This is a genomic window from Hydrogenophaga sp. (assembly GCF_018780385.1).
Taxonomy (GTDB): domain Bacteria; phylum Pseudomonadota; class Gammaproteobacteria; order Burkholderiales; family Burkholderiaceae_C; genus Hydrogenophaga.
Map to the genome: position 1 here is coordinate 1 of NZ_JADMJO010000035.1, position 57671 is coordinate 57671.

Below are 57671 nucleotides of genomic sequence, written 5' to 3' on the forward strand. Positions count from 1 at the left end.
GCAACCCCAAGGACCACTGGGACCTGTACCAGCTCGGCGAAGAACTCACCGACCTGGAGGACACCTTCCGCCTCTGGCGTTTCCGCCACGTGACCACGGTCGAGCGCGTGATCGGTTTCAAGCGCGGCACCGGTGGCACCGGTGGCGTGAGCTACCTGCGCAAGATGCTCGACGTGGTGCTGTTTCCGGAGATCTGGCGCCTGCGCACCTCGCTCTGAGCGGGCGCCTCACGGCACCACCACGGCCCCTTCTTCGCGCGCGCGTGGGCTGGTGTCCGGAGGCAACCGGGCGGGCACCACACCCGGGGCGCCACCGGGGCGCGGTGCGGCAGGCGTGTGCCGGGTGGGTGAGTTCGGGTTGCGCGGTTTCACCAGCACATCGATGTTCTCGGTGTTGGTGCCGGTCTCCGTGAGCACGTCGTGGGCCGCCGCGCGGCTGGGCTCGGTCAACACACCTTGGTCGGTGCGCGCAAAGCTGTAGCTGGAGTCGCTGTCCATCTCCCACACGTACTCCCCGGTCGCCCGGTTGAGGCGCGCGTTGAGCTCACCACCCGCCCGCGCCGAGCCGCGAAACTCACCACCCCCACCCGGCACCAGGTCGCCGTGTTTGACGGTCCGGCCAAAGCCTGGTTGCGTCTCGGGCGCAATGATCACGCGCCCCTCCGGGTCCACCACCCACAGATAGCGCTGGTTCGGGTCGAGGCGGGAGACGTCGATGGGGCGGCCCCGTTCCGCCACGTACACCTCGGGGGGCAGGCGGTAGGGCAATTCGTTCGGCCGTATCGTCTCGGCGGTGGAGGGCTCACCCACGCGCGCCAGCAGCTCGGGTGCCGGCCGGGTCGGCTCCATGCGCAGCACCCGCGTGCGCACCCACTCCACCGCGCTGCTGGCGCCGCCGCGCGTGCCGGCCCACATCTCCACACCCACTGCCCGCATGCCGCGCCCCATCTGGCCCATGGCGCCGCGCAGCCCGACAAAACCACCCGCGCCCGGTCGCCAGCCAAAGAGCCCGCGCGGCAAAGCACTGGGACGCACGAACGCACCCCCCGGCGGCCCCTTGATGGCGCCGCGCACCCCCAGCGCCAGCGACACCATCGTCACCACGCCCATGGTTCCGCGTTCGGTGCGCTCGCCTTCGGTGAGGCGGTCGCCCGTCACGAAATCGTGGCCGCTCGCGGCTTCGTGGATGCCGACATAACCCACGGTGTCGCCCAGCGCGATGGCCGCAACCTCGTACCAGGGCGCGTCGGCCAGTTGTTCCTGCTGCGAGCGCGCCCGCAAGGCCAGCACAAAGCCCACCACGAGCAGGATGGCGCCAGCGATCATCACGGCCGTCCACGCCGTGATGATCACACCGAAGGCGGCGGCGATCGCCGCGACCACCAGCGCCACGGCCACCATGATGACCAGCCCGATCACGATCTGGCCAACGGCGCGTGCCAGACCTTCGTACCACGCGTCGTCGGCCTGGTCGGCGGCTTCTTCCACCCGCGTCTCCACATCGTCCGTGCGCGGCAGGATCGCCTGCTCGATGCTCTCGTCCACCCCTGCCTCCAGGCCGGTGGCGAACTCCGTGGTGAGGTCGGTCATGGCCGCTTCGGCCTCGTCCAGCGCCTCGTCGATCTGCGCCATCACGGGTTCGATCAGCCCGTCCTGCTGCAAAGCCACCGCCTCCGCGGTTTGCTCGCCCTGCGTGGCCTGCCCCTGCACGATGCCGTCGCCCGCCGCGTCGGCCGCCGCCACCAGGGACCGCGTGCCCGCCGCCATGCCGCCGAGCACCTGCGCGACTTGCGCAGCCAGGCCCTGGGTCTCCTGGCCCAGCGCGCCCAGGCTCGCCTGCGCGGTGGCGGCCAGCGCGGCGCGGCCTTCCCCGGTCGCCGTCTGCAGGCCCAGCCGCGCGCTGGCGATCACATCGAGCACCCCGGGCAGAAACACCTCGCCTCCGCTCATCACCACCGCCTCGGTTTCCTGCAGCGCCACGTCGATGTTGGCCGCGAGGATGCCGGCCTGCGTGTCGATTCCCGCGCAGGCCGCTTGGGCTTCAACGTCGATGCGCGCCAGACTGGCCTGCCGCGCCTGAGCCACCTGGCCCACCGCGCTGTCTTCCGACGACTGCAGCGCGGCAAGATCGGTGGCGTGGCGCTGGTCCAGGCTGTCGCTCACGCCCTGTGCGCTGGCCTGCAGCGAGGCCATGGCCTGCGCCGCGAATTCCACCAGCGACGGCAGAAGATCCGCGCGCGCCATGTCGATCTGATCGCTCACACTTTGTGCGTATTCGCCGTAGCGGGTGGACGCATCGTCACTGCGCGAGCGGATGTCCTCCGCCAGGTCCACCTTCTTCGCACGGATGTCCTGCGCACTCTCGCTGCCCACCTCGCGCGCGGCGGCGCGCTGGTCCGGGTTGCCGTCGTCCGCGCCGGGGTGCTTCGCGGCCTCGGCAGCCCCGGCCGCGTCGCATTCGGCCGCCGCCGACTCCAGGGCGGCGGTGGCCCGCTGCGCCTCGACCTGCGCCAGTTCGCCCGGGCTGGCCTGTTCGCTCTCGGCCGAAGCGGCGATGCGGCTTTGACGCTCGTCGAGCTGGGCCTGCGCCAGCTCCATCTTCGCGGCCGAGGCCGCGTCCACACGCGCCACCTGCCCCGCGACCTGCTCGGCCAGCGCGCCCTTTTTCGCCTGCAGTTGCGCCGCCAGCGCCGAGCGCGCGGCGGCACCCCGCGAGCGCACGCCCGCGATGGCGCCCGCGGCCGCACCCCGCACCGCCTCGGCTTCGGCCGCCGCAGCCGCCAGCACCGTGTCCTTCTGCAACTGGGCGTCGGCCAGGATGACCGCCTTCGTGGCCTCGGACTCGGCGCGCAGTTCCGCCAGCCATTGACCGGCCTGCGCCAGATCCTGTTCGGGCGTCTGCGTCGACTCGAACACCGCGATGAACTCGTCCTCGGTCAATGCGCGTTCGGGCACGTGGGCGCGCAGCGCCTCGGGTTGTGGGGGCGGCACCGCTTCGTCGAGCGTGGCGGGCACCGTCGGCACGGCCTCGGCTTCGGCCTCCGTTGTTTCGGCGGTCTCCTCCGTGGCCATCAGCTCGGGCACCGCTTCGGGGTTGGGCACGTCCTCGGCTGGTGCTTCGTCCGTGGTCCCACCTTCCGGTGTCGCCTCTGGCAGCTCGGTGGCCGGATCGGCGGGCGCCACAGCGCTGCCGTGCGCCGATGCGGCCGGCGCTTCAGCAACCAGCGCGGCACGCGCAGCGGCGGGCGGCTGCAACACGGTCGGCCGCCCCGGTGCGCGCTCGGCCTCGATGCCGGGCGAGGCCGTCACCTCGGACAGCTCGGCGTCGATCACGGAGCTGTCGATCAGCCCCGGGGGCAACCCTTCGGCGCTGGCTTCGCCCTCCTGTGCAAGCCGCGAAGCGCGCAGCGCGGCGCCCACCTCCGGCGAACCCGTGCGGTCGAGATAACGCGGCGTGCGGCGCTCGGCCTCGGGTGCGTCGGTGCGTGGCCCGCCCGGTCGCGCGCGGGGTCGCGGCGGTGCCGGCGAGCGAGGACGCGGAACCGGGCTCGCGTGCATCACGGCCCCGCGCGCGCCAGCCCGTTGGGCAGCTGTTTGCCCAGCTTGCGGTACTCCTCCACCAGCCCGGCCATCACGTCGGCCTCTCCGATGGCCTGGTCGCCACGCGAAGCGCTCACCGCCGCGCTCAGCACCACATTGCGGATGTGTCCGCCCGCCAGATCGCACAGGCAGGCCAGCCGGTTGATGTCCGCCGCCGACAGCGTGTGGCCCTCGCCCAGGTGGGCCAGCCACAGCGCGCGCCGTTCTTCGGGCGAGGGCTGCGTGAATTCCAGGATGGCGTCGAGCCGGCGCGTGAACGCCGAGTCGAACCGCGTGCGGCTGTTGCTCGTGAGGATCACGATGCCCTCAAACGATTCGATGCGCTGCAGCAGGTAGTTGGTCTGGGCGTTGGCAAAACGGTCGTTGGACTCCTTGACCTCGGTGCGCTTGCCGAACAGGGCGTCGGCTTCGTCGAACAGCAGGACCGCTTCGGTGCGCTCGGCGCGCGCGAACAGCCGCGCGAGATTTTTCTCCGTCTCGCCGATGTACTTGCTCGACACCGAGGCCAGGTCCACCCGGTACAGCGGCACCCCCAACCGTGTCGCCAGCCAGCCCGCGGCCAGCGTCTTGCCGGTGCCCGACGGCCCGACGAACAAGCCCCGCACCCCAGGGCTGTAGCGCGTGCGCGCCGACACACCCAGGCCGTCCACCAGGCGCTCGCGCACCGCGCAACGCTGCAGGAACGACGCGAGCGACGTGCGCAGCTGTTCGGTGACCAGCAGGGCATCGTCCGGGACCTCCTGCGGCAGCCGCTCGGCCAGGCTGCCGAGTTCGCCCGCCACGCCCGCGCGAGCGGCCAGACGCACGTGCGCCACGGTCGGCGCATCCGCGCCCAGCGCGCGGGCATGCTGGTGTGCCGTGCGGGCCAGCATCTGGATCTGCGCGGCGTCGTAGCGGTGCGCGCGCCCGAGCTCGCCTGCAAGTTCGCCAGGGCCCAGGTTCGACCGCCACAAGGCCTCACGCTCGTGCGAGCCCGGCACCGGCACCGACCAGCTGCCCACGGTGTCACCGTCCCATTCAAAGCTGCCGTCCGGGCCAGCGGCCACCAGCACCGGCCCGCTGTGGCCCGGCAGCGCAGGCAGGCGGCGCGTCTCGCCGGGCGCGAGTTCGGCACACACGACGGGCACCGAACCCGTGAGCCACAGCCACGGCCCCAGGCCAGCGGGCGCTGCATCCTCCACCAGCACCGGCACACGCTCCAGCGCCTGGGCCACGAGCGCGGCCGCGTTGCGCGCTTCGCGCGGGTGTCCGCTGCGCACCACCAGCACGCTCGGCCCCGCTTGCAAACCACCGGCTGGATCGACCACCAGACCGCGCGCCTGCTGCCGCGCCGCTTCGCGGATCGAAGCGACCACCAGCGTTTCGTCCAGCACCAGCGGCCGGACACCGCCCGAGTGTCCGCTCTGGCCACGCAGCGCCATGGCGATGGGCACCGGTGTCCTCACGGTCAACTCCGGCAGCGGTCGGCTGTCGTCGAGCGCTTGCAGCAGCCCGGTGGCGATCGCCTGCCCGTTGACGATGTCCGCGCTCGCGGCGCCCACCCCCAGCGCGCGAGCGATCTCGTCGATCAGGCCCAGCGACGGCCGGGGGCCACCCGCCGGGGCCTGCCACCACGCCACCACGCGCCCCACCATCGCGTCGTGTTCCACCGCCACCGCCAGCGCCACGGCAAGCACTTCGCCCCAGCTGAGCCGAAGCTCGCGCGCCAGTGCGAGCAGCCGCGCATCGTGAGCGGGTGTGTCCTGCTCCCAGTGGTGGAATGCCTCCACCGGTGCAAAGCCGCAGTTCAGGCGGCGCGCGTGCAGCCATGTCAGCTCGGGTCCGTCCAGCGCCGTGTGGGCCGTGTCGACCAGCGCCGCCAGCGCCAGCTCGTGCAGCGGCGGCGGCGCGAGACGCGCCCCGGCGTTGACGGTGTGAGGGGCGTTCATGGCAGCGCGTCCATCGGCTGGTAGCGGAAGGTGACCACCCGGCCCAGCCAGGGCAGCCAGCCCGGGTCCAGATCCAACCCCTGCCGGCGCACGCGGATGTCGGCGTGCCGCAGGTCCAGCTGCACGCCGAGGTGGGTCGCGCTCCATTGCAGCCGGGCCGGGCGCCGGCACAGGCGCGCCAGGCTCAGGCGCTCGGCGCGGTACAGGTGGCGACGGCAGGCGTCCAGCCAGCCGGCCGCCAGATCGCCATGCGTCCACAGCCCCGCTCCGCTGGGCAGGCTGTCCACCAGAGCCCAGGCGGCGTCCGTTTCGGGCACACGCAGGTGTTGCAAGGCCAGGCGAAGGATCGGCGAGCACAGGGGCTGGTCGGCGTGTTGCGCCTGCCACCCCCCAAACCCCAGGCCGCTCAGCACAGGCAGCAGGAACAGCAAGCCCCCCACCAAGGTCGCGCTCCCCGGGTCGGCATCCTCCTGGGCGGCCACGTCGGCGCGTGTGCCGGTCGCCACTGCATCGGGTGCTGCGGGTGCCACGCGCGCCCGGCCTTCGGCCAAGCCCATGGGTGACGTGGGAGCGCCCTGCGACACGCTGCGCCCAACGGACGGCGGAGGTGGGGTGCCTGTGCGGTGTGTGCGCCACCCGGCGGCCCGCAGGTGCGCATGCAGCGCCGCCGGCCAGGCGCGGGGCACGTCGACGCCGTGCGGATGGCGGTAGTGGACGACGCCCTCTTCAGCATCAACGCCATCCCAGGGATCGTCAGCGATCTCCTGCGCGTGCGCCGCGGTCTGTGCCGATGCCAGGGTGTGCGACAGGTAACGCACCAGCCAGTCACCATGGCCTCGCGCCACCGCGTCCGCCACCAGCGCCGAGTGGCTGGCCGGCGCCGCCGCTTCGCGCTCCAGGCAACGCCACAAACCCGGCACCAAGACCTGCGGGTCGTCTTGCAAGGGCACATCGGGCAATGCAGCGCGCCAGTACCAGGCCGACAGCGGCAGGCCGCGCGCGCGCCGGTCCAGCGCGATGCTCGCGGCCTGCCAGCGGCCTTCAAAAAACACCGTGTCGCTGAAGGCCGCACGCTCCTCGCCGCCGTGCACCCAGGCGCCCCCCACCGCCGCCACGCGCTGCTCGATCAGCAGGCTCAGGCTCTGCGACGACAGACCCTCGGGCAGTCGACCCAGGTGAAGCCGGCGCACCAGCAGCACGCGCTCACCCGCATCGGGCAGGCTGGCACAGCGCAGCGCGTCTTCAAGCCGGTGCACCGCGCGCACCGCGGCCTGGGCACTGGGCGCGCGCAGGTGCAGGTGTTGAACGGTGCGGTCGGCGGCGCCCATGGTGGGTCCGTGTGGTGTTCAGACCTTGAGCAGGCCGGCCTTGCGCACCGAGGCGCTGCTCAGCACCTTCGCCTGGTCGAAGTGCACGCGCACGTCGGTGTCCAGATCGATCTGCACGCTGCTGGTGTGCACCAGCCGGGCCGACACCTCGCCCTGCCCCACGTCTTCCACCGTGGCGCGCGCCATCAGGGTGTTGCCCTTGTAGATCATGGCCTGCATGCCCACGCGCAGGCGGCTGTGATCCAGCGCGGTGAGCGGTATGCGGCTGCCCACGCGCACCGCCGTCACCGGCCGCGGCATGCGCCCGGCCACGATGCGGCCCACCGGTGCGTGGCTGGCCAGCAGCAGCGCCATGCGCACCACGTCGTTGACGAGCGCCACCGCCGCCTCGTTCGTCGGCGGCACCTGGTCGAACAGAAAGTCGACGTAGGCCTGCATCTGCCGCCGGTCCACATAACCGATGCTGCTCCAGCGCGGCAGGCCACCCAGGTTGCGCAGGTTGGGCGCCTCGTCGAACTGCGACATCACCTCGGCCCACTCCAGGCGCACCGCCGGCAGCACGCCCGAGAACTCGGCGTGCAGGCAGGCGCACACGCCCGCGATGCGCTCGAACAGTTCGCTGGCGCGGCGCGACACCTCGCCCTTGCCGTGGTCGCCGTCGATGATGTCGCCCAGCGAGATCACGGCCTGTGCTTCGCGCTGCACCGTCTGCCACGAGTGGCTTGAGAGGCGCTGGATGTCCAGCCGCTGGACCGCCTCGGCGCGCACCGCAATGGCCTGCGTCTGGCGCACCAGCATCTGGCCGATGTGCACGCCCAGCTTGCCCGCGGTGGCGGTGAAGGTGGGCGCAACGCGCTGCGTGATCACGCTGCTGCGCAGCTGCGCGCTCTGGATCGTGCGCAGCAACAGCTCGGGCCGGTCGATCTTCCGCAGGATGGCGGGCGCCCCCACGAAGTGCGATGCCGGTGCTTCGCGCAGCACCTTGAGCATTTCATCCAGCTCGTCGGGCACGTCGTCGTGCTCGCGCAGGCAGGCCGGCACCGGCGCTTCGAGCAGGCCCGGGTCGAGCACGCGGCGCGGTGCGGCCAGCAGATTGCTGGTCTCGCGCGGCCGCACGAAGGCCAGGTACTGCACCTCCTCGGTCAGCACGCGGGTGCGCCGCGCATTGACGGCCAGCACGCGGGCCTTCTCTTCTTCGAGCAACGCCCGCGCCACGCCCACGTCGTGCCGCGCTTCGGCCAGCCGGTCGTCGGCCTCGCGCACGCGCAGACCGGCGGCACCGATGTGCCCCTGCAGCGCGCTCAAGGCCTGTTCGCAGCGCGTGAGCGCGCTGCGGTACGCGGTCAAACGGCCTTCGAGGTTGCGCAGGATGGCGATGGTGTTTTCCGACAAGGCCACCGTCTGCGTGAACAGCACCGCTTCGTCGGGCTCCACGGGTTTGGGCGCACCGTCGGTGCCCAGCACCGTGGTGGGTGGAGGGGCGAGCAGCTTGGTCTTGAGCGCCTCGTTGCCCAGGAAATCGGCCAGCGCCCGCTCGCCGCTGGCACCCTCCAGAAACGGGTCTTGCGCCAGACCACGCACCTTGAGATCGCGCAACAGGGCGGGCGTGGTACCGCCGTCTTCCGCGGTGAAGGTCTGCAGCAACTGCAACACCTCCAGCACGGTGCGCTGGCGGTTGGCCAGCGCGAAGTCGCGTGCTTCGGTGGACGGGGGTTGTTTGAGCCGGTCGGCCACGGCCACGGTGCGCACCGGCGAGAGGCCCACCACCGGATTGGCGTAGACGATGTTGATCGGCGCACTCGGCGCCTTCAGCAGCGTGATCTGGCTCTTCTGTTGCACGAGCTGCACGCTGCTCACCGAGGAGACGAAGTTCATCGAGGTGAACACCGCGGCCGCAGGCGTCACATTGCGCGCCACCGGCACCGGATCGGGCGCCCGCAGCGGCGCGAGCACCGGCTGCTTGATGCGCCCGATGAACTCCTTGATCTGCGTCTGCACGTTGACCGCGCTGTCGGACTTGGCGATCGCTGCCAGCGCGGGCGAGGTGGACAGCCGCGCGGCATCCGACGTGGTCATCATCATCTGGCGGATGCGGTGCATGTCCACCTGCATGTGGGTGAAACCGAAGTCGGTGATGTCGTCGGCCCGGTCGATGCGCGCGCGCAGATAGGCCATGAAACCCTCCAGCCCGCGCAGTGGCAGCTGGGCCTGCTCGCGCTCCGACAGGGCCGTGACCACCGGGTCGGCCATGAGGCTGGCGATGGCGCTGGACTGGCCCACACGCGCCGCCGGCGTGGGCTCCACCATCTCCAGCGGCTGCAGCCAGGTCCAGGTGCCCACCAGGCTGGCGCCGGTGGGCGCGGCGCCCGAGAACCAGACCGTCTCGGCGCGGATGCCGGGTGGACTGGTCGTGGCCTGCGCGACCTTCCCGCTGGCTCCGAAGGCCGCGCAACCGTCGAACAGGGTGAAGGCGATGCCGTTGATGGCGCGCGTGCCGATGTCGAGTTCGGCCGAGGGCACCTCCAGGCGCACCCACTCACCGAGCTTGGGCAGGGCGCCCTTGGGTCGGCGGCTCGGGCTGTTGTTCACGCCCCAGGCAATCAGGTCTTCGCCCCAGTACGCGCGCCGACCATCGGTGTTCCAGTTCGGTCCCACCTTCCACTGGATCATGAGTTCGCGCGGCGGTCGCGTCGCGTCCAGGTAGACCCAGACGAACAGGTTGTCCGTGGACCCGATGGCGCCCAAGGTGGCGGTGGCGCCTTCCAGGTAATGCTGGTGGATGCCGGGCTGCGCCGCTTCCACATGGCCGCCACCGTCCGGCACCAGCGTGGGCTGCGTGGGCTGCAGGCCTTCGTTCAGCTCGAAGGGTGCCCACAGGTCGTTGTGCGAAAGCAGCGCCCACGGCTCGTTGCCATCTTGCCGCGCGCCGGTGGGCAGCACATGGCCGAACCACGTTCGCTCACCCGCCCCGGTCGGTCCAAACGCCGCACGCCCGTCGAACAAGTCGAACGACATGCCGTTGACCGCCACGCCGACCAGGCCCACCGCGCTGCTCGGCACCGACAACCGCACCCAACGGCCGGCGGGCGGCAGATCGCCCACGTGGTAATGCCCGGCCACCTTGAACGGGTGCGCGCCGGTGGCCGGACGGCCCCAGGTCAGCAGCGGCTCGCCCCAGTAGGCGCGGTGCGACCAACCGGTGTCGTCGCGCCACTGCAGCATCAGGCAACGCGGCGGGTTGTCCGGAGCCAGGCACACCCAGGCATGCAAAGCCTCGGCTGCGGTGGCCGTGAAGGGCTGCAGTGCGCCGTCGAACAGGTGGGCGTGCGCACCGGCCTGCAGCGTGCTCACGTGCCCACCCCCGGTGGGAGGTGGCCCCCAGGGCGCCAGACCTTCTTCGTCAAGGGCCTGCGGGTCGTCGCCCAGCTCGGGCACCGCCTGCGGCCGCCCGGTGAGCGCGCGCACCAGGTGGGCCTGCTCGTGCCGCAAACCTTGCCGCCCGCCGAGTTCGCGCGCGCGGCGCTCGGTGAATTCACTCAGCGCTTCCTGAAACGCCGGGTCCACCACCTCGGCGTGCAACAGGCGCGGCTCCCACGAAGCCTGCGTCACCGGCACCAGCAGGCGCAGCCGCTCGGGGGCCGACAGGTCGAAGCTGGCCAGCGGCGCGGCTTCGCGCATCGCCAGATCCAGTTGTTCAATCGGCACCGGCACCGCGTCGAGTTCGAACCCGGGCGGAAAAAACGGGCTGCTCAGGGTCGGCTGGGTGAGCACGGTGGCGAGGTCCAGTGCGCTCCGGGGCATGAGGCCGCACGGCGGCAGGCGCAGGTAGGGATCGGCCAGCACGTTGGGCGCGGGCAGCGGCTCGGGGGTCTCGGCCATCTGCTGCGCGAACTGCTCGATGCGGGCCTGCCACAGCGCGGGCAGGCGGCTGTTGGCGCCCAGAGCGCCCACCGCCAAACGCTGCAGGCGAGCCTCTTTCGCACGCCCACCCTGACGCACCACCGAAGCGCGGTCCACCCACTGCACCGTGCCCGTCTCGCTCAGGCCCACCAGCGCCAGCGGCACACCCCAGTCTTCCCACGGCAGGGCCTCACCATGGCGCAGCGCGGCCTCGGCCTCGAACACGGTGTGGGCCAGCGCATTGCGCAGGCGCAGTGTGGTCAGGGGCAGTGCGAGCCACTCCACCGGCCAGGGGTACCAGAGCAGCCGCGCGCCGTCGGCGATGCGCCAGTCCTCGAACGCCGCCACGCCGGCATCGGTGCTCTCGCCCTCACCACACGGGCAGCGGTCGCACGGATCGTTCGGATCGAACTCGGCGGTGTCCACGGTGACCGGCTGCAGCACCAGCACACCCACCCTCGGAAAACGGGCGCCGGCACTCGAGCGCAGATCGGCCAGGGTGATGCCCTCGGGCACGTCGCGCGGGTTCACCAGCCCCAGGCCGTCGGTCTCGGTGGCCTCGCCCACCCCGCCCTCCTGCACCTGCAGCCAGGCCGGTGGCGCCACCACGGGCAGGTCGTCCAGACGGCATTCGGCGCGGCGCGCAAGCACCACGTCTTCACCACTCACCGCCAGGCCCTGGCCGGGTTCGATGAGCAGGCGCGCACCGCCCGAGCCGGGCAGCGCAAACACCTCCAGGCCGCGCACCACGCCCGGGGTGAGGGCCTGGGCGCGGTGGTTCAAGCGCCCGGCCTGCCAGCGCTGGCGGCCCTGCAGCGTGGCCTCGGTGAGGGTGCGCCCGGCGAACAGGTTGGGCCGGCGGCGCCAGTCGGTCGCAGCACGGCTCGCGTCTTCCGGCGACAGGGCCACCACGCGCTCGCCCTGCAGCGGTTGGTCAATGCGTTCGATGGTCACGTCGGGTCTCCCGGGTGAGGGTTGGGGCGCGGGTCAGGACTTCTTGCGGGCCGGGGTTGGGGTGGTCTTCTTCGATGGCACCGCCTTGGCCGCAGCCTTCGCCGGGGCCGCGCGCGTGATGCGCTCGGTCTTGGGCCGCCATTCATCGACCGACTTCACCAGGCCGCGCAGCGTGTCGGCGTCCAGCGGCCGTCGGCGCTCCAGCGCGAGGTGCTTGTTGAGCACATCGCTGTTGATCGGGTCGAGCAAGCTGTTGGCCACCTCGTTCACCAACGCCGGGTCCTTGATGGAACCGTTGCGCTGCACGAGCTCCAGCATCAGGCCGAGCGCGGCGGCACTCAGCGCAGGTGAAGCCTCGTAGCGCGTGCTGGCGAGCAACTGCACCTCGACGGCCATGGCCTTGGCCGACGAGTTCTTGAACACCTCGGTCCACACGTCGCCGAGCCCCAGGCTGTCCATGCGTTTGGTGACCCGCTCGGCCTGCGCGCCCTCGTCCACCGGCGGCGTGTTCCAGGCCGCGCCGCTGGCGATGCTCAGCAGCTCGTCCGCCGGAATCGGCTCCTTGCTCTCGCGCTGGATCAGCGCCCACAGCGCCTCGTTCTTTTCGGGCTCACCCAGCACGGCGGCCACGCCGAGCACCTGCGTCTTGTCCAGCGTGGGTTTTCCGGTGAGCTGTTCGGAGGTCGCGATGGCATCGGTGAGCAAACCCAGGGCGGCGGCGGTGAGCACCGGCGACTCCAGGTAACGCTTGCCCGCGAGCAGGCCGATGACGGTGCTGGCCGCCGCGGGCGTGGCGACCTTCAGCACGTTGTTGTAGCGCGGCGTGAGGCCCAGCTTCGCGATGCGGGTGTTGAGGTCGAGTTCGATCACGCGTTCGTCGTTGCCGGTGATCTCGCGGTAGCTGCCGGCGAGGTCGTCGCGGTAGGCCAGGTGGCGACGGCGCACGAACCACAGGTTGTTCAGGCGCGCCAGGCGCTGCCATTCGGCCTCAAGCGGGCCCAGCGCCGTGCTCTGCAGCACCGCGCGCGGCAGGCGCAGTTTCTGCAGGATTTCAAACGGCCTGCGCTGCGCGATCAGGTTGGGCGCGGCGGGCTTGACCACCCGCTGGGCCAGTGTAGCGCCCTGTCCCACGCGCGCGGCCACCGCGCGCCATTCCACGCGCGGCACGGGCGCCAGGATCATCACGGCGGTGGAGTCCAGCGACTCGGCCGGCGCGGTGAGGTCGATCGGCTGCAGGGCCAACGCCTCCTCGATCAGCGCGGGCAGTTCGTCCTCCGGGATGATGGTGAAGTCCACGTCGACCTCGGCCGGAAAGTAGTTCTGCGTGAAGTCCACCGCGTTGATCACGCCCGCCGGCAAGGGGCCGGCCGGTGGCAGCGCGGGGAAGTGCGTGATGGCCGGAAAGCCCCGCCCGCCGCTGCGCGACTCCACATCGGCCAGGTGCGCCTGGTGCTGCATGAGGTGCGCCAGGCGCAGGCCGCGCGGTGCGAAGCCCAGGCCCGGCAGGTCACCCCGGTCGGCGCCGAGCTCGCGCCGCACCAGGGCCTCGTCGATCCACACCACGGTGTTGTTCTGCAGCGCGATCATGGCCAGCGGCAGCACGTTGGCCGACACGCCGGCCGAGCTGCCCTGGGTGAAGATGGCGCGCGCGGCGCGGCCGCGCCGCGCATCCAGTGCATCGGCGGCGCCGTCGTCCTGCCAGGGCACCAGCACCACGGCGGTGGCCTCGATCACGTCACCGTCTTCCACCGTGCGCTGGCCGGTGATGGAGGTCGGGTAGGCGCCGATCGGGTTGGCGGTGAACTCCACCGGGCGCAGCGCCAGCACGAAGAGCCCGGTGCGGCTGCGCAGCGGCGGCTGCGGCAGGCGCGAGAGGCCGAAGCGCGCCGAGAGCTGCTCGGCCACCGGCAGGTTGGCCAGCTGCACGTCGATGTTGCGCGGCAGCAGCACCAGTTCGCCCGAGGGTGTGACGCCGTGCCCGCTGGAGACCACCAGCGTCTGGGGCTGGCCCCCTTCCTGCACAAACAGACCCGTGGCCACGCCGCTGCCCGCGGCCTGCCCCAGATCGGCCTCGCGCGTCAGGAAGTACTGCTGGTCCCGGATGAGATCGCGCGCGGCGAGGAAGCGGCCGTCGAAGTAGCGCGGCCGGTCGCGCCGGTGGTCTTCGATCAACACGCCGGCGTCGCGCAAGGTCTGCACCTGCGCGGAGGCGATCGGTTCGCGGGCGGTGCCTGTGCTGAGGTTCATGGCGTGCTCCGGTGAAGCGGTTGGAAGGCATGGGTCGCTCAGAGCCCAGTCCAGCGCGCGAGCACACCGGTGGCGGGCAGGAAGCGGCGGCTGTAGTTGTCCACCAGCACCGCGCTGCCCTGGCGCGCGGTCGGGTCGGCGGGCGACACAGGAATGAGCACCCGCGCGATGAAGACCGCGCTGGCGTCCACCTGCGGTGGGTGCTCGGGGCCACGCGGCAGCTCGTCGTCGGCCGGGCGGCTGTAGCCGTGCAGCACCGCGTCCTGCAGCGCGGCGCGGCGCACGGCGGGGTCCACCGAGGGGTCGTCCATGGCGGCTTCACGCGCCAGCGCTTCCTCGGCGGTTTCGTCTTCCACCGGCAAGGTGAAGGCACCGGGGCGCAACGGCAGGCCCAGGCCGGTGTCGGTGAGGTTCTGGCGCGGCACCAGGTGCAGTTCGTAGGCATCGCGCAAACGCGACACGCTCACCGCGTTCAGCGCATCGAAGGGTCCGCTGGCAAAGGCCGGCGTGAGCCCACGCGGGCAGGCCACGAAACGCAGGAACACGTCGGCCACCACCGCGCGCGTGGGCAGCGTGACACCGGCTTGCGCACGCGCCGAGATGAAGCGGCCCGGCGTGGTGTAGTCGGCCTGCAGCAGGCCGTCGCGCGCGGCCTCGGCGTCCCACCAGCGCTGCACCCTCAGGCAGGCCGGGCGCGGCAGCTCGATGAGGCGGCCCAGCCGGTCCACCGCCAGGCCCGCGTTGACCTGGATTTCCTCGGGCGCGGTGTCCCCCGCTGGGCGGTGCTGCACCAGCAAGCCCGCCAGCGTGCCGCTGCCCGCCACCGCGCCGAGTGCGCGCGCCAGCCGACCCCGGTGGTAGGTCTGCTCGTCCTGAAAATCCTGCGCGTCCAGCAGCATGCCGGTGGCGTACACCGGGCGCTCGCCCAGCGGCTGGCGCGTGAGCGGGTCCAGGGTGCTGAAGGTGGTGGCGGTGCTCATGGGCTGCTCCTTGCGTGGTCGTGGTTGTCGGGTGCGCGGGCTTCAAACGGGTCCGGCGGGCACCACGGGCGGTGGCGCGGCCTCGCCGCGCAAACGCGGGTCCAGCGTGGTCGGGCCGAGCACGAAGTCGCCCCCGCCCAGCACCGAGCGCTGCACACGCACCGGGCGCGGGGGCACGGCACGCGCCAGATACGTGTCCACCCCCACCAGGCTGGCCACACCCACCATGAAAGGCCAGCTCGCGGTGGTCACGCGCACCTGCACATGGGCGGGTGCTTCCATGGCCACGATGCGCCGGATCAGGCCCAGGTCCACGTTGTCCACCTCGCGGTGCACCAGCACGGTGGCACGGTGCGCCAGGCGCCCGTAAAAATCGGCAATGTCCTGGTCTTCGGTCTCGGAGGTGGCTTCTTCGCGGTAGAGCGCCATCAGCTCGGCGCGCGCCTGGTCGCCCAGCACCAGCGTGTCGCCCACCACCGAATTGCCGCTGACCTGCAGACCCGGCAGCAGCGGGTCGTCTTCATCGGCCAGGTCCACACCGAGCAGCGTGGCGAGCAGGCGGCGCAGGCGGAAGTCTTCGATCACCACCACCTCGCCCCCGCTCACGCCACCGCCGGTGGCGACGTCGAGCGCGAGCGCCAGGCCGCGGCGCGTGCCGTGCCAGCGCGCGAGTTCGGGCGCGGCCTGCAGCCAGGCGCGCCGGCGCGCATCGGGCAGGGCCGCATCAAAGCTCAACCCGACCCAGCTGGCGAGCCAATCCAGATGTTCAGCCGGTGTGCTGGCCGGGTCGGTGAGCAGGTGCGCGTGCGCCACGCGGTCTTCGAGCTGCGTGAGCACGCCCTCCACATTGGCCAGGCTGCGCGCCAGGAAATCGGCCGGTGTTGCCTGCGGCCGGTACACGCCGATGGCGTGGCCATCGAGCAGCAGGCGCCAGCAACGCGCGCTGCCGCCATCCTTCAGCAGCCAGCTGCGTCCGGTGTGCTCCACCACCACCTGTGCGCCGTCGCTCACCGCGATGCCACCGGTGGCCAGGCGCAGCAGCAGCTCGACATCGGGCGTTCCTCCGCGGTTCAGCCCGTCGGCGTGGCCCTCGTCGATGCTGTCCAGCCGCTCGCCGGGCAACTGCGCCGCATCGCCAAACAGGGTCTCGCGGTAGATGCGCGGCAGGTACTGCTCGGCGTAGTTGAAGCGGCTGGCCCAGGCGCGCAACGCCACCACCTCGGGGCTGGCGCGGCCGTCACCGTGCAGGCTCAGGCGAACCCACAAGTAGCGCCCGTTGAGCGAACGCGCGGCGGTGCGCGCGTTCTGCACCAGCACGGAAAAGAGGCCACGCAATCCACGCTGCGGCGTCCAGGGCGCCAGGCCCGGGTGGGCCGGCAGCTCGGAGGGCGTGCGCTCCCACACCGCGTGCGGCACGTGCGGCCCGGACGCGCCGGGGTCGATGGCGCGCACGTCGCGGCCGAAGGCGTGGGGATGCCAGGCGTCCAGCCGCTCGGCAGCGGGCGGCTGTGGGTCGTTGGTGGCGGCCAGCCACACCACCACGCCGCAGGCCGGGGGAATGCTGGCCTCCATGAACACGCGGTGCCAGGTGGTGGCGGGTGTGCCGCTGTCGATGAGTTGCGCGCGCAACTGCCCACCCTCGGTGGTGAAGCTGGCCGCCGTGCCACTGCGCGCGAGGTTGGGCAAGGCCAGCGGCCACAGCGGCTCGGCCGCGTCTTCGCGCACCGGGTAGTGCGCCACGCCGTCGACGCGGTGCACAAACGGTGCCTCGCGCTGGTCGCTCGCGAGCGGAAACACCTCGCCAAGCGCGGGCAGCTCACCTTCTGACGTATCGTCGATCGCAAACGCGGGCGCGTCAACCCGGCCCGGCATGCGCAGCGCGATGCGTGCGCCATCGATCCAGGTGAGCGCGTGTGCATGCAGCGCGCCGCGCAGCAGGCGCATCGGGCCGGGCGTGCGGGTCGCTTCATCCCAGAGCCGCACCCAGGCCTGGCCCGCGGTGTTCCAGCCCATGAGCAGCAAGCCGCCGTCGGCATGGCACGCCAGCGCGAGCGGCTCGGCCACACCGCTCCCCCCGTCGTGCACCACCGTCATCGCGGGTGTTCTGCAGTTCTCGGGATCGGGGCGGAACACGCCAGGCGCATAGGCGTCGGTGGCCGGTGTCTGGCTGGGCAGCGGGTAGCCTTTCAAACGCGCCAGCCGCCCGCTGCCGCGTTCCAGCACCCACACACCGCCCTGCGGGTGCGCGGCCAGGCGCCAGGGCGCAAAGCCGGGCTCAGTCACCTCCACGGCGGCCCAGCGCTGGCGCAAGTCGTGCATGAGCACGCGCCCGGGCAGGGCCACGTAGAGCACGCCGTCGCTGGCCACGCAGAGGTCGGTGGGCACGGCGTCCAGGGGGAGTGCAATGGCGGCCTCGGGCAGGTGGCCGCTGCGCACCACGATGGCCTGGCTGGGCGCGTGCCAGCTGCACACCACCCCTTGCGCATCGAGCGCGCGCGGCACTTCGTTCAGTGCCAGCAGCGCCGCAACGCGGCTGGCCTCGGCATCGGCAGGCGCCTCCAGCGCGCGCTCGGACGCCAGACACAGCGCACTGCAGGCCGCGTGCCAGCGCACATGACCACCGCCCTGCCCCAGCGAGGGCCAGTGGGTGGGCGCCTGCAGCGACCAGAAGCGGGAGCCGTTGGCATCCATCAACACAACTCCGGAACGACGGGCACGGCCACGGCATTGGCCTGCGCAAACGGGTTGGGCAGCGCGCGCAGATTCGTCGGCGCTTCCGCGCCTTCGACCACCACGATGGACAACAACTCGGGCAACTGCCAGCGCAGCAGGTTCAACGTCTGCTGGGCGCCGGCCTGGTTGCGCGGCAGCAGCGCCCAGTCTTCCTGGCCGGCGGCACCCTGGCGCGCAAACAGCTGCAGGCCGGTGACCTCGGCCACACCGGCCACGCGCGAGACCTCCACCTCCAGTTCGCGCTCGCGCACCGATCGGCCGAGCGCCCAGCCCTCGCCCTCCAGCCCGCCGGGCGCCAGCGGCCAGAGCAGGCGGCGCAGCGCTTCGCGCACCTCATACAGCAGCTTGTCGCGCGCAAAACCCTCGCGCAGGCGCAGCGCCACCGACAGGCCCAGCGGCACGTATTCGCAGCCAATCACGTACAGCTCGGTGGCCAACGGCACCCGCGCCGAGAGGTGGGCGTGCACACGTTCGATGAAGGGCCGGTCTGGCCGTGGGTTGGGTGCCGGGGCCAGCGCGGCGGACGGCAGCACCACCACGCTGACCACACCGGGCACATGGAAGCGCCGGTCGCGCGGCTTGAAGCGCGGCATCACTTCCACGCGGCCCACATCGGCCACGGGCGTCTCCAGCGCGAGGCGCTTGAAGTCGTCGGCGGTGACCGCGCGCTGCTGGTGGCGCAGCGTGGCCGGTATGCGACGCTCGGCCTGGGGCAGCGTCTCGGCGTCTTCGCCACCGTCCATGGCCAGGGGCTGGTACACCTTCATGGCGGGGGCGCGCTGGCCGTTGATAAGCGTGGCGGCGATCTCGCTCAGGCTGCCGGGCGCGAGGTTGCCCGCGCGCCCGCCGCCAAAGCGCCCGCGCGCCAGGCGCACGCGCATGAGCCGCTCGGGGATGCGCCCGCGCACGCCGTCGCCGAAACGCACGGTGCCGGCTTCGGCATCGAGTTCAAACGCACCGGCCTCGCGCGCCGTGAGGGCATCGGCGCTGATCGCGGCCAGGTCGTCCACGCGCCGCCACGGCTGAAACCCGCGCCCGCCGGGCTCTTCCACCTCGATCACCAGCGTCTCGCCGTCCACCGAACCGGCGGGCAAGGCAAAGCTCTGGTCGGCCGCGCCGCTGCTGGTGCCGAGCACCTGACCTTGCAGCGTCACGCGCTGGTCGACCTCGGCCGCGTTGATGCCCAGCCAGGTCAAGGGCAGGCGCTGCACCTGGCTGCCCGGGCGCGGGCGCACGCGCAGCCAGGCCACCAGACGGGCCGCGCGGGCTGCGTCGTCCAGCCGGGGCGGCGCATCACCCACACCGGCCAGCGGGTTCACGCCCACCTGGTTGGAAGGCACCCAGATGTCGTCCTGGCCGGGCAGCGGCAGGCGGAGCAGGCCGGGGCGCGTGAAGCCGCGGGAGGTGTCGCTGCCGGGCAGCGGCTCCAGCGTGAGGTAGTCCAGCGCCTGCGTGCCGGGCTGGCGCGTGACCATCTCCCAGATCACCGGCACCTCGGCCAGCGGGCCCACCTCTTCAAACAGGGCGGGCAAGGGCAGCGCCGGCACGATGCCCAGCGAGAGCAGCGAGGGCACGCCGGTGTCGCCGCCGCCAAGCGCGGCGCGCACGCTGTCGTTCACGTCCACTTGCTCCAGCGGGCCGGGCGCGGCGGGTGCAAGCAAGGCGATCCACAAGGCGCGGTCGGTCGAACGCTCGAACACGTCGAAGCCACCGGTCTCGGCGCGCCCCTCGCCAAACACCGCGAGCGTTTCGTAGCCCTGCACCGCGCCGCTGATGCGGTGCACGCGCGAGAGCCCGCTGATCACATCGGCCATGCGCGCCGCTTCGGCGTCGCTCAGGCGTCGCTTGATGTAGGTCTCGCCGGTGACCGGCAGCACGGTGGTCTCACCCAGGGTCTCAAAGGGTTGAGCACCCTTGAGCCGCGCGCCGGGCAGCAGCGAGCTGGCGCGCAGATCGGCCAGCGGCTGCGCATACGACAGGCCCACGATGCCGCCCGCCGGTTGTGCGGGGCGCAATGCCTGGCCGAGCAGCTTGAGGAACACCAGGCGCTGGCGCTCGGGGATGAGGTTGGCGCGGTAGAGCAGCGCGTCGCCCAGCCACGCGAAGAGCTCGATCAGCGTGCGCCCGGGGTCGCCCTGGCGCGGGTTGGTCCACTCGGGTGTGTGCGCGGGAATGCGCGCGATCAGGTCTTCGACCAAGTCGTCGAAGCGGCGGTCATCGAGGCTGGGAGGAACAATGGGCATCTAGGTCTCCAGCTGGACGTTCACGTTCATGCGGCCCGGCGCACCCGTGCGCGCCAGCCGGTACTGGATCTCCACCCGCAGGTGGCTGGGGGCATCGGGCACATCCCACACCTCCACCGCATCGAGCAGGATGCGCGGCTCCCAGCGCGTGAGCGAGCCCTGCACCAGATCGCGGATGCGTCGGCGCGTGGCCAGCGTGTTGGGCTCGTGCAGCAAACGGTCCAGCCCGCCGCCGAATTCGGGCCGCATGAGCTGCTCGCCGGGGCGCGTGCTCAGCACGATGCGGATGCCGTCGCGCACGCTCTTCTCCAGCGAGGGCCAGCCGAGCTGGCCGTGCTCGTCGGGCAGGCCAAGCCAGGGGAAACCGATGGGGGCTGATGCCGGATTCATCACTCGCCCTTCTTCGGATAAGGGATGCAGATCTTGATGAACGCCATCCACTTGAAGATCAGGTCGAACAGGCTCAGGAAGATGCTCAGCACGATGAAGGCGCACAGCGTGATGACGGGCAAGCTGAAGCTGCAGATCCAGCCGATGGTGATGCCGCCGTCGGCTGGCTTCTTGCCCTCCATCAGGTCCTTGGGGTTGCCACTGAGCAGGTTCTGCAGCGCCGGCGGCACGGTGAAGGACACGTTGGGCTTGAGCGAGCGCAGCAGGCCGGGTTCGGTGATGTCGGGCAGGCTGATGCGCACCGGCGGCGCGCCCGAGCCTTCGAACCACGGCGCGATCACGAAGGGCTCGGTGGCTTCGCTCCAGACGATGCGCGCGGGGCAACCGCACTCGGGCTTCAGGCGCACGAAGGCGCGCACCACGTACTGTGCCGCCGGATCGTCGAAGCGGCCCGGCGCCGGATTGAGTTGCGCAAACCGCTCGGCCACCGCGCGCGAGAGCGCCAGCCGCAAGGCCTGCGCCTCGTGGCTGGGCAAGGCGGGCCAGCGCGCGGGCATCTCGGGCCGTGCAGCCTGCTCGTCGCGCTGCACCAGCACCGGCACCGCCTGGCGCAGGAAGGCTTCGGCGTTCACCGTGCGCGCCACCGTTTCGCCATCGCGCAGCTTCAAGGGCAAAGCGATGGCCGCGAGTTGCTGGCGCAGCGCCTGGCTGGCGGTCGAGGTGCCGGCGAAGGCGTTGAACTCACCATCGAGCTGACGCAGCAGCCGCAGCAAGCGCTGCATGCCGGTGCGAGCCCCACCGCCCGGGCGCAGCTGGTTCCAGTGGTCGATGGACACCCCGGTGGGCCGCACGGTGGTGGCGAGCTCTGCAGCCTCGGTCCAGGCCGGGTTGAGGCTCTCGCCATCGAGGGGAAAGTCCATGGCCTCACCGCGCAGGGCCTGCACCAGGTGGTTGCGGAAATCGGTGCTCTCCGGCCCGAAGGTGTTGGCCTCGTCGAACACCGGCGCGGTCTCGGCCAGCTCGCCGCTCACCGTGGGCACCAGGCCGTAGTACAGCGTCTTGCCCGCGGCCTTGCAGACCTCGGGCGGCGCCACGAACATGGGCACCACGTGTTCATCGAGCAGCGTGTCCTCGCGCTGCAGGGCCAGTTGCACCAGCTCGTGGTCGATGTCGGCCACACCGGTCTGGCCGCTGTGCAGCCGCAGCTGACTGGCCGGATCACGCGCGGTGCCACCGATGCGCTGCACCGGCAGCCAGCCGCGCAGGCGTCCGCGCGAACGCATCCAGCCCTCTTCCGCGGCACCACCCGCGCGACGCACGCGGCGAACCACGAGACCCGCCGACGCCACGCGGGCGGGGTCCACACGCGGTGTGCCCGGTGTGTCGCACCAAGCCTCCAGCACGGCCAGGTGGTGTTGGCGCTGGATGGGCTGGAACAGCTTGAGCACCTGGCGCGGGGTGCGCGCCGCGGCGCGCGAGGCCAGCAACTTCGCGCGGCCCTCGACGGTGGTGATCTCGTCCAGCACAGCATCGATGAAGTCGCCATCGGCGCGTTGCAACAAGAGCGGCGCACCACCCGAGGCGACGCCACGCGGCGAGCCCAGGGCCACGTCGTGTGGAATTTGTTGCGTCAGCGTGCGGGCCATGGCGTCACCAGACGTTCCCGGCGCCCGGGGTGTAGCTCGTGGAGACAACCGCATTGGTGATCAGCGTCTGGCACTTCACGATGCCCGAGAAGTCGGACATGGCCGCGTCCACCTTGACCATGCCCGCGCTCACCTCCACCTGCGCGGCCGTCACCTTCACCTTCGCCGCGGCTTCCACCGTGATGCCTGCCGTGTCCATCACCACGCGGTTGCCGTTGGCGTCTGCTAGCGTGATCGAACCCGGCCCGTCCTGCAGCGTGACGGTCTGGCCGCCGGGCGTCTCCAGCGTCAGGGTTTCCTGCCCGTCCTCGTCGAGGATGGTGATGGCCACGCCGTTCTTCGACTTCAGCCGTTTGGTGCGGTGCTGCCCATCGGCCAGGTCGGCGGGTGATGGCGAGTTGCCGTTCCACAGCCCGCCGATGATCAGCGGGTGGCGCGCATCGCCGTTCATGAAGATCACGAGCACCTCGTCGTCCACATCGGGCAGGAAGAAGAAGCCCCGGTCGTTGCCCGCGAACGGCGCCACCACGCGCGCCCACAGCGGTGCGTCCTGGTCGGTCACGCCGTCGTGCGCGAGCAGGCGCACCTGCACGCGGTTGCGGCGCTCGGGGTCGTCGAGCGAGACCACCAGCGCCAGCGCGCCGGCCTGCAGCCAGCCTGCCGGCCGCTCCAGCAGCGCATCACGTTTCATGCGCCCTCCCCGAGGAACGCGCACTCGCCGCTGAACTCGGTGCGGTAGCCCGAGCTCAGGTCGAAGAGGTGCGAGGCGGCGCACACGAAGTAGCGGTTGTCGAACTGCGGCGAGAGGCCCGTGACCGCCACCGTGGTGCCCACGCGGATGGCCGGGTTGCCTTCGCTCAAGCCTTCGATGCGCACGAAGCGGCGCGCGCGCTGGTCGTGAGCGGCCTGGGCCACCGCCTGGGCTTCGGCATCGCTGCTCACCGCCAGGTGGCCGATGTGTTCATGGCGTGGGCCGAAGGTCTCATCGAGCCACGACGACCCACCGCGCCCGCTGCCCGGCCCGCTGTGCGTGATCTGCGTGGCCTCATGGCTCACCGCGCTGCCGTCCACCGGGTTCCAGCCCGCCGCGCTGGTGGCGGTGACCTGTTGCGACAGGTCGGCGATCACGCGGGCGCGCATGAGCTGGCCAAACAGCGCGAGCTCCACCTCGCCACGCGCCACGTCACCGCGCGGCGCCACCTGCAGCTCGTCACCCACGATCTGCAGGTCGGCGTCGAAGCGCGCGAGCAGCCGACGCAGAAAGGCGAGATCACTCTCGTTGATCTGCGCCCAGGTCCCGGTCGGGCTGGTGAGGCCGGTGATGGCGGGCCGCAGGTTGAGCGCGCCGGCCACTTCGCGCACCACGTCGGCGGGGGACATGTCGTTGTAGACCTTGCTGCGCCGGGCCAGACGCGCGGCCTGCAGCGCGTCTTCGGCGAGCACCGTGATCTCGGGTGCGCCGCCCATGCTGAACAACAACTCGATGGCACTGACCTTGCCGCGAAATACCTCCACCGGGGCTTGCACGTCCCCCGCGTACACCGCGAGTTCGGCGCCCAGCTTCAGCCCGGACTGCGCACCAAAGGCCTGCTCGGTGCCGCCCGCCGTGGTGCCCACCCAGTTGGACAGGCGCAGCTCCAGTCGGCTCATGCCGCCTTCGCTCTCGTCCATGCGCATGGCGACCAGCAGGTTGGACAAGCGCACGTCGGCCTGACCACCGAGCCGCAGCGTGGGACGCGCGCTGTAGAGGGCTTGTCGGCTGAGGGCGGCTTCGGTCATGGCGTTGACGTGTTGATGGCGCTCAGTCGGTCTGCAGGCGCCAGTCGCGTTCGGCGCGCAGGTCCAGCGCTCGCTGCAACGCCTCCAGCTGGCGCGGGTCGTCGGGTGAGGTGGCTTCGCTCGCCTGCGCGGTGGGTGGGGTGGGCCGATCGGCGGGCACCTCGGCGGTGACTTCTTCGAAGGTGATGGGCATGTGTGTCTCCCCGGGTCGTTCAGTCAAAAGCGATGCGGGCCTGCAGGTCGGCGGCGGCACCCACGTCGGTACCCAGGCTGCCCGCGCCCGAACCGCGCGCCATGCCGCCCGGTGCGAAGCCGGTGGCGCCGGTGCGCGATTGCGCCGAGGGCAGCAGGGCCTGTGCGTTGGGCAGTGATGCGCCGCCACCCGCGCCGGTGCGCAGGCCGGCAAAGGCGGCTCCGGCCGTGGCGCCGACACCGATGCCCACACCGGCTCCAGCGCCCACCGACAGCGACGCCGAGGCAAACGCCGCCGGCGCTCCGAGCGACACATTCGCATCGACCAGCAGCGAGGCACTGCCGCCAAAGCGCAAACTGGCCGAGGCGTTGGCACTCGCCACGGCCCGCGCGGCGCGCGGATCGCCGCCGGCCGCGGCCACGCCCGACGGGCCGACCCCGCCTGGGACCTCCATGGACGATGCACCGCCTGTGCGATCGGCCGACGATGCCGGCGCGCTGGCACTTTCGAAGTTGGGGGCGTCGCTGGAGAGCGTGAGGTTGATGCCCGCGCGCAGCGGCACACCGTCGTGCGAAAACAGGTCCAGCGTTTCCTTGTACTGCTCCACCGTGCCCACGAAGCGGTAGGCGCCCCAGCTGAACTCCACGCGCGGCGGGGTCTTCTCGTTCTCGCCGCCGAAGGGTTTGAGCATCTGCGCCATCTTGTCGGTGGTGCCACGCACGTCTTCACCGCCCCGCACCTCGCCGCCCAGGTTTTCAGCGGTGGTGTCGAACACCAGGTCCATGGTGAGCTTGGCCACGGTGGCGCTCACGTATTGGCGGCTGCCCGCGCCCTGGCCCGCGGGGCCGAGCGTGTTCGACACGGTGTACTGCAGCGAGGCCGGGTTGAAGTGCACCTTCACCACGGTCTCGGGCGCCGGACTCAGCGTCTTGAACTCGGCGACGGCGATGGTTCGTTCGGTCATGCTCAGGCCTTGGGGAAACCGAGGGTGAGGCCCTCGTGCGCCAGGTGCAGCTCTTCCACCGCCACCTCGGTGGCGCGGGCATTGAGGTCGGCGGCTTTGAACTTCACCGGCATGCAGCGCGCGAGCGACCAGGTCATCACCTTGGTGCCGGCACCATCGAGCATGTCGATGTCCACGTCCATGCGCGCGGCGTAGTCGCCGCCCGAAACCAGCGCGAACCACTTCCAGAGGTGGCGGTTGTCGGTCATGCCGCGCTTGAGGATCACGGTGGCGTGCGTCACCTGGCCGGCGCGTTGGAATGCGCCGTGGTTGACACCGCCGCTGCGGATCACCTTGGGCTCCATGGTGGCCTCCAAGCCCGTGCATTCGGCAAAGGCGCCCTTGCACATCTCCACCTCGTTGCCTTGGCCCGTGCCCGCGCCCGACTGGCGAAACCGCACCTGGAAACGAAACGGAATGAGCGGCGCCGAGGACGGCCGTGCGCCCGCACCGATACCGATCGACACCTGGGCCGAGGCGCTGGCGGAGAACTCTGCGCCGATGGCCATCACGCAGCCTCCCGCACGCTGGCCTGGCCCACGCCGGCCGCAGCCAGCGCCAGCACCACGGTGATGCGCTCGATGCTGTGCGCCGGCAGCACGGTGATCTCGGTCACGAGACGCCCGTTGTCCAGGTCGTGCTGCGTCATGGTGCTGCGGTCGCAGCGCACGCTGAACGCGTCTTCGGGTGTGGCGCCGGCCAGCGCGCCCACGCGCCAGAAGCCCTTGAGCAGTTCTTCAAAGCTGCGCTCCAGCCGCGCCCAGGTCTCGGGGCCGTTGCCGTCGAACAGCACACTCTGGCCGCGCAGGCGCGCCGCGCGCAGCAGCGTGGCCATGAGGCGGCTCACACCGCCGCTGCGCCAGGCCGCATCGGCCGTGGTGGTCACGTCCGACTGCAGCGCCCAACCGCCGGCCTGCTGGGTGAAGAGGCACACGCGCTCGGCCAGCCGCGCACTGGGTGATTGCGGGCCGGCGCCCCAGCCGGGCAGCGGCTCGGCGCTGTGCAGGTCGCGCAGACCCGGCATGGAGTGCTCCCCCGCCACGCTGGCGTGGGTGCCGCGCGCCAGCGCACTGCGGGCGATCAGGCCGGCGAGCGCGCCATCCGGCGGCTCCAGGCCTTCAGGCAGGTCAAGCGCTGCGCGCGTGGCCAGCCACGGGTAGGCCAGTTGCACAAAGGCGCTGGCGATCGACAGGCCACTCGCGTCCACGCTGCCTTCGGCCTCCAGCACACCGCTGCGCCGCAGAAACGCCAGCATGTCGCTGTGCGCGTGCACGCCGCCGTCGCTCACCGGCCGGCGCGCATCTTCACGCGGCAGGGGCAGCGCGCCCACGAACAACATCTCGCGCTGGTGCCGCGCGAGAAACGCCCGCACGCTGGCCACCGCCACGCGCCAGGGCCCGTAGCCCGGGCCGTCCAGGCGTGGTGCGTGCAGGGCGCGCAGGCCCGCGTCGCGCGGCAAGGGCGGTTCGTCGGGGCTGCACTCCACAAAGCCTTCTGGGGGCGGCTGCAACGGCACGGCCACCGATGGCGCCAGGGGTTCGGTGGCGCACGCGTCGGGCACATCGGGCAGGCACAACACGCTGGCTTCGGAGAGGCCCACCACATGGCCGATGCCGCGCCAGGTGCGTGGGTCCATGGGCTCGAACACCTCGCCCACCTGATCGCGTTCACTGAAACCGGGAATCAGCCGGCTCAGACGCGCACGGCGTTTGGCTGCGCGGTTGGAGGCCGACTCCAGAAACGGCCACGGGTCGCCCACGCGCACGACCACCGCGCGCTGGCCACCGCGCGCAAAGAAACTGCGCACGGCCGCACCGAGGTAGGTGGCGCAGTGCGCCGGTTCACCGCTCACCGCATCGGGTGCGCGGCCCAAAGGCCGTTCATCCCAGGCAAAGAGGCGGTCGAACAAGGCCCAGCTGTCGATCACCACCGGCACGTTGTCCAGCGCTTCCAGCACGTCCGGCCCCTTGCGCCAGGGGCCGTGCACCCAGCCCGCGTCGATGAGCTGGCGGCGCACCGACATGGGCAGCGGCTGCTCGCGCCGGCGCGCCACGAAGCCCACGAAACACGCCACGTCGGCGCGCTCGGGTGCGGTGCGCAGGGCGGGTGCGGCGGTTTCAAAAAGCAGGCTCATGACTCAGGCCCTCGGTCGGTCAGGCGGTGATTTCGAGCGCTTCAGCGGAGAGTGCGATCTCTTCCATCGCCACGTCTCCCCCGCCCTTGCCCGCCAGCGTGGGCCCGGTGTATTTCATCGGGATCACGCCGCGCAGCACCCAGGTCTGCACAGGGGTGTGGGCCTCATCGAGCAGCGTGATGGTCACGTTGCGCTGCGCGGCCGGGCCCTGCGTGCGGGTCTGGCTGATCCAGTCGAACAGCGTCTTGCTGTTGAGGATGCCGCGCTTCAAGGTCACGTCGGACACCTTGTGGATGCCGGCGACCTTGCGCACGTGGTTCTCGCGGTCGTTGCCGTTGCGGTACTCGGCCACGGTGACTTCGGTGCCGATGCCGCTGACATCGGAAAAGCCGCCGAAGATCTCGCCGCCGTCGAAGTTGACGAGGTAGTTGAAGGCGCCGTAGGGCGTGGTGCGGTTGGCCATGGTTCAGCTCCTGAGGGTGGGTTTCACTCGCGGGCGTCGGCCGTTTTCTGGCCGATGCGGAAGATCACGAACTCGGCCGGCTTGATGATGGCCACGCCGATCAGGCAGATGAGGCGGCCGTTGTCCAGATCGTTCTGCGTCATGGTGCTGCGGTCGCAACGCACGAAGAAGGCTTCGTCGGGCGTGGTGCCGAGCAGCGCGCCGCTGCGCCACTCGTTGTAGAGAAAGTCGGCCACGGTCTGGCGGATGTTGGCCCACAGGCGCTCGCCATTGGGCTCGAACACGGCCCACTGGGTGCTGCGGTCGATGGACGCTTCGAGGTAGTTGAAGTAACGCCGGTCGCTGACGTATTTCCACTCCGGGTCGCTGGAGACCAGGCGCGCGCCCCACACGCGGTTGCCGCGCCCGCTGAAGAAGCGCAGGCAGTTCACGCCAGCCGGGTTGAGCAGCTCCTGCTGCGCGAAGTTCACGTCGATCTCGAAGCGCAAGGCGCCACGCACCACCTCGTTGGCCGGCGCCTTGTGCACGCCGCGCTGCACGTCGTTGCGCGCGTAGATGCCACTCATGAAACCCGAGGGTGGCAGCGCGATCTCTTTCGGAATGTCTTCGCGGCCCGGGCGCGCCAGCGGGTTGGACACCACCACCCACGGGAAGTACATGGCCGCGTACTTGGAATCGAACAAACCCCGGTAGGTGCGCGCGGTGGTGGGCAGCAGTTCGGGCGGTGTGTCGAGCACGGCGATGCGGTAGGCGCGCCGGCCTTCGGCGTGTGCGATCAACGCGCTGGCGATGGCCTGCGGGTTGTCTTCATCATCCACGCCGTACGCCGAACTGCCGGGCGCGGCGACGATGGACACATCTTCGAGCGAAGCGATCTCGGAGAGCGCGAGCGCGTAGTCGGCCGGCGTGGGCTCAGCGCCGTCGGCACCGCCGGCGAGGGTCCAGACCCGCTCGGGCTGGCCGGCGGCGTTGTTGGTCGCGCCATTGAACAGACCCGCGTGCAACTCCGACGGCGACACGGCCGCGCCCACATTAATGGCATACAGGCTTTGCAGGTGGTCGCTGCGCCGCGAGGGTGTGGCCGACATCACGTGGCCGATCCAGCGCGGGTGCGTGTTGGTCAGGCCCATGTCATCAAAGCTCAGGCTGTTGCCGTCGCCGTCGATGGTCTGCACCGAGACGGTGAGCAGTTGCGGTGTGCCGGCGAGCACGTCGGCCTGCGTGACCGCATCTCCCGCGAGGTTGGCCGCTGGCCGCCAGGTGTTGCCCACGCGCACCAGCAAGGCTCCGCTGCCCGCGACGGTGTCGCGCACCAGGCTGCCGGGTGGCGCGTTGGTCAGCGTGGTTTCCGACGCCGGTGTGGCGGCCTCGCGCACCACCACGCGCCCGCCGCCCGCCGCGCCGGGAAAGCGCGCGACGAATCCCACACCCTCGTCGGTGCCGGCAACCACCTCGGCCGTGGCCACCGCCGCGTCGGCCCCCACCACGCGCGAGACATACAGCCGGGAGCCACCTTCGTTGAAGAACGCCCGCACCGCATGCGCCAGGTAGTTGGTGCCCGGCACGCCGGTGCCCAGTGACAGGTCGGCGAAGCCTCCGTAGATGCGCTCGAAATCACCAAAGCTGGTGAGCAGCTCGGGCGACTCGGGGGTGTCGTCATCCACCCGGTAAGGCCCCTTGCGGGTGGGCCCGACAAACGCGGTGGTGCTGGTGCCCACCCCTTCGATGCTCTTGGCGCGGAAACTGGTTTCTTCGACGTAAACGCCTGGCGCGAGGTATTCAGGCATGGTGGTTCTCCTTGTGAAGTGCGGGTGGGAACATCGCGTGGGTCCTCATGGCAGATCCGGCAGATCCACGCCGAGGGAAACATGCAGCGGTCGACCGGCCGCCAGGTTGACCAGCACGCTGGCCTGCGGGAGGCCCGCGCGCGCTGCTTCAATGGCCACCGGGTCCACCAGCGGCAAGACGGCGGGCGCACGCCCCAGCTGCAGCACGGCCTGCGGCGTGCGCGTGACACTCGCCGGATCGGCCACGGCCTGCACTTCGGCCTGGATCTGCGTGACGATCACATCGCCCGGCTCGGTGGACCAGGTGGTCACGGGAACGCCGGCCACCGGCACCAGCGCTTCACCGCGCCAGTCCGACAAACCCATCGCGCGCACGGCGCCGGCGGCCACCACACGCAGCAGCACACCACCCAACGCGTCGCCACTGCCGAGCTCGAACACGCTCACGCTCACACACGCCCAGTTGGAGCCGACACGGCCCGTGGCCGAGGGGTACATGGGCACGGTGATCGGGCGAAACACCGAGCCGGGCTGGTCGGCGTTGGCCGGGTTGGCGTCGCGGGGCAGGTCCACCCGCACCAGCCGCGGCAGGTAGTGGCCCAGCGGGTCGGACACGGTGAGCATGAGTGCCAGCGAGCCCACCGGCACATCGCCCGGCGGGCTGGCAAACGCGGCCGCGTGGTGCGCCAGCGGCCGCCATTCGTGGATGACCAGCAGGCCACTGCGGTTGCGCTGGATGCGCGCGCCCGCGGGCGCATCCACGCGCAGGTTCTGCTCCAGCGGCGCGCCGGTGGTGGCGTCCACACAGCGCAAGGCACCGAGCACACGGCGCTCCACGCGTTCGACTTCACGGGCTTGGAGCAGCAGCGTCATGACGCCAACCCCGCGCTGTAGCTGGTGCGGCTGGCCACCACCGCGCGGGCCTCGGGCAACGCGTCGGGGTCCAGGCGCACGGTGCGCGCAATGTACGAAGCCGAGAGCCGGTAAGAGGGCTCCAGCGCGTCCCAGATGCGCATGATGTCTTCGGTGGAGAGTTCGGCCGGCACGATCTGGATCACCTCATCGGCGTCCCACCCCGGCTCGGGCGACAGCGACGATGCATCGAGCAGCGGATGCAGGTGCAACTGCCGCATGGCCCAAGCCATGGTGATGTGCTCGTCCAGTGCGGTGCTGCCCCAGGCCGAGAGCAGGATGTGCAGATCCAGGCCGAGCGGCACGGGCAGCGCCTGCGGTGCGCGTGAGGGCCGTTGCTGGCGGCTGTGCTCGTTGACCGTGGCACGGTAGAGGTAGAGGCTGATGCGGCTGCCCTCGGGCGGCGGGCTGGCCATCTCTTGCGACGACAGCACCTCGAAGCCGCACGCCGGCATGGTGGTGCCGTTGGTCGACGCCGGGTAGGTGTTGTTCAGGAAGGTCGCAATGGAACTGCAGACCGAGTGAATCGCCAGCACGTTGGCCATGGATTCACCACCGCAACGCGTGCAGAAGCACGCGCAGGAAGCCCCGTGAACGATGCATGCCGCCCCCTCCCGGATGTCGTCAAACCGTTATGTCGATGAACCTTTTAAGGTCACCATTTCGTCAGTTTTTTACAACTAACGTGTGATTTATTTGACGTTTTTATACCGCTTGTTCGTTCAGGAGGCGGGAACAACTACGTTTTTGGGGAGGCATTTACAAATCCACACAGCCGGGCGCGCGACGCCCGGCGCGTCCCGCATCGATTCACTCCGGCTTGAAACCGGACTCCTTGAGCAACTCGGCACTGCGGGACACGTCGGCTGCGATGTACTTGCGGAACTGATCAGCACTGTCGATCACAGGCAGGATGCCCAGCGCTGTGAACGACCCTGACTTGGCCAGCTCGGCCACGGCCTTGTTGATGGCCTTGTTCATGAACAGCACCCGGTCTTTCGGCGTGCCCTTGGGCGCCCACACGCCGTACCAGGAGTTGTAGACCATGCCCGGGTAGCCGCTCTCGGCGGCCGTGGGCACGTCGGGTGCCACGCCGCTGCGCTGCGCCGAGGTGGTGACGATGGGCTTGACCTTGCCGCTCCTGGCCATGCCTTGCAGCGAAATGATGGAGTCCATGAGCAACTGCACATGGCCGCCGGCCACATCGGCCAGCGCGGGCGCCGTGCCGCGGTACGGCGTCATGGTGAGCTTGACGTTGCCCTGTTTGGCCAGCAGCAGCGTGGCCAGGTGGCTGGGCGCGCCCAGCGCAGGCAGGGCCGCCGTCCATTTCTCGGGATTCTGGCGGGCTGCGTCCAGAACCTCCTTCAAGGTTTTCTGCGGTGCGTTGGGTGGTATCACCAGCAGCAGCGGCGCTTCACCCACACGCGCGACGGGTTCGAAATCTGTCTGAGGGTCGTAAGGCGGGTTGGCCAGCACCTGCTGGGCCAGCACGTGGGTGGCGGCGGAGAACAGCAAGGTCATGCCGTCGGCGGGCGAGCTTTGCACCGCCTTGCCGCCGATGGTGCCGCTGGCACCACCCTTGTTCTCGACGATGACCGACACGCCCAGGTCGGTCTGCAACTGCCGGCCGAGCAAACGGGCCGCCTGGTCCACGCCACCGCCAGCGGCGAACGGAACGACCAGCTTGAGCATGCCGTCGGGGAATTTGCCTTGGGCGAGCGCGGGCGAGAGGCTGCACGCGCCGAGCAAGGCGCAGGCGATCAGTTTCTTCATCATGGTGTTGTCTCCAAATGACATTCAAACGGGTTGGGCAGGGCGTGGGCCGCGGGTGCGGCGTCTCTCGAAAATGCTCAGGGTCGCCTCGATCTCTTCGGCGTCCATGTTTCGGGTGATGAACACGATGCGGGTGCGCCGGTCGTCGCTTGGCCAGCGCGACAAGGTTTCGGGCGGATGGAACAGGTGCTGAACGCCGTGGATCACCATCGGGTGCTCCGGATCGTCGGCCAGCTGCACGATGCCTTTCACACGCAGCAGGTCGTCACCGCGCATGGTCGCGATCATGTCCAGCCAGGCCATGAAACCTTCGCGCGAGAGCGCCTGTTCACGCACGATGACGTGGGCACGGATGTGGTCGTCGTGCCGGTTCGGGTCGTGCTGACCCGGCGCGCTCAGCGGGAAAAAGAGGGACCGCTCGTTGTTCTGTGACAGAGGTGTCAGGGCTGCAGCAGTCGTGCGGTCCAGCAGCCCTTGCAAAGCCTCCAGGGCGTCATCAGGTGCAGTCGTCAGAGCCGCCAGCGGGTTGATGGCGCGCAAACGCTCCAGCAGCGGCGCCAACTGCTCGGGCGTGACCAGGTCGGACTTGGTCAGCAGCAGCCTGTCGGCCACCGCGGCCTGCTTCACGGCTTCGGTGTGCTGGTCCAGCGTGCTCATGCCGTTGAAGGCATCCACCGTGCAGGCCACGCCGGCCAGGCGCCACTGGCGTGCCAGACGCGGGTCGCCCATGAGCGTGTGCAGGATGGGCGCCGGGTCGGCCAGGCCGGTGGTCTCCACCACCACATGGCGCAGAGCACCGCGCTGCGCCTCGGGGCTTTGTGCGAGGCGCTCGAAGGCCTCGACCAGATCGCCCCGCACGGTGCAGCAGATACAGCCGTTGGCCAGCAGCACCATGTTTTCCTGCGTGTGGTCGACCAGGTCGTGGTCCAGTCCCACCGATCCGAACTCGTTGATGACCACGGCTGTGCCGTGCATGTCGGGCTGGCGCAGCAGGCGGTTGAGCAGCGTGGTCTTGCCACTGCCCAGAAAGCCGGTGAGCACGGTGATGGGGATGCGCGCGGCCGCATCGGCGTTGTCGCCGGCTTCTGCGCGGGGAAGGATGAAGGCCATGTGGAGTCGCTCAGATGCTGGATGGACCGTGCAGCTTGGCGAACGAGTCGAGCGTGCGCGCCAGGCGCGTGAGCAGCCAGTCGGCCACGGCTTCATCGGCCTCGCCCTCTTCCAGGCGCGTCAGCAGGCTCATCACCGGTTTCACCTGTTGTTCGATAGGACCTGGCTGCAGCAGCCAGACCACCACCTCGGTCTGGCCCAGGCGTTCACCCTCGGCCCACAGGTAGTCGGCAATGTCGAGCTCAAAGTCTTCCAGCGAGACACTGACACCGCCCACCATGCAACCGCAGCCCGCGCCCAGCGTCACGTGCTGGGCCGAGAGCCGGCTCCACAGCTGCGCGAGGCGGGCGGCGCGCGGATCGGCCACGATGGTGCTCACTGCCCGTCCCAGGCCACGTCTTCGGCCGCAACCGGGACCGGAGCGCTGCGCAGGCTTTGCGTCGCGGCGTGGTCCACCTGGCCGTGGCCATCCAGCGCCACCTTGTAGACCTCACGCGCCACCTGGGCACTCACATACCCCTCGCGCACGTCTTCCGCCACCTTGTCGAGCTCGCGGTCCAGCGGGCTGCCGAAACCACCGCCACCGCCCGAGAGCATCTTGTAGGCGTCGCCGCGATCCAGCCGCACGTTGAAGATCTTGGCGTTGAGGTGGTCTGTCTTCCACTCGCCCTTGTGGCGCACCGCCAGGCCGTTGCCCATGGCGTCGCCGCCACCGTCCAGCCCCCAGGGCTTGCAGTGCACGCGGTCGATGCGGGTCGTCACAGTGAAAGGGCTGAGCGCCTGCACCACCATTTCGGCCCCGAGACCGCCGCGGTAGCGACCGGCGCCACCGCTGTCCTTGCGGATCTCGTACTTTTCCACCAGCACCGGGTACTTGGCCTCAAGCTGCTCGGTCGGGCTGTTGTGGGTGTCGCCGTCGTTGATGCAGACCGTGACCGACACGCCGTCCTCGCTGCTCTTGGCGCCCCAACCGCCGCCCAGCGGGCCGATGCCCACGATGAACAGGCGACCGTCTTCCGGGCTGATGCCGTGGATGTTGGGGAACACCAGGTCGGCGTGGTGGCCGGCGATGGAGCGGTTCGGAATCGCGGGCGCGAGCGCCTTGAAGATGGTGTCGATCACCGTCATCGGGAAGGTCATCCACACGCGCATCGGGTAAGGGCGCTCGGCGCTGATCACGGTGCCCATGGGCATGATCACTTTGAGCGAGCGGAACGATCCGTCGTTGACCGGGTAGTCGGTCGGCGTGGTGAGGCACTTGTAGGCCACCTGCGCGCAGGCGATGCCGGTGGTGAAGCCCGAGTTGTAGAAGCCGCGCACCTGCTTGCTCACGTCCGACAGGTCCACCGTCATCTCCTCGCCCTTGACGGTGACCTTCACGCGGATCGGGATGCGCTTGCCGATCTCCAGGCCGTCGTCGTCCATGAAGGATTCGGCTTCGTACACGCCATCGGGAATCGACAGCGTGTTCTTGCGCGCCACGGCCTCGCTGGAGTCCATGATCTGGCGGATCGATGCGTTCACCGCGTCGGCGCCATAGCGCTGCAGCAGCTCCACGTAGCGCCGCTCGCCGGTGGTGATGGCGGTGATCTGCGCACGCAGGTCGCCCAGGGCGCGCTCGGCCAAGCGCACGTTCATCGCGATGATGTCGATCAGGTCCTGGTTCACCACGCCTTCGCGCTGGTACTTGAGGATCGGGATCTGAATGCCTTCGCTGAAGATGTCGGTCGTCACGTTGCCCAGCGTGCCGCCCACGTCCAGCCAGTGCGCCATGCAGCAGGTGAAGCCCTCCAACCGACCCTCGTGGAAGATCGGCATGGTGAACGTGAAGTGGTTCAGGTGGCTGCCGGTGGTGTAGGCATCGTTGGTGACGAGGATGTCGCCCGGCAGGATGTTGTCAATGCCGAAGTGGCGGATCTTCGCCTTGACGGTTTCGGACATGCCGCGGATGAACATCGGCAGACCCAGACCGATGGAGACCGTGTCACCTTCCTTGGTGAACAGACCCACCGTGAAGTCCAGTGCCTCGTAAATGATGAGGTTGTAGGCGGTGCGCGTGAGGTTGGTCTTCATCTCTTCCGTCACGGCGTACAGGCCGTTGCGGATGATCTCGACGGTGACCGGATCGACGGCCGGGTTCTGGATGTCTCGCGTGTTCATGAGCGGTCGCTCCCGATGTTGATTTGCAGGTTGCCGAGTTCGTCCACGCGCAGGTCGTCGCCCGGCTGGACCACGGTGGTGGAGGCGTGTTCCTCGATGAGTGCCGGCCCGGCAATCTGGTTGCGGGCGCGCAGCAGGTCGCGCTTGTAGACCGGTGTATCGGCCCAGCCACCCTGGCGGAAGTACACCGGCTTGACGCCGCGCAGCGCGGCTTTCTCGGGTGCGGCCACGCCCACATCCACGCTGTGTTTCGGCGGTTTCTTCATGGTGCCCAGCACGGTCACACGCAGGCTCACCAGATCGGCCGGCTCCTTGGGCGCCGAGGTGCCGTAGCGCACCTTGTGCAGATCGTCGAACTGGCGCTTGATGGCCGAGCGGTCCTTGTCCACGAAGAAGGCGCCGGGCAGGTCCACCGTGACGGCGTGCTCCTGGCCCACGTAGCGCATGTCGGCGGCGCGTTCGATCACCACGTCTTCTGCTTTGGTGCCCGATTGCGTCAGCGCCGCGCGGCCTTCGTCTTCCATCGATTTGTAGAGCGCTTCGATTTCATCAAACGAGACTTCGTCGAGTTTGCGGAACACCGAACGCACGTAGTCATAACGGCGGTCTGAGAACAACATGCCGTAGGCAGAGAAGTAGCCCGGTGCATACGGAATCAGCACCTTGCGGATGCCCAGCTCGCGGGCAATGGCGGACGCATGCAGCGGGCCGGCACCGCCGTAGACCACCATGGTGAAACTGCCGGCGTCCAGGCCGCGCTCGGTGGTCACGGCCTTCACGGCGTGCGACATCTGCGTCACCGCAATGCGCAGGATGCCGTCGGCCGCGGCGGTCGGCTCCAGGCCCAGCGGGCCGGCGATGCGTTCCTGCATCTGGCGTTGGCAGCCGGCCAGGTCGAGCTTGAGTTCACCACCGAGAAAGTGTTCTGCGTCCAGGCGACCGAGCAACAGGTTGGCGTCGGTCACGGTGGGTTCGGTGCCGCCCCGGCCGTAGGCCACCGGGCCGGGGATGGAGCCCGCGCTCTGCGGGCCCACGCGCAGGGCGTTGCCGGTTTCCACGCGGGCGATCGAGCCGCCGCCGGTGCCCACCTCGTGGATGTCCATCATCGGAATCTGGATCGGCAGCGCGCGCTCGTAGCCGCCGATGAGCGCCGAACCGGTGGTGAGCGGCCGGCCTTCGCTGATCACGCCGGCCTTGGCCGTGGTGCCGCCCATGTCGAAGGCGATCGCGTCGCCCATGCCGAGCTGGGCACAAATGGCCTGGGCACCGATCACACCCGCGGCAGGGCCGGACTCGAGCATGCGCACGCAGTCGCGCCGGGCATGGGCGCTGGGAAACAGGCCGCCGGTGGACTGCACGACATAGAAGTCGCCCTTGAATCCCTGGGTGCTCAGGTGCTGCTCCAGCTCGCCGAGGTAGGCCGAGACGCGGGGGCCGACATAGGCGTTGGCCACGGCGGTGGAGACGCGCTCGAACTCGCGGTATTCCTGGCTCAGCTCGTGCGAGGCGCAGACGAAGGCGCCGGGCAGTTCTTCCTGCAGGATCTGCTTGACGCGCTGTTCGTGCGCGGGATTGCGGTACGAATGCAGCAGCAGCACGGCCACCGCTTCAATGCCCTGGCCGCGCAGTTCCTTCGCCAGCTCACGCACGGCGGCTTCGTCCAGCGGCTTGTGCGTGCTGCCATCGGCGCGCAGGCGCTCGGCGACCTCGAAGCGCAGCGAGCGCTTCACCAGCGGCTGGTGCTTGTTGAAGAAGAGGTTGTAGGCGTCAGGCCGGTTCACACGGCCGATTTCGTAGATGTCGCGGAAACCTTCGGTGATCAACAGCGCGGTGTTGGCGCCGTTGCGCTCCAGCAGGGTGTTGATCGCGATGGTGGAACCGTGCAGGAACAGGTTGCCGTCTTTCAGGTCGATGCTCGCGCTGTCGAGCGTGGCCTGAATGCCGTTGACCAGCTGGCCGTGGGTGGACAGGGCCTTGCCGAACAGCAGCTTGCCGGTGGCTTCGTCAAAAGCCGCCATGTCGGTGAAGGTGCCGCCGATGTCGACAGCGACCCGGAGTTGGGGTGGGTTGTTCATGGGGTGTTTCTCTCGGTGAGGGTGCGTTCAGGAGGCGCTGTGGTCGGTGCCGATGCGGTTGCGCAACACGCCCAGGCCGGTGATCTCGACCTCGGCCACATCGCCTTCCTTCATGTACATCGGCGGCTCGCGGCGGTCGCCCACGCCACCGGGGGTTCCGGTGGCGATCACATCGCCGGGCGAGAGCGGCGTGAAGCGCGACACGTAGGCCACGATGGTCGGAATGTCGAAGATCAGGTCGCCCACGCTGGCGTGCTGCACCACTTGCCCGTTGACGCGCGTCTCCAGCGTGAGCGCGGTCACATCGGGCACGGAAGCGCGGTCCACCATGAAAGGACCGAACGGCGCGGTGCCAGGGAAGTTTTTCCCGGGCGTGAACTGGTGGGTGTGCTTTTGCCAGTCGCGCACGCTCACGTCGTTGAAGCAGGCGTAGCCGGCGATGTGGTCGAAGGCCTTCTCTTTGGCAATGTGCCGCCCGCCCGTGCCGATGACAAAGGCGAGTTCACCTTCCCAATCAAAACGCTCCGAGAAGGCGGGGCGCAGCACCACGTCGTCGTGCGCGGCCAGGCTGTCGTTGAAGCGCAGGAAGAGCGAGGGGTATTCGCTGTCGGCGCGCTTGGTCTCCGCCACGTGGCTCTTGTAGTTGAGGCCAACGCAAATCAGCTTGCCCGGGTTGGGGATCACCGGCAACAGGCGCACCTGCGAGGCCGCCAGCGAATCGCCAGAAGCCATGGCGGCCTCGGCCAACGCGCCCAGGGCATCGGCCGCGATCACGGCCTTCAGGTCGGCGAACCGCGCCTGGAAGGTGGCGGGTACCTGGCGGTAGTGGCCTGAATCGTCCAACAGGCCGTAGCTGGCCTGGCCACGGGTCTCAAAGCTTGCGTAACGCATCGGGTGGTTCTCCGGTGGTGTGCCCATCGCGGCGCGGTGGTGATGGGGGTGGAGTCTAGGTAGCCACCAGCCATCTGCATAGAATGCAATCTGACATTTCAGACATGCCTTGATTGGCATACCATATCTGAGGAGACGGCATGAACCCGAACGACTTTCGACTCTTCCTGGAGGTGGCCGAACTGGGCAGCTTCACCAAGGCCGCCGCGCAGCGCCAGACGGTGCAATCCCACATCAGCCGCCAGATCAGCGAGCTGGAGTCGGCCTGCGGGGGCGCGCTTTTCCGGCGCACCGGGCGCGGTGTGGTGCTGACGGATCTGGGGCAGCACATCGAGACCCGCGTGCGCGGCTGGGTGCGAGACACCGACCAACTGCTGGCGGACATCCGCACCGATGCCGGCGTGCCGATGGGCGAAGTGAAGCTGGGCATCCTGCCCTCGGCAGCGCACCCGCTGATGACCCGGCTCTACCTGCGCCTGCAGGCCGAGTTTCCGAAGATCAAGCTCAACATCCGCGAGGGCCAGGGCGGCGAGCTGGACGCACTGCTCGACACCGGCAGCGTCGACATGGCCGTGTTGTTCCGCTACCAGAAGCCGGCTGGCCCCGACGAAAAACTCCTGGCGACGGTGGGCACCTACCTGGTGTCGCGCCCGGGTGACCCACTCACCCGAAACGAGACGGTGGACTTCAGCAAACTGGAAGGCTTGCGCCTGGTGCTGCCGCGCAGACCCGCACACTGGCGCTCGGTGCTCGACGAAACCGCGCGCGGCAAGGGTTTCACCCTGCAGGCAGATGTGGAAGCCGACTCATTGCGCGTGCAAAAAGAACTGGTGGCCCACACCGAGCACCTGTACTCGCTGCTCGGCCCGTTCTCCATTGCCGACGAACTGCGTTCCGGTCGGCTGCAGGCGGCACGCGTGATGAATCCCGACTGCCGGCGCCACGTGACGCTGTCGCTGCCCAAGCAAGGGCAACTCACACCGGCCAGCAAGATCGTCGCCCGCCTGATCGAGGAAACCGTGGAGAGCTGGGGGAACCAGCTGAGCGAGCCGGCTTGACCCCGAGTGTCAGGGCCGGATGTTGTTGCGCTGGATCACGTCGGCCATGACGGCCGTGTCGCTCTCGATGCGCCGGCGCAGACCTTCGGGTGAGGTGCCCGCCACCTGCCAACCCTGGGCAAAGATCTTCTGGCGGATGTCTTCGCGCCGCACGATGTCCGTCAAGAGCGTGGCCAGGCGGTTCACATGGGCCTTGGGCAGGCTGTTGGGCGCGGCCACGGCGTTCCAGATTTCCAGTTGCAGGTTCTTCACGCCCGCTTCTGTCAGGCTGGGCAGCTCGGGCACAACGCTGCTGCGCCCGGCCGAGGTGACACCGATCGCGTTGAGTTTGCCCGCGCGCACCTGGGCCATGGCCAGGCCCGGCGGCAGCATCGACATCTGGATCTGGTTGCCCAGCAGAGCGGTGATCACCTGCGGGTTGCCCGGGTACGGCACATGCACCGGTGCGATGCCGGCACGGCTCTTGAGCAGCTCCATGCCGAGGTGGGCCACGGTGCCCACGCCGGGCGTGCCGTAGTTCCAGCTCGTGCCCGACTGCCTGGCCGCTGCAAAGAAAGCGGCACCGCTGGGGCTGCCGGCGGGTGCGCTGAGCACGAGCGGTGCGACGGCGATCAACGAGACCGGCGTGAGGTCTTTCAGCGGGTCGTAGGTGGTGTCGGGATTGAGGATCTTCGCGATCGTCATGTTGCCGTTGATCATCAGCCCGATGGTGTGATCGTCGGTGGCGCGCGCCACCTGGGCCGCAGCGATGTTGCCGCCCGCGCCGGGCCTGTTTTCAATGAGCACCGGCTGACCCAGCGCCTGCGACAGCGGCTCGGCCAGCAGACGCGCCATGAGGTCGGGCGACGATCCCCCGGGGAAGCCCACCACGATCTTGAGCGGCCGGCTGGGCCACGTCGTCTGCGCCCGCGCGGCGGGCAGCACGGTGGCGGCCACCAGGGCTGCGGCTGTGGCCAGGGCGTGGCGGCGGGTGGGTGCTGGGGACTTCGGGGTCATGTCTTCCTCTTGGAGTGGGGTGAAGCGGTCGGGTTCTGCCAGGGCTCGGGCGACCCCTCGTGAAGCCCAGGATTGTCCAGCAAACGTTCACCCAGCAGGCGCATCGCGGTGTCGCGTCAGTGCCCCGGAGCCCCGGGCGGAGCTCAGGGCGGGAACATCCCAAAAATATGGGAGGGAGTATCCGGCCACACCGTTTATCATTCCGTTCGTCGGTCGCGCTTCTGCATCTGGCGCTCCGTGTGCTTGGAGATTTCGGGCGATACCGCCCTCCTTTCTTTTGAACAGAGCTCACGATGCCCACCCACCCACCGCGCTTTCCCGCCCGTTTCCTCATGGCTTGCGCCGTTGCTGCGGGCCTGGCCCTGGCTTCGTGGACGGGCATGGCGGTCGCTCAGGACAAGGCGCCTGTGGGCTACGTCAAGAACGTCAAGGGCACGGCAACGGTCACGACCGACGGCAAGGCCGTGGAGGCCCAGCCCGGAACACCTCTGCACCAGGGCAGCGAGCTCAAGACCGGCGCGCAATCAAGCATGGGCGTCATGTTCAAGGACAACACCATGATGTCCTTCGGGCCGAGCACGCTGCTCACCGTCGATGAGTACCTGTATGAGCCGGGTGAAGGCAAGCTCAAGCTGGGCGCGCGCATGGGCAAAGGCACGTTGAACTATGTGTCCGGCGTGATCGCCAAACTGCAACCCGAAGCCGTCACGATCAAGACCCCCACGGGAATGATCGGCGTGCGCGGCACGCAGTTCCTGCTCAAGGTCTCTGAAGAGTGATCATTTGGCGTTGAAAACGATCCTGTCGCCCAGCTCGTTCTCCGCCAGCCTCGAGCAATACAGGGCGACCAGCGGATCGTTCGGGTAGCTTTCCCGCAAGCGATCAAAGCGCTCTTGCGCTTGCGCGTCGCCGTCACGCACCGCCTCAAACGCCACCAGGTACATCGCGGTGGGCGCGTACCCCGGCGGCAGTGGGTCGGGCAGCGGCTCGAACACCTGCAGCGCCACCCTTTTGCCTTTGAGCACCAGATGGCCCACCGGTCTGGCCGACACGTGGACGCAGGCCGACAGCGTGGCCTCCGAGGCGCAGATCAGCGTGCCCAGATGCTTGTTCACGCTCTCCAGGCGCGCCGCCGTGTTGACCGGGTCCCCCAGCGCACGGTAATCAAAGAGCGCACGGCCACCAAAGTTGCCCACGATGACCTCACCAGAGTGCACGCCGAACCGGGTGTGCCCGAACGCAATGCCCTTGCCCTGCAAGTCCCGCGCATACGCCGTGGCAAAAGCGTGCATCTCCATCGCACAGTCCAGCGCGCGCTGCGCATGATCGGGCTGCACCACGGGCGCGGAGAACATGATGGCCAGGGCGTCACCCACGATGCGGTCCAGCGTGCCCTGATGGCGGAATGCAATGGAAATCATCTCTTCGAGATAGCGGTTGAGCAGGGTGACCGCCGCCGCCGGATCGATGTCCTCCATCAAGGTCGTGAACCCGGCCAGATCGGTGAAGATGAAACTGCAGTGCTGGCGCTTGCCGCCCAGCTCAAGTTGCCCGGGGTTGCTCATCAAGTACTCCACCCGGTTGGGGGAGACATAACGGGAAAACGCCTCCTTGACCCAACGCTGCTGCCGCTCACTCCAGAAATGCCGGCACAGGCTGGCCAGAGCAAACGCCACCGCCCAGGCGAGCGCGGGCGTGAAGCTGTCCAGCAGCAGTCGGTGGTTCGAGAAGGCCGACCAGCCACCCCACAACACGCCACCCACCAGCGCCAGCGAAATGGCGGCGGCCCACAGCGATGGAAAAAAGGAACCGATCCAGACCACCGCCACGCAGCCCAGCACCACGGCCAGCGCCTCGGCCGCCACGGTCCAACTGGGCCGGTTCAGGTAGTGCCCGGAGAGCACCTGCTCCAAGGCTTGCGCATGCGCCTCGACGCCGGGCATCACGCGGCCCAGTGGATTGAACCGCAGGTCCATCAAGCCTTGCGCGGAGCTGCCCACCAGCACGATGTGGCCTTCCAGCAATGCGGGGTCTGCATCTCCCGCCAACACCTTCCACGCCGGCACGTAGCGATCGGCCTGCGCGGTGGTGTAGTGCAGCCACATCTCACCTCGTGCGTTGGTGGGCACGCTGACCTGACCGATCCGCACCTGCGCCAGCGCAGGCGCTTCGCCCTCGGCGCGCCGGAGGATGTAGTTGTCGACGCCTTGGGCCACCCGCAGCAACTCGGCGCTCAGGCTCGGCACGGGTAGGTCCGCCAGTGCCAGCACCATGGGCACGCGCCGCACCACGCCGTCGCCATCGGGTATGAAGGTCAGCGCGCCGCTCCCGCTGGCCGCGGCATCAAGCGGCGGCAGCGGTGGCACCGCAGCGGGAAAAGCGTGCAGCGCCTGAGGGCTGGGCTCTCCCACCCACACGTAGCGATAGGGTGCTTTCGGAGCCCCCAGCCGCTGCGGGTGCGCCGCTGCAGCGTCGCTGCGCAGCGCGAAGCCCAGCACCACTTTGTGCGCAGCGATGGCCTTGGCGAAGCTTGCATCGTGGTCCGGCAGCGCGTCGAGCGATCGCGCCTGGGCGGGCGACAACGCCCACTCGGCAGAAGCGCGGCGGGGAGAGGTGCGATCCGGCTCGGCAAACACCACGTCGAAGCCTATGGCGGCGACCCCCTTGGCTCCCAGTTGTTCAACCAGTTGAGCCAGCTTGTTGCGTGGCCAGGGCCATTGACCGACCTTCTCCAGACTCTCTTCATCGATGTCGATGATCCTCACCGGCGCCGCCTCGTAGGTGCGAGGTTGCCAGCGCTGGTACTGATCGAACCCATGGTTCCGGAGGGTCTGCAGCGCCAGTGGATCCGCCAGCACGAGCGCCAGGCCGGGCAGGGCCGTCGCGAGACTGAGCAACGCAGCGACCGAACGCAGGGACAGTTTGCTTTTCATGCATCAAGGCGATGCAGGACTCAAGCTTCCCGGATGCCCCAGGCCTGCTTCTCGGGGTGGCTCAAGGCGCCAAGGACCTCGCGCGCATGGGCATCGCCTTGCGTGACGATGGCGGAAAATCGCCCCCATTGCAGAAATCCGAACTTGAACAACGCGGGATTGAAATACAGATCGGTCTGCCTGCGCGACTCCGACTGCCGCGACACGCTGTAGAGGACCGACACATTGAGCAGGTACGACACGAGGGAAGGAACGCGGTAACGCTGCCTGGCGCGGGGTTTGAGCCGATCGAACAGGACCTGCCAGGCACTTGGCATCTCATCAAAATCAAGCCGCTTGGCACGCCGGGCGCTGAGGTCCACACCGATCACCTTGCCGACCCCACGCATGTTTCTCATGACATCGGCGGGGAAGTTGTTGAAGGTCCCGCCATCGCAGAACAGTTCTCCGTCCAGCACGACCGGTGGCAGCGCACCGGGAATGGCAATGCTGGCCCGCAAAGCGCGGCCCAGGTCGCCTTTGTGCAATTGCATCTCACAGCCCTGCGAGTAGTTGCTCGCGATGCAGAAATAGCCTTTCCACAGATCGACGATATCGACCGGCCCACCCATCAGGGATGCAATGGAGCGCTCGATGATGGCCCGCACCCGCCGGCCCTTGATCAGCGATATCAGGGGCAGCATGTTGTAGTCACCGGTGGGGTTGATCTTGAACGCCTGCTTGATCACATCCATGGTTCGGGGGATGTCACGGTCTGCTGCAATGACGGCGGCCATCACGGCCCCCATGCTGGTGCCGCCGACGCAATCGATTTCGATGCCGAGATCGTTGAGCGCCTTCCAGACGCCCAGGTGAGCAAAGCCACGCGCGCCGCCGCCCGCCAGCACCAGACCGACCGCGTTGCGGCTCAGCAGGCGTGCGAGCCGCGCGATGTCGCCATCCAGCTCGGGGCGCAGGTTCAGGTGGCCCGTGACGGGCCGGCGTTCGATCCACCGGCGCATTCCGAGCGGCGACTGGGTGCTCGCCGGGTGGAGCAACACCAGCGTCTCTGCCGCCTCGTTGCGGTGCGGCGGGTCGACCATGCAAGCCTGCTCCACGGGGTGGATGGCGGCGGGCTGCGTCGCGTCTGCCAGCAACAGCACCTCATCGCTCCGGCTGACGCACAGCTGCGTCCACTCGTTCGGCTCGGTATCCGCCACCATCAGCACGAAGTCGTGTTCGTCTTCCAGGTCTTCAAGGACCGTCGACCAGTGGCTGGCGGAATGCCGGCCGCTCAAGGCGACTTCGGCGGCCGCGCGGGATGCCATGGTGGACGAATCCACACAGCAGACACGGCCGAACTGTCCCAATGCCTGCATGAGGCGCTGCGCAATGGCAGCGGCATTTACGCCCCCGGTGATCGGGAGCAGCGTCACCATCACGGGCGGAGGCAAGGGGCGCCGATCTTGCTGGGTCTGCAGGCGCTCGATGATCTTCTTCGTGAGGGCGATGGACACCTGCGGATTGCGCGCCACCAGCGCGGTGAAATGCGCCTTGTCCAGCCGCACCACCACGGTCCTGCGGATGGCCACCACCGTTGCCGAGCGCGTTGCGTCGGTGTACAGACTGATTTCCCCGGTGATCTCACCGCGTCCGAGCTCACGGACCATCCGAGGCGCGTTGTCATCGGTCTTGACGTAGACGCGCAACCGACCGCTGACGGTCAGGTAGGCGGCATCCCCTGGTGCACCCTGTTCCATGAGCACATCGCCAGCGCGCAGCTCCATCCATTGAACGTTGCTCTCAATGTCTTGCAGCGTCTCTTGGTCAATGCCCGGGAAATTGTCGCTGAGATAGGTCGCCAATACGTCGCGGCGCCGCTGGAATTCGGTGTCGTCTGCAGTCATGTCGCTCTCAAATGTGGTGATGCCACATACGAGAAAATGCGGCGTTTTAGCCCGACGGGACCCCGATTCCCGGGGAAATTGACAGGTGAGCATACTAACATTGCCCCTGTGCAATCCATGTCCACTGTCTTGCACGCAATGGCATGATTCGGCCTGGCATTGATTTCCGATTGTGGGTATCTATCGGATTGTGAAGAATTGGAGTGATCGCGATGTTTGAAATGCAAAACCTTCGTCGCCGGGCGCTGATGTCGAGCCTTCTGGGCGCGCTCCTGCTCATGACGGCCTGCGCTCCCACCATTCCGCGCTCCTATGTTGTGCTGGTGCCCGATCTGGATGGGGCTGTGGGTCAGGTCGTCGTGACCGGCGAAAAGGGCCGCCAGGTGTTGACGCGCGCCGGGCAGGTGGCCGGCATCGATGGCAATGAAGTCAAGGCAGCACTCGCCGGTGCGAAATTCGACGCCGATTTTTCAGACGCCAAGGCCGCGCAGCCTGTACCGCCCGAGCATTTCCTGCTGTATTTCGTCAGTGGTGGAATTCGTTTGACCGATGAATCGGAAATCCAATTCGCCGACATATTGACGCGCTGGAGAACCCGGGGCGCGCAGGCGATTGTCGAGGTCGTGGTGATTGGGCACACCGATACCGTGGGCAGCGCCGAGAACAACGTCGCGCTCTCGGCGCAGCGCTCCAAAGCGGTGGCCAGCCGGTTGCAGGCTGCCGGGCTGAAGCTTTCGGCATTGACGCTGGAGTCGCACGGTGAAAAGAACCCACTCATCCCCACCAAGGACGGGGTGCCGGAGCCGCGCAACCGCCGCGTGCAAGTCACGATTCGCTGAGTGCTGGGTCACCTCGCCATCGCGTCATGTCTTCCTCTTGGGGTGGGGTGAAGCGGTCGGATCCTGCAAGGGCTCGGGCGGCCCGTCATAGAGCCAGGGATTGTCCAGCAAACGTTCCCCCAGCACGCGCATCGCGGTGTCACGTCCCCAGCGCACCACGCCCGTGGCGTGAAAGATGCGGCCGTTGCGCTGCGAGTGCTGCTGCACGCGCGCGTTGCGTTGCCAGCGGGTGTCTGCGAATCGGGCCAGCGTTGTCGGCCATTCGTCTCGGGCCCGCACCGGTTTGAGCAGGCGGCCGAGCGTCCACGCGTCCTCGATCGCCATCGCCGCGCCCTGCGCCAGGTAGGGGCGCAGCGGATGCGCAGCGTCGCCCACCAGCGCCACCCTGCCCTGCGCGTGCTCATGGGCACCGGTCATGGCCGGGCGGTCGTTCAAGGCCCACAGCGACCAAGCGGGCACGGCATGGATCATGGACAGCAGACCGGCGCAGGCCGCGCCGAGCGCGCGCGCGAGATCGGCGGCCCGGGCCTGGTGGGTCCAGCTCTGCGGATCGGCGCCGGGGTCGCCGCCGTGGCCCTGGCCCAGCACGCCGTCCACCACCGCCACCACATTGATCCACTCGCCACCGCGGACCGGGTAATGCACCACATGCATCCGTGGCCCGAGCCAGGCCGTGACCACGTTGGCGCGCAGCGGCGCGGGCAGATCGGCCGCACGCACCATGCCGCGGTAGGCCAGGTGGCCGCTGGAGCGTGCGGGCTGATGGCCCAGCAACTGCGCGCGCACACGGCTCCACAGGCCGTCGCAACCGAGCAGCGCATCGCCATCCACCACGGCCCCATCGTCCAGCGTGGCGCTCACCCCAGCAGGTCTTTCCGCAAATGACGCCAGCCGCGTGTTCAAACGCAGCTCCGTGAGCCCTTGCTCCTGCACCGCCGCCAGCAACAGCGCATGCAGGTCGGCCCGGTGCACGGTGGCGTAGGGCTGCCCATAGCGCGCCAGTGCCATGGCGCCCAGGCGCAACTGCCCGAGATCGGTGCCGCGATGGGCATCGCGCACATGCAGTGCTTCGGGGAATGCGGCACAGGCTTGAAGCGCATCGGTCAAGCCCCAGTCGGCCAGCACCCGTGTGGCGTTGGGCCCGAGCTGCAGACCCGCTCCCACCTCACCGAACGCCGCCGCCTGCTCCAGCAGCACGGTCGGCACGCCCGAACGGGCCAGGGCCAGGGCACAGGCCAGGCCGCCGATGCCCCCACCGGCGACGATCACTTGTTGGTTCATCCGGAGATTGTGCCGGTGGCGTCCGGCCGCGCCCTCACAGGATCCGGTTGAACCACAACACCGACAGCCCGGCCGAGAACAGCGCCAGGATGGACGCCACCAGCGCGAGCAGGCCGGCGATCTCGGTTTCCTTCTTCTCCACGGTCAGGCGTGAACTCAGGGTCTCGTACACCTTCTTCAGGTTGTCGGCGGTGCCTGCGTAGTAGTACTCGGCCTGCGTGGTGCGGGCGACTTCCTTCAGGCTGTCTTCGTCCAGACGCACGCGCATGGACCAGCCCTCGAACCCGATGATCTCGCCATCGACCGTGCCCACGCCCACGGTGTACACGCGCACGCCACGGTCGGCCGCCATCTTGGCGGCTTCAGCGGTGTCCACGCCGGTGGTGCGCTGGCCGTCGGTGAGCAGGATGATGGCCGCCGAGGTGTACGAGCCGGGCGCCACGGGCACGAAGGCCTTCTTCTCGGTCTCAGGCTTGTCGATGGCGCGGCCTTGCGGTGCGAACGGATCGCTGTTGCGGTTGTAGGTCATGGCGCCAATGTCAAAGCCCTGGCCCGGGAACAACTCGGAGAGCGAAACCACGATGGCGCTGCCGATGGCGGTGGCGCGCTGCAACTGGAACTTGTCGATGGCGGTCACCAGGTCTTCGCGGCTGAGCGTGATGGGCTGCACCACCTGAGCCGAGCCGGCGAAGGCCACGATGCCCACCTTCACATGGCGCGGCAGCTCGGCGAGAAAAGCCTTGGCGGCCGCCTGCGAGGCGACCAGCCGGTTGGGCTTCACGTCTTCGGCGCGCATGCTGCCCGACACATCCATGGCCAGGATGATGGTCTGCTCTTGCGAAGGCAGCACGATGCTGGCAATCGGGCGCGCAGAGGCCAGCAGCATGGTGGCAATGGCCAGCAGCAGCAGCACTGGCGGCACATGGCGGCGCCAGCCCGGGCCCTTGCCCATGGCTTCGCGCACGATGGCCAGGCTGGCATAGCGCAGCGCGGTCTGCTTGCGCCGGCGCAGCAGCCACACATACAGAAGCACCAGCAGCGGCAGCGTCAGCAGCAGCCAGAGCAACTGCGGCCACAGGAAGGTGACAGGGATGTTCATGGACGTGTTCCTTCACGTGAAGCGTCGAAGCTGCCACGGTCGCGTGCGGGCATTTGAGACGGCATGCTGCGACCCGCCTGCGCGTGTTTGCCGGCGCGCAAGCGGCGCTTGCGCAGGTCGACAAAACGCACCACCGCTTCGGCGAGATCGTCGTCGGTGGAGAGCTCCAGCGTGTCCACACCCGCGCGCGCCAGGCTTTCCCGCAGCTGCGCCTCGCGCTGCGCGGCGATGCGCGCAAAGCGCTGGCGAAAACCGGCGTCGTGCGTGTCCACCATGAGCTGCTCACCGGTTTCGGCGTCGCGGATGGGGATCAGCCCGAGGTCGGGCAAATCGAGCTCAAGGGGATCAAGCAGGCGCACAGCCACCACGTCGTGGCGGCGGGCGAGTTCGCCCAGCGGCGTTTCCCAGCCGGGCTCGCTGATGAAATCGGACACCACGAACACCGTGGCGCGCTGGCGCACCGTGTGCACGGCGGCCTTGAGCAAGTCGGAAAGCTGCGTCACGCCATCCTTCCCCGATGCCTTCTTGGGCGGCGGCTGAAGCACCATCTGCATCAGACGCAGCACCTGGGTGCGGCCACCGCGCGCGGGCAGCACGGCATCGACCACGGGTTGCCCACGCGATCCGTAGAGCACCGCGCCCACACGGTTGCCGTGGCGCCCGATCAGGCGCGCCAGCACCGCGGTGAAATCGAGCAGCACCTGGCTCTTGCGCTGGTTGCCCGAACCAAAGTCCACCGAGGGGCTGAGATCGAGCAGAAACCACGCGGCCATCTCACGGTCTTCGGTGAACACGCGCACATGGGGTTGCTGCAGCCGCGCGGTGACGTTCCAGTCGATGTGGCGCACGTCGTCGTGCAGCTGGTATTCGCGCAGGTCGGCCAGGTCGAGGCCGGAGCCGCGCATGAGGGTCTTGTAGTCGCCCTGCAGCAGGCCGTCGAGCTTGCGCAGCACGGTCCATTCGAGCCGGCGCAGCAAGGCGTCCGCGCGCCGGGTCACGGGCGTCGCCAGCGCGATGCCTGCGGTCGATGCATTCGCATCCGCTGGGGTGCGATCGGATCCGAACAGGCGTTTGAAGAACATGGCGTGTGTCCTGTTCCGCTCAGGCGGCGCGCTGCTCGTGCTCCAGAGGCCGGGCGGGTTGCACGATCTGCTTCATGATCTTTGCGATCAACGACTCGGCGGTGAGCCCCTCGGACAAGGCTTCGTACGACAGCACCACGCGGTGGCGCAACACGTCGGGCACGAGGTCGCTCATGTCTTCGGGCAGCGCGTAGCTGCGCCCGCGCAACATGGCCAGCGCGCGTGCGCCTTCCACCAAACCAATGGTGGCGCGAGGGCTGGCGCCAAACGTGATGAAACGCGCCAGGTCCTTCAGGCCATGCTTCTCGGGTGTGCGCGTGGCCGACACCAGCTTCACCGCGTACTGCACCAGCGACGGGTCCACATACACCTGGCGGCACTGCGCCTGCAACACCGCGAGCTGGTCGGTGGTGGCCACGGCATTGACCTGCACCGCCGGGCCGGTGACGCGCTCGACGATCACGAACTCTTCTTCGTCCGAGGGGTAGTCCACCATCACCTTCATCATGAAGCGGTCGACCTGCGCCTCGGGCAGCGGGTAGGTGCCTTCGGTCTCGATCGGGTTCTGCGTGGCCATCACGAGGAAGGGGTTGGGCACCTTGTGCGATTCGCCGGCGATGGTCACCTGGCGCTCCTGCATCACCTCCAGCAGCGCGCTCTGCACCTTGGCCGGCGCGCGGTTGATCTCGTCGGCCAGCAGCAGGTTGGCGAACACGGGGCCCAGCGACGTGCTGAAGTCGCCGGTCTTCTGGTTGTAGATGCGCGTGCCCACCAGATCGGCGGGCACCAGATCGGGCGTGAACTGGATGCGCTTGAACTGGCCCTGCACCACATTGGCCAGTGTCTTCACCGTGAGCGTCTTGGCCAGGCCCGGCACGCCTTCCACGAGCAGGTGGCCCTGAGCCAGCATGGCCACCATCACGCGTTCCAGGAACCGGTCCTGGCCGACCACCACACGTTTCACTTCGTACAGGATCTGCTCCATGAGCTGGGCGGTGTCGGGGGCGGCATTCTGGTCCATGGAATCTCCTGTGGCGGAAAAGAGCGAGGGATGAAGGTTCAGAAAACGGGTTCAGAAGGGGGGCAGGCCGGCAGCGGAGGCAGCGCTCTCGATGGGCACAGCAAATCCGATGCCAACAAAGGTGCGGTGGCTGGTGGGGTTGAGGATGCCGGTGACGATGCCGATGACTTCGCCGTCCATGGTCACCAGCGGGCCACCCGAATTGCCCGGGTTGGCCGCGGCGTCGAACTGGATCAGGTTGCCGATTTCCTGCACGCCCTCGGGCGATTTGAAGGCGCGGTCAAAGCCCGAAATGACGCCCGAGGAGACCGAGGGTCCGATGCCGAAGGGAAAGCCCACCGCCACCACCTCTTCGCCGGGCACGAGGTCATTGGTCGAGCGCATGGTGGCGGAGATGAGGTCGTCGGGAATGATCTGCGCCTGCAACACGGCCAGGTCGTTCTGCGGCTGCGCGCCGGTCACGGTGGCGGGTGATTCGGAGCCATCGGCGTACACCACCTTGACGCTCATGGCGGTCTGCACCACGTGCAGGTTGGTCAGGATGATGCCTTTGTCGGTGATCACGACCCCGGTGCCCACGCCCTGCTCCACTTCCTTGCCCTCGCTGTTCTTGGCGTAGGACATCACACGCACCACGGCGGGCCGGATCTTCTCGGCCGCGCGCGCCGCGCGCGAGGGCAGGTTTTGTGTGGTGAGGGTGCGCAGCACGGCTGCGTCGATGTCTTTCTGCGTGAGGGCCTTGGGGCCGCCCACGCCGGCCTGCCACACGCTGGCGGCCAACAACGCTGCCAGCAGCGCCATGGCCGACCACATCACGCGCGGGCTGGACGCCGCGCGCGCGCTGGCCTGGCGAAAGCGGCGCACACGGCCCGCTGGCGCGGGTTCGGGTGCGGCCTCGGCCGCCTGGGTTGCGCGCTCATCCGTCTGCGAAGACCCCGCTCGGTGGGACGGGCTGTACAAGGCAGGCTTTCGCATGGCGGCTCCTGGTGCGACGGACAACACATCATGCCGCTTTGCGGCATCCGGCTCAAGCGCTCAACAATTGCCTGAGCACGTAGGGGAGGATTCCGCCTTCGCGGTAATAGTTCACCTCCACCGGCGTATCGATGCGCAAGGTCACGGTGACGGTTTTGCTGGACCCGTCGGCGCGCGTGATCACAAGCCGTGCATCACTTTGGGGCGTGAGATCGGGGTGCGGCAGCACATCGATATGTTCATCGCCACGCAACCCCAGGCTCTCCCATGAATCGCCAGCCTTGAACTGCAGCGGCAACACGCCCATGCCCACCAGGTTGGAGCGGTGGATGCGCTCAAAGCTGCGCGCCACCACGGCCTTGATACCGAGCAGCTGCGTGCCCTTGGCGGCCCAGTCGCGGCTGGAGCCGGTGCCGTACTCCTCGCCGGCAAAGATCACGGTAGGAATCTTCGCGCCCTGGTAGCGCATGGCAGCGTCAAAGATGCTCATCTTCTGGCCGTGGCCCACGCCTTCCTGCTGGTAGATCGTCCAGCCGCCCTCCTCGCGCGAGCCGTCGGCTCCTGGGGCCAGCATGAGGTTCTTGATGCGCACGTTGGCAAACGTGCCGCGCATCATCACCTCGTGGTGGCCCCGGCGGGCGCCATAGCTGTTGAAGTCGGCCTTGAGCACACCGCGCGCCAACAGCCATTGGCCGGCGGGCGAGTTCTCGGCGATGTTGCCCGCGGGCGAGATGTGGTCGGTGGTGATGGAGTCGCCAAACAGGGCCATGACGCGCGCACCGCGCACGGCCGGCGGCTCGGTGGCGGCGGGCAGCGCCATTTCGAAAGACGCAAAAAACGGCGGCTCGGCGATGTAGGAACTGGTCGGCCATGTGTAGGCGTTGCCGCTCACGCCCTTGATGCGCTCCCACAGCTTGCCGGGCTCGGACTTCACGAGGGCGTAGTTCTCGCGGTAGGCCCGTCCGTTCATGGCGAACTTCATCAACTGGTAAATCTCGTCGCTGGAGGGCCAGATGTCGCCCAGGTACACCGGCTTGCCCCCCTTGCCATTGCCCAGCGGCTCGGTCATCAGATCTTTCATCACGGTGCCGGCGATCGCGTACGCCACCACCAGCGGCGGGCTGGCCAGGAAGTTGGCCTTGAGGTTGGGATGGATGCGCGCCTCGAAATTGCGGTTGCCCGAGAGCACCGCTGCGCAGATCAGGTCGTTGCTGGTGATGACCTCGTTGAGCTCGGGCGTGAGGTCGCCGGCGTTGCCGATGCAGGTGGTGCAGCCGTAACCCGCCAGCGAGAAACCCAGCTTTTCCAGGTAGGGCAGCAGCCCGGTCTGCGTGAGGTATTCGGTGACGATGCGCGAACCGGGTGCAAGCGACGTCTTGATGTGCGGCTTGACCTTCAGGCCCGCCTCGACCGCCTTCTTGGCCAGCAAGCCCGCCGCGAGCAGCACACCGGGGTTGGAGGTGTTGGTGCAACTGGTGATGGCGGCGATCAGCACGTCACCGTTGCCGATGGCCAGCTTGCTCCCTTTGTTGGCCACCACCGTGGTGGGCTCTGCCAGCGCGGTGGCGGAGGCCAGCGTGGGCTTGTTGGCCTCCATCTCGGCCACAAAGCGCGGCGCGCCCGGTGGCGTGGTGCGCTCCTTGCCGGGCGCGAGCGTGTCCACCTCGTCGCTGCTGCTGGGTTGGTAGCGCGTGTGCAGCAGGGCCGCGGGGCGGTTGAAGCCGTTCTGTGCATTGGGCTTGCTGAAGAGCTCGGCGAACTGGCTGGCCACCTGGCCGAGCTCGATGCGGTCTTGAGGGCGCTTGGGGCCGGCCAGGCTGGGGGTGACCTGGCCCAGGTCGAGCTTGACCACCTGCGAATAGTCGATCTCGCCGGCCTTGATGGAGGCGCCTGGCGCGCCCGGCACGCCGAACAGACCCTGTGCGCGGAAGTAGGCTTCAAACGCCTCGATCTCGGCCTTGCTGCGGCCGGTGCCGCGGAAGTAGTCGAGCGTCCTGTCGTCCACCGGGAAGAAGCCCATGGTGGCGCCGTACTCCGGCGCCATGTTGGCGATGGTGGCGCGGTCGGGTAAGGCCAGCGAGGCAGTGCCTTCGCCGAAGAATTCCACAAACTTGCCCACCACCTTGTGTTGCCTGAGGATTTCGGTGACGGTGAGCACCAGATCGGTGGCGGTCACGCCTTCGCGCAGGCGGCCGGTGAGTTCGAAACCCACCACGTCGGGCATGAGGAAATACACCGGCTGTCCGAGCATGGCGGCCTCGGCCTCGATGCCGCCCACGCCCCAGCCCACCACACCGATGCCGTTGATCATGGTGGTGTGGCTGTCGGTGCCCACCAGCGTGTCGGGGTAGTACAGGCCGCCCTTCAGGTGCACGCCGCGTGCCAGGTACTCCAGGTTCACCTGGTGCACGATGCCGAAGCCCGGTGGCACCACGCCGAAAGTGTCAAAGGCCTGCATGCCCCATTTCATGAACTCGTAGCGCTCGCGGTTGCGCTGGAACTCCAGCTTCATGTTGAGGTCGAGCGCGCTTTTGGTGCCGTAGTGGTCCACCATCACGGAGTGGTCGACCACCAGATCCACCGGCACCAGCGGTTCGATCTTCTTGGGGTCTTTGCCCAGGCGCTCGGCCACGCTGCGCATGGCGGCCAGGTCGGCCAGCAGGGGCACGCCGGTGAAATCCTGCAGCACCACGCGCGCCACGGTGAACGGGATCTCCTGGGTGCGCTCGCCCTGCGGTTTCCACTGCGCAAGCTGGGCCACGTGGTCGGGCATCACGCGCTCGCCATCGCAGTGGCGCAACACGCTCTCCAGCACGATGCGCAGCGACACCGGCAGTCGCTTGATCTCGGGGAACTGTTGGGCCAGGGCCGGGAGCGAGTAGAAGCGTCCGTTTTTCCCCGAAGCGGTCTTGAAACTCTTGACGGTGTTGGCGAACGGGTGCGCGAAACGGGCGGGTGTGGGCATGAAAACTCCATAGGAAGGCAAGGGCTGACAAATCCATTCTGTCAGCAGGGAAGGTGTCCGCGCTGTCTGTAGTGGATTTTCAAGTCGCAACCGGCGGATCGCGGTTCGCGACAAACACGTGGCCGCTGTGCAACGCATGTCGCTTTCCTTGGTATCCCAACGCACCGACTCTCGTGCACATCCTCCGAATACTGCAAGGCGGCTCACTCCCACGAATCCCCCAGCGAGAACCCCATGAAGCACACACACTCCCCCCACCGCCCTTGGAAATGGCTTGCCCCTCTTTTGCTGAGCAGTCTGGTGGCAGCTTGCGGGGGTGGCGATCCCGTGCTCGGAACTGGCGGAACAGGCACATCGCCCGTGACCCCCGCTGTGGCGCCACTTGTGACCACGCCCATCGTGCTGGCCTCAGCCTCGACCTTCGGTGCCTTCGGCGGTTCGGCAGGCATCACCAACCAGGGCCTGCTCACCGTGATCAATGGCGACATCGGCACCACGGCTGTCTCGACCGCCGTCACGGGCTTTCACAGCACCGTGGATTGCACCTACACGGAAACGGGCGCCAACGCGGGTCTGGTCACGGGAACCATCAACACCGCCCCGCCGCCGCCCACCGTCACTTGTCCGACCCAAGGCACGGCGGGCACGTTTGCAATAGCCACTGCGGCACGCGCAGATGCCCTCGCGACCTACAACACACTGGCCGGTCTCGCCGGTGGTCCCGATCCAGGCGCTGGCAACCTGGCCAATCTGGTGCTCAAACCGGGTGTCTACACCGCGGCTTCCGGCTCTTTCATGATCCAGGGCGGCGACCTGACGCTGGACGCGCAGGGCGATCCGAATGCCGTGTGGGTGTTCCAGATGGCACAGACCCTCACCGTGGGCGGCCCGGGCGTGGCATTTCCACAGAGCGTGCAACTGGTGGGCGGGGCGCTGGCAAAGAACGTGTACTGGCAGGTCGGTAGCGCGGCCACCATCAACGCCGGGGGCGGCGGCACCATGGTGGGCACCATCATCTCGAGGGCCGGCGTCACGTTCTCCACGGCGGGCAACGTCGCTGTCGCAACGCTCAATGGCCGAGCCCTCTCGCTGGACGCATCCGTCACCATGGTGAACACGGTGATCAACGTGCCCGCACCTTGACGCACACCGCGCCGCAACCTCATTTTGTAGAACACCATGACACCCACCATTCACAAAAGCGCGGGCGCCTTGAGCCTGCTGACACTGGCTCTTTTCGCACATCCCCATGCTTTGGCGCAATCGACGGGCTGGTATGCCGGTGCCAACGCGGGTCGCACAGGTGCCGAGATCGATGATCCCCGCATCACCAGCGGTCTGCTGGGACAGGGATTCAGCACCACCTCGATCGATGACCGGGACCGCAGCACCGGCTTCAAGCTCTATGGCGGCTATCAGTTCAGTCCCCACCTGGCGCTGGAAGGGGGCTACTTCGACCTGGGCAAGTTTGGCTACACCGCCAACACCGTGCCGGCCGGCACCCTGAATGGAGAGATGCGCGTCAGGGGACTGAACCTGGATCTCGTGGGCACATTGCCGCTGACCGGAAAACTCTCGGCGCTGGGGCGGGTCGGCGTCAACTACGCCCGCGTCAATGACCGGTTTTCCGGGACCGGCGCGGTCAACGTGAGCAACCCGACTGCAAGCAAGAGCCAGGCGAACGTGAAGTATGGCGTCGGCTTGAACTACGCCTTCAACGATGCGTTGAACATGCGGCTGGAGGTCGAGCGCTACCGCGTGAACGACGCCATCGGCAACAAGGGCGACATCGACATGGTGTCGGTGGGCCTGGTGTACCGCTTTGGAGGCCCCGCGCCCCAACCCATGCAACGGGCCGCGACACCCGAACCTGTGTATGTGGCTCCGCCGGCACCGGCTCCCGTCGTCGTGCAGGCACCGCCACCGGCGCCAGTGGCCCCTGCGGTGGTCCCGCCCACGCGCGTGAGCCTCTCGGCCGAGTCGCTGTTCGGCTTTGACGCTTCCACCGTGAAGCCCGAAGGCCGCGCCGAACTCGACAAGTTTGCCCGTGACCTCTCCAGCGCCAACTACCAGACCGTGACCGTCGAAGGTCACACCGACCGTCTGGGTTCGGACTCGTACAACCAGAAGCTCTCGGAACAGCGCGCCACCGCAGTCAAGAACTACCTGGTCACCTCCGGCAAGCTCGATGGCTCGAAGATCTCCGCCGTCGGCAAGGGCGAAACCATGCCCGTGACCAAGCCGGGCGATTGCAAAGGCACGAAGCGCACCGCCGCGCTCGTGGCCTGCCTGCAGCCTGATCGCCGTGTCGACGTGGAAGTGACCGGCACCCGCTGAGCAAACCGCCTGCGGCGGTTCAAAGCAAAAGCCCCCGCAGGCGAACCTGCGGGGGCTTTTTCACGAAGGAGACACCACCCGCGAGGATGGCGCTCCGTGGAGGTCAGAGTCTGCCGGTGATCAGCAACACCACCACGATGATCAACACCACGCCCAGCACACCACTGGGACCGTAGCCCCAGCTGCGGCTGTGGTTCCAGCTGGGAATCACGCCCAGCAACAGCAAGACCAGAACGATCAACAGAATGGTTCCAATGCTCATGGCTATCTCCTTGTTTTTGACAGAAACCGATTAAACGGATTATTTCGCCGGTTCTGCAGGTGGCACAACGATCACGGTATTGCCGGTCTTGCCGGTGTCGCCCGTACTGCCGGTCGCACCGGTGCCGCCGGTGTCACCCGTTGCGCCGGTGGAACCCGTGGACCCGGTTGAGCCCGTCGAGCCGGTACTGCCCGGAGCGCCGGGAGGACCTGCAGGACCGGGAACTGGAACCGTAACCGTGGAGGGAGGTGTGTTCACCACCACAGGTTCGCGGTCGCAAGCGGCCAGGGCGAAAGTGGTGGCAACAACGGCCAGCAGAAGTACTTTGTTCATGAGGTGTTCCTTGGTGAATCTGACCGGGGCTTGAGCGGTTGCTCGAGTTGCACGGTCGGACCGAAGACAAACATGCGCTTTGCATGAACTCCATCGGTGTGATTGCAGCCTAGGGGTTCGTTGACGCGCCATCTGTTCGCTGGCGAACACCCGATGAACGATTCATGCAGAAACATCCGCTCACGTGTGTCCACAAAACAACCACCACCCGGCTGCGTCTGCAAACGCACAGACCCTCCTGGGGCGCCCAACTAAAAACACGTCAGACAACGAAACGCCCTTCACTCACGAGTGCGTCGCCGCTGCAAATATCCCTTCGTGCAAACGAAGTTCACAGTCTCTCGAAAGCTCCTCATGAAATCCCGTCACACCTTCA

The 57671-nt window shown here is 68.7% G+C and carries 44 protein-coding genes (1 of these 44 running past the window's edge); 7 read left to right on the top strand and 37 right to left on the bottom strand.

Annotated features, from left to right (window positions below; all coding sequences use genetic code 11):
- Window positions 1–218, top strand: a 218-nt coding sequence (locus IV113_RS13295) for a tryptophan 2,3-dioxygenase family protein (protein ID WP_291085753.1), incomplete at its 5' end; no start/stop codon positions are given.
- A 9-nt stretch (window positions 219–227) separates the two neighbouring features.
- On the opposite strand, the gene IV113_RS13300 is transcribed toward IV113_RS13295, so the two are convergent.
- The 26 genes from IV113_RS13300 to IV113_RS13425 all read right to left on the bottom strand — a co-directional run bounded on the left by IV113_RS13300 (window position 228) and on the right by IV113_RS13425 (window position 38228).
- On the bottom strand, window positions 228–3557 hold the full coding sequence (locus IV113_RS13300; RefSeq protein ID WP_291085755.1) for a hypothetical protein: 3330 nt from the start codon (window positions 3555–3557) through the stop codon (window positions 228–230).
- Window positions 3557–5527: an ATP-binding protein gene (locus IV113_RS13305; protein ID WP_291085757.1), complete on the bottom strand. Its 1971-nt coding sequence runs from the start codon at window positions 5525–5527 to the stop codon at window positions 3557–3559. Before IV113_RS13305 ends, IV113_RS13300 begins: the two co-directional genes overlap by 1 nt.
- Entirely contained in the window at window positions 5524–6855 is a 1332-nt protein-coding gene (locus IV113_RS13310) for a hypothetical protein (protein ID WP_291085760.1), read from the bottom strand. The genes IV113_RS13305 and IV113_RS13310 overlap by 4 nt, the downstream gene beginning before the upstream one ends.
- Before the next feature lie 18 nt (window positions 6856–6873).
- Window positions 6874–11709, bottom strand: a complete 4836-nt coding sequence (locus tag IV113_RS13315) for a hypothetical protein (RefSeq protein WP_291085762.1) — start codon at window positions 11707–11709, stop codon at window positions 6874–6876.
- 33 nt (window positions 11710–11742) lie between these two features.
- Window positions 11743–13956: a hypothetical protein gene (locus IV113_RS13320; protein WP_291085765.1), complete on the bottom strand. Its 2214-nt coding sequence runs from the start codon at window positions 13954–13956 to the stop codon at window positions 11743–11745.
- Window positions 13957–13994: 38 nt separating this feature from the next.
- On the bottom strand, window positions 13995–14936 hold the full coding sequence (locus IV113_RS13325; protein ID WP_291085768.1) for a hypothetical protein: 942 nt from the start codon (window positions 14934–14936) through the stop codon (window positions 13995–13997).
- 42 nt (window positions 14937–14978) lie between these two features.
- On the bottom strand, window positions 14979–17627 hold the full coding sequence (locus IV113_RS13330) for a phage tail protein (RefSeq protein ID WP_291085771.1): 2649 nt from the start codon (window positions 17625–17627) through the stop codon (window positions 14979–14981).
- Window positions 17627–19912 carry a putative baseplate assembly protein gene (locus tag IV113_RS13335; protein WP_291085774.1) on the bottom strand — a complete coding sequence of 762 codons (2286 nt, stop codon included), beginning with the start codon at window positions 19910–19912 and terminating at the stop codon, window positions 17627–17629. The genes IV113_RS13330 and IV113_RS13335 overlap by 1 nt, the downstream gene beginning before the upstream one ends.
- Window positions 19913–20302, bottom strand: coding sequence for a GPW/gp25 family protein (locus IV113_RS13340; RefSeq protein WP_291085777.1), 390 nt, complete (start codon window positions 20300–20302; stop codon window positions 19913–19915).
- The gene (locus IV113_RS13345) at window positions 20302–21948 is read right to left on the bottom strand and encodes a hypothetical protein (RefSeq protein ID WP_291085780.1); all 1647 of its coding nucleotides are present in this window, start codon (window positions 21946–21948) and stop codon (window positions 20302–20304) included. The genes IV113_RS13340 and IV113_RS13345 overlap by 1 nt, the downstream gene beginning before the upstream one ends.
- Before the next feature lie 4 nt (window positions 21949–21952).
- Window positions 21953–22639 carry a phage baseplate assembly protein V gene (locus IV113_RS13350; protein WP_291085783.1) on the bottom strand — a complete coding sequence of 229 codons (687 nt, stop codon included), beginning with the start codon at window positions 22637–22639 and terminating at the stop codon, window positions 21953–21955.
- Entirely contained in the window at window positions 22636–23727 is a 1092-nt protein-coding gene (locus tag IV113_RS13355) for a contractile injection system protein, VgrG/Pvc8 family (RefSeq protein WP_291085786.1), read from the bottom strand. Before IV113_RS13355 ends, IV113_RS13350 begins: the two co-directional genes overlap by 4 nt.
- 22 nt (window positions 23728–23749) lie before the next feature.
- Window positions 23750–23920: a hypothetical protein gene (locus IV113_RS13360; RefSeq protein ID WP_291085789.1), complete on the bottom strand. Its 171-nt coding sequence runs from the start codon at window positions 23918–23920 to the stop codon at window positions 23750–23752.
- Window positions 23921–23939: 19 nt separating this feature from the next.
- Window positions 23940–24884, bottom strand: coding sequence for a hypothetical protein (locus tag IV113_RS13365; protein WP_291085792.1), 945 nt, complete (start codon window positions 24882–24884; stop codon window positions 23940–23942).
- Window positions 24885–24886: 2 nt separating this feature from the next.
- Complete coding sequence (locus IV113_RS13370) at window positions 24887–25432, bottom strand: phage tail protein (protein WP_291085796.1); 546 nt, start codon at window positions 25430–25432, stop codon at window positions 24887–24889.
- On the bottom strand, window positions 25432–27057 hold the full coding sequence (locus tag IV113_RS13375) for a phage tail protein (RefSeq protein ID WP_291085799.1): 1626 nt from the start codon (window positions 27055–27057) through the stop codon (window positions 25432–25434). Before IV113_RS13375 ends, IV113_RS13370 begins: the two co-directional genes overlap by 1 nt.
- Window positions 27058–27076: 19 nt before the next feature.
- Entirely contained in the window at window positions 27077–27520 is a 444-nt protein-coding gene (locus IV113_RS13380) for a phage tail protein (protein WP_291085802.1), read from the bottom strand.
- 23 nt (window positions 27521–27543) lie between these two features.
- Entirely contained in the window at window positions 27544–29307 is a 1764-nt protein-coding gene (locus IV113_RS13385) for a phage tail sheath subtilisin-like domain-containing protein (RefSeq protein ID WP_291085805.1), read from the bottom strand.
- Between the two features lie 45 nt (window positions 29308–29352).
- Window positions 29353–30180, bottom strand: a complete 828-nt coding sequence (locus IV113_RS13390; RefSeq protein WP_291085808.1) for a hypothetical protein — start codon at window positions 30178–30180, stop codon at window positions 29353–29355.
- Window positions 30177–30764, bottom strand: a complete 588-nt coding sequence (locus IV113_RS13395; protein ID WP_291085811.1) for a DUF4255 domain-containing protein — start codon at window positions 30762–30764, stop codon at window positions 30177–30179. Before IV113_RS13395 ends, IV113_RS13390 begins: the two co-directional genes overlap by 4 nt.
- 265 nt (window positions 30765–31029) lie before the next feature.
- Entirely contained in the window at window positions 31030–31992 is a 963-nt protein-coding gene (locus IV113_RS13400) for a tripartite tricarboxylate transporter substrate binding protein (RefSeq protein WP_291086114.1), read from the bottom strand.
- Between the two features lie 24 nt (window positions 31993–32016).
- Window positions 32017–33102 (bottom strand): GTP-binding protein, encoded by a 1086-nt coding sequence (locus tag IV113_RS13405; RefSeq protein ID WP_291085814.1) that lies wholly within the window; start codon window positions 33100–33102, stop codon window positions 32017–32019.
- Between the two features lie 10 nt (window positions 33103–33112).
- Window positions 33113–33481 (bottom strand): hypothetical protein, encoded by a 369-nt coding sequence (locus tag IV113_RS13410; RefSeq protein WP_291085817.1) that lies wholly within the window; start codon window positions 33479–33481, stop codon window positions 33113–33115.
- A complete protein-coding gene (locus IV113_RS13415; RefSeq protein WP_291085820.1) occupies window positions 33478–35262 on the bottom strand; it encodes a hydantoinase B/oxoprolinase family protein in 1785 nt (594 codons plus the stop codon). Before IV113_RS13415 ends, IV113_RS13410 begins: the two co-directional genes overlap by 4 nt.
- A complete protein-coding gene (locus IV113_RS13420; RefSeq protein WP_291085822.1) occupies window positions 35259–37337 on the bottom strand; it encodes a hydantoinase/oxoprolinase family protein in 2079 nt (692 codons plus the stop codon). Before IV113_RS13420 ends, IV113_RS13415 begins: the two co-directional genes overlap by 4 nt.
- Window positions 37338–37364: 27 nt before the next feature.
- Window positions 37365–38228, bottom strand: coding sequence for a fumarylacetoacetate hydrolase family protein (locus IV113_RS13425; RefSeq protein WP_291085824.1), 864 nt, complete (start codon window positions 38226–38228; stop codon window positions 37365–37367).
- Window positions 38229–38368: 140 nt separating this feature from the next.
- On the opposite strand from IV113_RS13425, the gene IV113_RS13430 reads away from it, so the two are divergent.
- On the top strand, window positions 38369–39286 hold the full coding sequence (locus tag IV113_RS13430) for a LysR family transcriptional regulator (RefSeq protein WP_291085827.1): 918 nt from the start codon (window positions 38369–38371) through the stop codon (window positions 39284–39286).
- 9 nt (window positions 39287–39295) lie between these two features.
- Here IV113_RS13430 and IV113_RS13435 read toward each other — a convergent pair whose 3' ends face one another.
- Window positions 39296–40282 (bottom strand): tripartite tricarboxylate transporter substrate binding protein, encoded by a 987-nt coding sequence (locus IV113_RS13435; RefSeq protein ID WP_291085830.1) that lies wholly within the window; start codon window positions 40280–40282, stop codon window positions 39296–39298.
- Between the two features lie 293 nt (window positions 40283–40575).
- Here IV113_RS13435 and IV113_RS13440 point away from each other — a divergent pair, with 293 nt between their 5' ends.
- Window positions 40576–41061 carry a FecR domain-containing protein gene (locus IV113_RS13440; RefSeq protein WP_291085833.1) on the top strand — a complete coding sequence of 162 codons (486 nt, stop codon included), beginning with the start codon at window positions 40576–40578 and terminating at the stop codon, window positions 41059–41061.
- Here the strand turns inward: IV113_RS13440 and IV113_RS13445 are convergent, their stop codons facing one another.
- Together IV113_RS13445 and IV113_RS13450 are read right to left on the bottom strand one after the other, a co-directional pair.
- Window positions 41062–43215, bottom strand: coding sequence for an adenylate/guanylate cyclase domain-containing protein (locus IV113_RS13445; RefSeq protein WP_291085836.1), 2154 nt, complete (start codon window positions 43213–43215; stop codon window positions 41062–41064).
- 20 nt (window positions 43216–43235) lie between these two features.
- Window positions 43236–45236: a patatin-like phospholipase family protein gene (locus IV113_RS13450; protein WP_291085839.1), complete on the bottom strand. Its 2001-nt coding sequence runs from the start codon at window positions 45234–45236 to the stop codon at window positions 43236–43238.
- A gap of 77 nt (window positions 45237–45313) precedes the next feature.
- Between IV113_RS13450 and IV113_RS13455 the strand changes: the two genes are divergently transcribed.
- On the top strand, window positions 45314–45940 hold the full coding sequence (locus IV113_RS13455; RefSeq protein ID WP_291085842.1) for an OmpA family protein: 627 nt from the start codon (window positions 45314–45316) through the stop codon (window positions 45938–45940).
- 24 nt (window positions 45941–45964) lie between these two features.
- On the opposite strand, the gene IV113_RS13460 is transcribed toward IV113_RS13455, so the two are convergent.
- From IV113_RS13460 to IV113_RS13485, 6 genes are read right to left on the bottom strand one after another with little or no spacing between them, the layout of a single operon-like run.
- Window positions 45965–47221 carry an FAD-dependent monooxygenase gene (locus IV113_RS13460; RefSeq protein WP_291085845.1) on the bottom strand — a complete coding sequence of 419 codons (1257 nt, stop codon included), beginning with the start codon at window positions 47219–47221 and terminating at the stop codon, window positions 45965–45967.
- Window positions 47222–47255: 34 nt separating this feature from the next.
- Entirely contained in the window at window positions 47256–48320 is a 1065-nt protein-coding gene (locus IV113_RS13465) for a VWA domain-containing protein (protein WP_291085848.1), read from the bottom strand.
- Window positions 48317–49402, bottom strand: coding sequence for a DUF58 domain-containing protein (locus IV113_RS13470; protein WP_291085851.1), 1086 nt, complete (start codon window positions 49400–49402; stop codon window positions 48317–48319). Before IV113_RS13470 ends, IV113_RS13465 begins: the two co-directional genes overlap by 4 nt.
- Window positions 49403–49421: 19 nt before the next feature.
- Window positions 49422–50423: a MoxR family ATPase gene (locus IV113_RS13475; protein ID WP_291085854.1), complete on the bottom strand. Its 1002-nt coding sequence runs from the start codon at window positions 50421–50423 to the stop codon at window positions 49422–49424.
- Between the two features lie 51 nt (window positions 50424–50474).
- Window positions 50475–51398 (bottom strand): trypsin-like peptidase domain-containing protein, encoded by a 924-nt coding sequence (locus IV113_RS13480; RefSeq protein WP_291085857.1) that lies wholly within the window; start codon window positions 51396–51398, stop codon window positions 50475–50477.
- A 52-nt stretch (window positions 51399–51450) separates the two neighbouring features.
- Window positions 51451–54363, bottom strand: a complete 2913-nt coding sequence (locus IV113_RS13485; RefSeq protein WP_291085860.1) for an aconitate hydratase — start codon at window positions 54361–54363, stop codon at window positions 51451–51453.
- Between the two features lie 360 nt (window positions 54364–54723).
- Here IV113_RS13485 and IV113_RS13490 point away from each other — a divergent pair, with 360 nt between their 5' ends.
- Together IV113_RS13490 and IV113_RS13495 are read left to right on the top strand one after the other, a co-directional pair.
- Complete coding sequence (locus IV113_RS13490; RefSeq protein ID WP_291085863.1) at window positions 54724–55506, top strand: ice-binding family protein; 783 nt, start codon at window positions 54724–54726, stop codon at window positions 55504–55506.
- A gap of 36 nt (window positions 55507–55542) precedes the next feature.
- Entirely contained in the window at window positions 55543–56700 is a 1158-nt protein-coding gene (locus IV113_RS13495) for an OmpA family protein (protein ID WP_291085866.1), read from the top strand.
- Between the two features lie 103 nt (window positions 56701–56803).
- On the opposite strand, the gene IV113_RS13500 is transcribed toward IV113_RS13495, so the two are convergent.
- Together IV113_RS13500 and IV113_RS13505 are read right to left on the bottom strand one after the other, a co-directional pair.
- On the bottom strand, window positions 56804–56962 hold the full coding sequence (locus tag IV113_RS13500) for a DUF3309 family protein (RefSeq protein ID WP_291085868.1): 159 nt from the start codon (window positions 56960–56962) through the stop codon (window positions 56804–56806).
- A 39-nt stretch (window positions 56963–57001) separates the two neighbouring features.
- On the bottom strand, window positions 57002–57295 hold the full coding sequence (locus tag IV113_RS13505; RefSeq protein ID WP_291085870.1) for a hypothetical protein: 294 nt from the start codon (window positions 57293–57295) through the stop codon (window positions 57002–57004).
- A gap of 354 nt (window positions 57296–57649) precedes the next feature.
- Here IV113_RS13505 and IV113_RS13510 point away from each other — a divergent pair, with 354 nt between their 5' ends.
- A protein-coding gene (locus tag IV113_RS13510; RefSeq protein WP_291085873.1) for an OmpA family protein crosses the window boundary here: on the top strand, window positions 57650–57671 show its 5' portion. Its footprint extends 1145 nt past the window's final position; the window shows 22 of its 1167 coding nt (coding positions 1–22); its start codon is at window positions 57650–57652; the stop codon falls past the right edge of the window.

Coding starts and splice junctions, on each gene's coding strand:
- IV113_RS13480 (WP_291085857.1), bottom strand. CDS start 51,398: ATGCGAAAGCCTGCCTTGTACAGCCCGTCCCACCGAGCGGGGTCTTCG.
- IV113_RS13415 (WP_291085820.1), bottom strand. CDS start 35,262: ATGAACACGCGAGACATCCAGAACCCGGCCGTCGATCCGGTCACCGTC.
- IV113_RS13305 (WP_291085757.1), bottom strand. CDS start 5,527: ATGAACGCCCCTCACACCGTCAACGCCGGGGCGCGTCTCGCGCCGCCG.
- IV113_RS13345 (WP_291085780.1), bottom strand. CDS start 21,948: ATGGCCCGCACGCTGACGCAACAAATTCCACACGACGTGGCCCTGGGC.
- IV113_RS13360 (WP_291085789.1), bottom strand. CDS start 23,920: ATGCCCATCACCTTCGAAGAAGTCACCGCCGAGGTGCCCGCCGATCGG.
- IV113_RS13435 (WP_291085830.1), bottom strand. CDS start 40,282: ATGACCCCGAAGTCCCCAGCACCCACCCGCCGCCACGCCCTGGCCACA.
- IV113_RS13500 (WP_291085868.1), bottom strand. CDS start 56,962: ATGAGCATTGGAACCATTCTGTTGATCGTTCTGGTCTTGCTGTTGCTG.
- IV113_RS13385 (WP_291085805.1), bottom strand. CDS start 29,307: ATGCCTGAATACCTCGCGCCAGGCGTTTACGTCGAAGAAACCAGTTTC.
- IV113_RS13470 (WP_291085851.1), bottom strand. CDS start 49,402: ATGTTCTTCAAACGCCTGTTCGGATCCGATCGCACCCCAGCGGATGCG.
- IV113_RS13390 (WP_291085808.1), bottom strand. CDS start 30,180: ATGACGCTGCTGCTCCAAGCCCGTGAAGTCGAACGCGTGGAGCGCCGT.
- IV113_RS13310 (WP_291085760.1), bottom strand. CDS start 6,855: ATGGGCGCCGCCGACCGCACCGTTCAACACCTGCACCTGCGCGCGCCC.
- IV113_RS13475 (WP_291085854.1), bottom strand. CDS start 50,423: ATGGACCAGAATGCCGCCCCCGACACCGCCCAGCTCATGGAGCAGATC.
- IV113_RS13460 (WP_291085845.1), bottom strand. CDS start 47,221: ATGAACCAACAAGTGATCGTCGCCGGTGGGGGCATCGGCGGCCTGGCC.
- IV113_RS13485 (WP_291085860.1), bottom strand. CDS start 54,363: ATGCCCACACCCGCCCGTTTCGCGCACCCGTTCGCCAACACCGTCAAG.
- IV113_RS13440 (WP_291085833.1), top strand. CDS start 40,576: ATGCCCACCCACCCACCGCGCTTTCCCGCCCGTTTCCTCATGGCTTGC.
- IV113_RS13340 (WP_291085777.1), bottom strand. CDS start 20,302: ATGAATCCGGCATCAGCCCCCATCGGTTTCCCCTGGCTTGGCCTGCCC.
- IV113_RS13445 (WP_291085836.1), bottom strand. CDS start 43,215: ATGAAAAGCAAACTGTCCCTGCGTTCGGTCGCTGCGTTGCTCAGTCTC.
- IV113_RS13425 (WP_291085824.1), bottom strand. CDS start 38,228: ATGCGTTACGCAAGCTTTGAGACCCGTGGCCAGGCCAGCTACGGCCTG.
- IV113_RS13455 (WP_291085842.1), top strand. CDS start 45,314: ATGTTTGAAATGCAAAACCTTCGTCGCCGGGCGCTGATGTCGAGCCTT.
- IV113_RS13370 (WP_291085796.1), bottom strand. CDS start 25,432: ATGGCCATCGGCGCAGAGTTCTCCGCCAGCGCCTCGGCCCAGGTGTCG.
- IV113_RS13420 (WP_291085822.1), bottom strand. CDS start 37,337: ATGAACAACCCACCCCAACTCCGGGTCGCTGTCGACATCGGCGGCACC.
- IV113_RS13325 (WP_291085768.1), bottom strand. CDS start 14,936: ATGAGCACCGCCACCACCTTCAGCACCCTGGACCCGCTCACGCGCCAG.
- IV113_RS13355 (WP_291085786.1), bottom strand. CDS start 23,727: ATGACCGAAGCCGCCCTCAGCCGACAAGCCCTCTACAGCGCGCGTCCC.
- IV113_RS13335 (WP_291085774.1), bottom strand. CDS start 19,912: ATGCCCATTGTTCCTCCCAGCCTCGATGACCGCCGCTTCGACGACTTG.
- IV113_RS13375 (WP_291085799.1), bottom strand. CDS start 27,057: ATGAGCCTGCTTTTTGAAACCGCCGCACCCGCCCTGCGCACCGCACCC.
- IV113_RS13430 (WP_291085827.1), top strand. CDS start 38,369: ATGAACCCGAACGACTTTCGACTCTTCCTGGAGGTGGCCGAACTGGGC.
- IV113_RS13320 (WP_291085765.1), bottom strand. CDS start 13,956: ATGAACCTCAGCACAGGCACCGCCCGCGAACCGATCGCCTCCGCGCAG.
- IV113_RS13505 (WP_291085870.1), bottom strand. CDS start 57,295: ATGAACAAAGTACTTCTGCTGGCCGTTGTTGCCACCACTTTCGCCCTG.
- IV113_RS13405 (WP_291085814.1), bottom strand. CDS start 33,102: ATGGCCTTCATCCTTCCCCGCGCAGAAGCCGGCGACAACGCCGATGCG.
- IV113_RS13395 (WP_291085811.1), bottom strand. CDS start 30,764: ATGGCCAACGTGCTGGCGATTCACTCGGTCTGCAGTTCCATTGCGACC.
- IV113_RS13300 (WP_291085755.1), bottom strand. CDS start 3,557: ATGCACGCGAGCCCGGTTCCGCGTCCTCGCTCGCCGGCACCGCCGCGA.
- IV113_RS13465 (WP_291085848.1), bottom strand. CDS start 48,320: ATGAACATCCCTGTCACCTTCCTGTGGCCGCAGTTGCTCTGGCTGCTG.
- IV113_RS13350 (WP_291085783.1), bottom strand. CDS start 22,639: ATGAAACGTGATGCGCTGCTGGAGCGGCCGGCAGGCTGGCTGCAGGCC.
- IV113_RS13365 (WP_291085792.1), bottom strand. CDS start 24,884: ATGACCGAACGAACCATCGCCGTCGCCGAGTTCAAGACGCTGAGTCCG.
- IV113_RS13495 (WP_291085866.1), top strand. CDS start 55,543: ATGACACCCACCATTCACAAAAGCGCGGGCGCCTTGAGCCTGCTGACA.
- IV113_RS13380 (WP_291085802.1), bottom strand. CDS start 27,520: ATGGCCAACCGCACCACGCCCTACGGCGCCTTCAACTACCTCGTCAAC.
- IV113_RS13330 (WP_291085771.1), bottom strand. CDS start 17,627: ATGGATGCCAACGGCTCCCGCTTCTGGTCGCTGCAGGCGCCCACCCAC.
- IV113_RS13400 (WP_291086114.1), bottom strand. CDS start 31,992: ATGAAGAAACTGATCGCCTGCGCCTTGCTCGGCGCGTGCAGCCTCTCG.